The sequence below is a fragment of the Salinivibrio sp. MA351 genome (genome assembly GCF_001996065.1).
Classification (GTDB): Bacteria; Pseudomonadota; Gammaproteobacteria; order Enterobacterales; family Vibrionaceae; genus Salinivibrio; species Salinivibrio costicola.
In genome coordinates, this window is record NZ_MUFG01000002.1 from 57672 (window position 1) to 115342 (window position 57671).

General features: G+C 48.5%; 58 protein-coding genes, 1 tRNA gene and 1 pseudogene (2 of these 60 cut by a window edge). 22 read left to right on the top strand and 38 right to left on the bottom strand.

All coding sequences use genetic code 11. From position 1 onward, the window contains the following. Nucleotides 1-314: the beginning of a DUF945 family protein gene (locus tag BZG78_RS01610; protein ID WP_077660196.1), read on the bottom strand. Its footprint begins 973 nt before the window's first position; 314 of the gene's 1287 nt are visible here — the first part of the coding sequence; the start codon lies at nucleotides 312-314; the stop codon falls past the left edge of the window. A 271-nt stretch (nucleotides 315-585) separates the two neighbouring features. Here BZG78_RS01610 and BZG78_RS01615 point away from each other — a divergent pair, with 271 nt between their 5' ends. The 3 genes from BZG78_RS01615 to BZG78_RS01625 all read left to right on the top strand — a co-directional run bounded on the left by BZG78_RS01615 (nucleotide 586) and on the right by BZG78_RS01625 (nucleotide 3709). Beyond that, the gene (locus tag BZG78_RS01615; protein ID WP_242412967.1) at nucleotides 586-2529 is read left to right on the top strand and encodes an ATP-binding protein; all 1944 of its coding nucleotides are present in this window, start codon (nucleotides 586-588) and stop codon (nucleotides 2527-2529) included. Continuing rightward, the gene (locus BZG78_RS01620; RefSeq protein ID WP_077660198.1) at nucleotides 2526-3026 is read left to right on the top strand and encodes a response regulator; all 501 of its coding nucleotides are present in this window, start codon (nucleotides 2526-2528) and stop codon (nucleotides 3024-3026) included. Before BZG78_RS01615 ends, BZG78_RS01620 begins: the two co-directional genes overlap by 4 nt. A 134-nt stretch (nucleotides 3027-3160) precedes the next feature. Then, a complete protein-coding gene (locus tag BZG78_RS01625) occupies nucleotides 3161-3709 on the top strand; it encodes a hypothetical protein (RefSeq protein ID WP_021022772.1) in 549 nt (182 codons plus the stop codon). A gap of 86 nt (nucleotides 3710-3795) precedes the next feature. On the opposite strand, the gene BZG78_RS01630 is transcribed toward BZG78_RS01625, so the two are convergent. Further along, nucleotides 3796-4647: a universal stress protein gene (locus tag BZG78_RS01630; protein ID WP_077660199.1), complete on the bottom strand. Its 852-nt coding sequence runs from the start codon at nucleotides 4645-4647 to the stop codon at nucleotides 3796-3798. Between the two features lie 370 nt (nucleotides 4648-5017). Between BZG78_RS01630 and BZG78_RS01635 the strand changes: the two genes are divergently transcribed. From BZG78_RS01635 to BZG78_RS01645, 3 genes are read left to right on the top strand one after another with little or no spacing between them, the layout of a single operon-like run. Beyond that, the gene (locus BZG78_RS01635) at nucleotides 5018-6043 is read left to right on the top strand and encodes a Preprotein translocase subunit SecY (RefSeq protein ID WP_077660200.1); all 1026 of its coding nucleotides are present in this window, start codon (nucleotides 5018-5020) and stop codon (nucleotides 6041-6043) included. Nucleotides 6044-6075: 32 nt separating this feature from the next. Next, nucleotides 6076-6798 carry an AzlC family ABC transporter permease gene (locus BZG78_RS01640; protein WP_077461281.1) on the top strand — a complete coding sequence of 241 codons (723 nt, stop codon included), beginning with the start codon at nucleotides 6076-6078 and terminating at the stop codon, nucleotides 6796-6798. Beyond that, complete coding sequence (locus tag BZG78_RS01645) at nucleotides 6795-7115, top strand: AzlD domain-containing protein (RefSeq protein ID WP_021022769.1); 321 nt, start codon at nucleotides 6795-6797, stop codon at nucleotides 7113-7115. The genes BZG78_RS01640 and BZG78_RS01645 overlap by 4 nt, the downstream gene beginning before the upstream one ends. 79 nt (nucleotides 7116-7194) lie before the next feature. On the opposite strand, the gene BZG78_RS01650 is transcribed toward BZG78_RS01645, so the two are convergent. From BZG78_RS01650 to BZG78_RS01660, 3 genes are all read right to left on the bottom strand, one after another. After that, nucleotides 7195-7482: a YrhK family protein gene (locus BZG78_RS01650; RefSeq protein WP_077660201.1), complete on the bottom strand. Its 288-nt coding sequence runs from the start codon at nucleotides 7480-7482 to the stop codon at nucleotides 7195-7197. A 38-nt stretch (nucleotides 7483-7520) separates the two neighbouring features. Further along, nucleotides 7521-7754, bottom strand: a complete 234-nt coding sequence (locus tag BZG78_RS01655) for a DUF3955 domain-containing protein (protein WP_021022767.1) — start codon at nucleotides 7752-7754, stop codon at nucleotides 7521-7523. 157 nt (nucleotides 7755-7911) lie between these two features. Next, nucleotides 7912-9795 (bottom strand): methyl-accepting chemotaxis protein, encoded by a 1884-nt coding sequence (locus BZG78_RS01660; RefSeq protein WP_077660202.1) that lies wholly within the window; start codon nucleotides 9793-9795, stop codon nucleotides 7912-7914. Between the two features lie 379 nt (nucleotides 9796-10174). Here BZG78_RS01660 and BZG78_RS01665 point away from each other — a divergent pair, with 379 nt between their 5' ends. Genes BZG78_RS01665 through BZG78_RS01675 form a run of 3 tightly spaced genes read left to right on the top strand, consistent with a single transcriptional unit; the run spans nucleotide 10175 to nucleotide 15729 of the window. Further along, nucleotides 10175-11719, top strand: coding sequence for a DUF3369 domain-containing protein (locus tag BZG78_RS01665; RefSeq protein ID WP_077660203.1), 1545 nt, complete (start codon nucleotides 10175-10177; stop codon nucleotides 11717-11719). Nucleotides 11720-11778: 59 nt separating this feature from the next. Next, on the top strand, nucleotides 11779-13737 hold the full coding sequence (locus BZG78_RS01670; protein WP_077660204.1) for an ATP-binding protein: 1959 nt from the start codon (nucleotides 11779-11781) through the stop codon (nucleotides 13735-13737). Nucleotides 13738-13752: 15 nt separating this feature from the next. After that, a complete protein-coding gene (locus BZG78_RS01675) occupies nucleotides 13753-15729 on the top strand; it encodes an ATP-binding protein (protein WP_077660205.1) in 1977 nt (658 codons plus the stop codon). Nucleotides 15730-15779: 50 nt separating this feature from the next. Here BZG78_RS01675 and betA read toward each other — a convergent pair whose 3' ends face one another. Together betA and BZG78_RS01685 are read right to left on the bottom strand one after the other, a co-directional pair. Further along, nucleotides 15780-17471 carry a choline dehydrogenase gene (betA, locus tag BZG78_RS01680; RefSeq protein WP_077576524.1) on the bottom strand — a complete coding sequence of 564 codons (1692 nt, stop codon included), beginning with the start codon at nucleotides 17469-17471 and terminating at the stop codon, nucleotides 15780-15782. Between the two features lie 104 nt (nucleotides 17472-17575). After that, a complete protein-coding gene (locus BZG78_RS01685) occupies nucleotides 17576-18316 on the bottom strand; it encodes a GntR family transcriptional regulator (protein ID WP_021022761.1) in 741 nt (246 codons plus the stop codon). A gap of 276 nt (nucleotides 18317-18592) precedes the next feature. Between BZG78_RS01685 and BZG78_RS01690 the strand changes: the two genes are divergently transcribed. The 9 genes from BZG78_RS01690 (at nucleotide 18593) to BZG78_RS01730 (ending at nucleotide 24964) form a co-directional block, all read left to right on the top strand. Beyond that, on the top strand, nucleotides 18593-20080 hold the full coding sequence (locus BZG78_RS01690) for a SulP family inorganic anion transporter (protein WP_077660206.1): 1488 nt from the start codon (nucleotides 18593-18595) through the stop codon (nucleotides 20078-20080). A 10-nt stretch (nucleotides 20081-20090) separates the two neighbouring features. Next, on the top strand, nucleotides 20091-20933 hold the full coding sequence (locus BZG78_RS01695) for a universal stress protein (protein WP_077660207.1): 843 nt from the start codon (nucleotides 20091-20093) through the stop codon (nucleotides 20931-20933). 286 nt (nucleotides 20934-21219) lie between these two features. Then, a complete protein-coding gene (gene nrtS, locus BZG78_RS15460) occupies nucleotides 21220-21432 on the top strand; it encodes a nitrate/nitrite transporter NrtS (protein WP_199877150.1) in 213 nt (70 codons plus the stop codon). Then, the gene (locus BZG78_RS01705; RefSeq protein ID WP_077660209.1) at nucleotides 21429-22046 is read left to right on the top strand and encodes a sigma-70 family RNA polymerase sigma factor; all 618 of its coding nucleotides are present in this window, start codon (nucleotides 21429-21431) and stop codon (nucleotides 22044-22046) included. The genes nrtS and BZG78_RS01705 overlap by 4 nt, the downstream gene beginning before the upstream one ends. Beyond that, nucleotides 22043-22246 carry a zf-HC2 domain-containing protein gene (locus tag BZG78_RS01710; RefSeq protein WP_198532923.1) on the top strand — a complete coding sequence of 68 codons (204 nt, stop codon included), beginning with the start codon at nucleotides 22043-22045 and terminating at the stop codon, nucleotides 22244-22246. The genes BZG78_RS01705 and BZG78_RS01710 overlap by 4 nt, the downstream gene beginning before the upstream one ends. A gap of 294 nt (nucleotides 22247-22540) precedes the next feature. Beyond that, the gene (locus BZG78_RS01715) at nucleotides 22541-22843 is read left to right on the top strand and encodes a DUF2282 domain-containing protein (protein ID WP_077660210.1); all 303 of its coding nucleotides are present in this window, start codon (nucleotides 22541-22543) and stop codon (nucleotides 22841-22843) included. A 7-nt stretch (nucleotides 22844-22850) separates the two neighbouring features. Next, entirely contained in the window at nucleotides 22851-23708 is an 858-nt protein-coding gene (locus BZG78_RS01720; protein WP_077660211.1) for a DUF692 domain-containing protein, read from the top strand. Then, nucleotides 23705-24469 (top strand): DNA-binding domain-containing protein, encoded by a 765-nt coding sequence (locus tag BZG78_RS01725; protein WP_077660212.1) that lies wholly within the window; start codon nucleotides 23705-23707, stop codon nucleotides 24467-24469. Before BZG78_RS01720 ends, BZG78_RS01725 begins: the two co-directional genes overlap by 4 nt. 3 nt (nucleotides 24470-24472) lie before the next feature. Then, a complete protein-coding gene (locus tag BZG78_RS01730) occupies nucleotides 24473-24964 on the top strand; it encodes a DoxX family protein (protein ID WP_077660213.1) in 492 nt (163 codons plus the stop codon). Nucleotides 24965-25099: 135 nt separating this feature from the next. Here BZG78_RS01730 and BZG78_RS01735 read toward each other — a convergent pair whose 3' ends face one another. The 9 genes and pseudogenes from BZG78_RS01735 to BZG78_RS15555 all read right to left on the bottom strand — a co-directional run. After that, nucleotides 25100-25522, bottom strand: a complete 423-nt coding sequence (locus tag BZG78_RS01735; RefSeq protein WP_077660214.1) for a GNAT family N-acetyltransferase — start codon at nucleotides 25520-25522, stop codon at nucleotides 25100-25102. Between the two features lie 89 nt (nucleotides 25523-25611). Beyond that, entirely contained in the window at nucleotides 25612-26244 is a 633-nt protein-coding gene (locus BZG78_RS01740) for a nucleotidyltransferase family protein (protein WP_077660215.1), read from the bottom strand. Nucleotides 26245-26247: 3 nt separating this feature from the next. After that, nucleotides 26248-26640, bottom strand: coding sequence for a hypothetical protein (locus tag BZG78_RS01745; RefSeq protein WP_021022756.1), 393 nt, complete (start codon nucleotides 26638-26640; stop codon nucleotides 26248-26250). Then, on the bottom strand, nucleotides 26641-26865 hold the full coding sequence (gene yidD / locus BZG78_RS01750) for a membrane protein insertion efficiency factor YidD (RefSeq protein ID WP_069587062.1): 225 nt from the start codon (nucleotides 26863-26865) through the stop codon (nucleotides 26641-26643). Then, the gene (locus tag BZG78_RS01755; protein ID WP_069362674.1) at nucleotides 26865-27080 is read right to left on the bottom strand and encodes a DUF4177 domain-containing protein; all 216 of its coding nucleotides are present in this window, start codon (nucleotides 27078-27080) and stop codon (nucleotides 26865-26867) included. The genes yidD and BZG78_RS01755 overlap by 1 nt, the downstream gene beginning before the upstream one ends. Before the next feature lie 57 nt (nucleotides 27081-27137). Then, entirely contained in the window at nucleotides 27138-27683 is a 546-nt protein-coding gene (gene rimJ, locus BZG78_RS01760; protein WP_199877151.1) for a ribosomal protein S5-alanine N-acetyltransferase, read from the bottom strand. An 84-nt stretch (nucleotides 27684-27767) separates the two neighbouring features. After that, nucleotides 27768-29852 (bottom strand): M13 family metallopeptidase, encoded by a 2085-nt coding sequence (locus BZG78_RS01765; protein WP_199877152.1) that lies wholly within the window; start codon nucleotides 29850-29852, stop codon nucleotides 27768-27770. 74 nt (nucleotides 29853-29926) lie between these two features. Continuing rightward, complete coding sequence (locus BZG78_RS01770) at nucleotides 29927-30469, bottom strand: GNAT family N-acetyltransferase (RefSeq protein ID WP_077660217.1); 543 nt, start codon at nucleotides 30467-30469, stop codon at nucleotides 29927-29929. A gap of 169 nt (nucleotides 30470-30638) precedes the next feature. Next, nucleotides 30639-30731 (bottom strand): annotated as a pseudogene (locus BZG78_RS15555) (cytidine deaminase); the annotation flags it as partial. A 111-nt stretch (nucleotides 30732-30842) separates the two neighbouring features. Between BZG78_RS15555 and BZG78_RS01780 the strand changes: the two are divergent. Then, nucleotides 30843-31226: a hypothetical protein gene (locus BZG78_RS01780; protein WP_077660218.1), complete on the top strand. Its 384-nt coding sequence runs from the start codon at nucleotides 30843-30845 to the stop codon at nucleotides 31224-31226. An 83-nt stretch (nucleotides 31227-31309) separates the two neighbouring features. Here BZG78_RS01780 and BZG78_RS01785 read toward each other — a convergent pair whose 3' ends face one another. The 13 genes from BZG78_RS01785 to BZG78_RS01845 all read right to left on the bottom strand — a co-directional run bounded on the left by BZG78_RS01785 (nucleotide 31310) and on the right by BZG78_RS01845 (nucleotide 42680). Further along, the gene (locus BZG78_RS01785) at nucleotides 31310-31681 is read right to left on the bottom strand and encodes an MmcQ/YjbR family DNA-binding protein (RefSeq protein WP_069590957.1); all 372 of its coding nucleotides are present in this window, start codon (nucleotides 31679-31681) and stop codon (nucleotides 31310-31312) included. Nucleotides 31682-31738: 57 nt separating this feature from the next. Further along, on the bottom strand, nucleotides 31739-32296 hold the full coding sequence (locus BZG78_RS01790; RefSeq protein WP_077660219.1) for a nucleotidyltransferase domain-containing protein: 558 nt from the start codon (nucleotides 32294-32296) through the stop codon (nucleotides 31739-31741). 45 nt (nucleotides 32297-32341) lie between these two features. Next, nucleotides 32342-33694 carry a molecular chaperone gene (gene yegD, locus BZG78_RS01795; protein WP_077660220.1) on the bottom strand — a complete coding sequence of 451 codons (1353 nt, stop codon included), beginning with the start codon at nucleotides 33692-33694 and terminating at the stop codon, nucleotides 32342-32344. A 151-nt stretch (nucleotides 33695-33845) separates the two neighbouring features. Next, nucleotides 33846-34187, bottom strand: coding sequence for a hypothetical protein (locus BZG78_RS01800; protein ID WP_131826063.1), 342 nt, complete (start codon nucleotides 34185-34187; stop codon nucleotides 33846-33848). Between the two features lie 116 nt (nucleotides 34188-34303). Then, nucleotides 34304-34636 carry a hypothetical protein gene (locus BZG78_RS01805; protein WP_077660222.1) on the bottom strand — a complete coding sequence of 111 codons (333 nt, stop codon included), beginning with the start codon at nucleotides 34634-34636 and terminating at the stop codon, nucleotides 34304-34306. A gap of 121 nt (nucleotides 34637-34757) precedes the next feature. Then, entirely contained in the window at nucleotides 34758-35939 is a 1182-nt protein-coding gene (locus BZG78_RS01810) for a hypothetical protein (RefSeq protein WP_199877153.1), read from the bottom strand. Between the two features lie 117 nt (nucleotides 35940-36056). Continuing rightward, entirely contained in the window at nucleotides 36057-36410 is a 354-nt protein-coding gene (locus BZG78_RS01815) for a hypothetical protein (protein WP_077660223.1), read from the bottom strand. Nucleotides 36411-36485: 75 nt separating this feature from the next. After that, nucleotides 36486-37295, bottom strand: coding sequence for a hypothetical protein (locus tag BZG78_RS01820; RefSeq protein WP_077660224.1), 810 nt, complete (start codon nucleotides 37293-37295; stop codon nucleotides 36486-36488). A 491-nt stretch (nucleotides 37296-37786) separates the two neighbouring features. Beyond that, a tRNA-Ser gene (locus tag BZG78_RS01825) sits at nucleotides 37787-37877 on the bottom strand. Between the two features lie 130 nt (nucleotides 37878-38007). Next, nucleotides 38008-38769, bottom strand: a complete 762-nt coding sequence (gene pstB, locus BZG78_RS01830) for a phosphate ABC transporter ATP-binding protein PstB (protein WP_236719568.1) — start codon at nucleotides 38767-38769, stop codon at nucleotides 38008-38010. Between the two features lie 124 nt (nucleotides 38770-38893). Beyond that, nucleotides 38894-40198: a phosphate ABC transporter permease PstA gene (pstA, locus tag BZG78_RS01835; protein WP_077576674.1), complete on the bottom strand. Its 1305-nt coding sequence runs from the start codon at nucleotides 40196-40198 to the stop codon at nucleotides 38894-38896. Further along, complete coding sequence (gene pstC, locus BZG78_RS01840; RefSeq protein ID WP_021023114.1) at nucleotides 40191-41573, bottom strand: phosphate ABC transporter permease subunit PstC; 1383 nt, start codon at nucleotides 41571-41573, stop codon at nucleotides 40191-40193. The genes pstA and pstC overlap by 8 nt, the downstream gene beginning before the upstream one ends. Before the next feature lie 66 nt (nucleotides 41574-41639). Continuing rightward, entirely contained in the window at nucleotides 41640-42680 is a 1041-nt protein-coding gene (locus BZG78_RS01845; protein WP_077461247.1) for a substrate-binding domain-containing protein, read from the bottom strand. Between the two features lie 292 nt (nucleotides 42681-42972). Between BZG78_RS01845 and BZG78_RS01850 the strand changes: the two genes are divergently transcribed. Further along, nucleotides 42973-43413, top strand: a complete 441-nt coding sequence (locus tag BZG78_RS01850; protein ID WP_021023116.1) for a hypothetical protein — start codon at nucleotides 42973-42975, stop codon at nucleotides 43411-43413. A gap of 68 nt (nucleotides 43414-43481) precedes the next feature. Here BZG78_RS01850 and BZG78_RS01855 read toward each other — a convergent pair whose 3' ends face one another. Next, nucleotides 43482-45098, bottom strand: coding sequence for a methyl-accepting chemotaxis protein (locus tag BZG78_RS01855; protein ID WP_199877154.1), 1617 nt, complete (start codon nucleotides 45096-45098; stop codon nucleotides 43482-43484). Between the two features lie 140 nt (nucleotides 45099-45238). Beyond that, entirely contained in the window at nucleotides 45239-45712 is a 474-nt protein-coding gene (locus BZG78_RS01860) for a DUF3429 domain-containing protein (RefSeq protein ID WP_241827355.1), read from the bottom strand. 196 nt (nucleotides 45713-45908) lie between these two features. Between BZG78_RS01860 and BZG78_RS01865 the strand changes: the two genes are divergently transcribed. Next, nucleotides 45909-47582 carry a BCCT family transporter gene (locus BZG78_RS01865; RefSeq protein ID WP_077461245.1) on the top strand — a complete coding sequence of 558 codons (1674 nt, stop codon included), beginning with the start codon at nucleotides 45909-45911 and terminating at the stop codon, nucleotides 47580-47582. An 85-nt stretch (nucleotides 47583-47667) separates the two neighbouring features. Here the strand turns inward: BZG78_RS01865 and glpC are convergent, their stop codons facing one another. From glpC to BZG78_RS01895, 5 genes are all read right to left on the bottom strand, one after another. Then, nucleotides 47668-48921: an anaerobic glycerol-3-phosphate dehydrogenase subunit GlpC gene (gene glpC / locus BZG78_RS01870; RefSeq protein ID WP_077660227.1), complete on the bottom strand. Its 1254-nt coding sequence runs from the start codon at nucleotides 48919-48921 to the stop codon at nucleotides 47668-47670. Beyond that, nucleotides 48915-50222: a glycerol-3-phosphate dehydrogenase subunit GlpB gene (gene glpB, locus BZG78_RS01875; RefSeq protein ID WP_077660228.1), complete on the bottom strand. Its 1308-nt coding sequence runs from the start codon at nucleotides 50220-50222 to the stop codon at nucleotides 48915-48917. Before glpB ends, glpC begins: the two co-directional genes overlap by 7 nt. Then, complete coding sequence (gene glpA, locus BZG78_RS01880; protein ID WP_077660229.1) at nucleotides 50219-51910, bottom strand: anaerobic glycerol-3-phosphate dehydrogenase subunit A; 1692 nt, start codon at nucleotides 51908-51910, stop codon at nucleotides 50219-50221. Before glpA ends, glpB begins: the two co-directional genes overlap by 4 nt. Before the next feature lie 318 nt (nucleotides 51911-52228). After that, nucleotides 52229-52912: a YoaK family protein gene (locus tag BZG78_RS01890; RefSeq protein ID WP_077646627.1), complete on the bottom strand. Its 684-nt coding sequence runs from the start codon at nucleotides 52910-52912 to the stop codon at nucleotides 52229-52231. A 14-nt stretch (nucleotides 52913-52926) separates the two neighbouring features. Next, complete coding sequence (locus tag BZG78_RS01895) at nucleotides 52927-53691, bottom strand: glucosaminidase domain-containing protein (RefSeq protein ID WP_077660231.1); 765 nt, start codon at nucleotides 53689-53691, stop codon at nucleotides 52927-52929. Nucleotides 53692-54144: 453 nt separating this feature from the next. Here BZG78_RS01895 and BZG78_RS01900 point away from each other — a divergent pair, with 453 nt between their 5' ends. Next, nucleotides 54145-55314, top strand: coding sequence for an MFS transporter (locus BZG78_RS01900; RefSeq protein ID WP_077660232.1), 1170 nt, complete (start codon nucleotides 54145-54147; stop codon nucleotides 55312-55314). Between the two features lie 32 nt (nucleotides 55315-55346). Here BZG78_RS01900 and BZG78_RS01905 read toward each other — a convergent pair whose 3' ends face one another. Together BZG78_RS01905 and BZG78_RS01910 are read right to left on the bottom strand one after the other, a co-directional pair. Continuing rightward, nucleotides 55347-56159 (bottom strand): 4Fe-4S cluster-binding domain-containing protein, encoded by an 813-nt coding sequence (locus BZG78_RS01905; protein WP_199877155.1) that lies wholly within the window; start codon nucleotides 56157-56159, stop codon nucleotides 55347-55349. Beyond that, on the bottom strand, nucleotides 56146-57671 hold the 3' portion of the coding sequence (locus tag BZG78_RS01910; RefSeq protein WP_077660233.1) for a YjjI family glycine radical enzyme. It continues 34 nt past the right edge of the window; the window shows 1526 of its 1560 coding nt (coding positions 35-1560); its start codon lies beyond the right edge, outside the window — the gene reads right to left on this strand; its stop codon occupies nucleotides 56146-56148. Before BZG78_RS01910 ends, BZG78_RS01905 begins: the two co-directional genes overlap by 14 nt.

The following is a 57671-nucleotide window of genomic DNA, read 5'->3' on the forward strand; positions in this document are numbered from 1 at the left end:
GGGGTCATTACCAAGGTATTGCTCGACGAGACCCCCAATATACCGTGAGATATCTCTGATGTGATCTCGTAGGCAACCGGTAACCCTGACTGCTCCAATAATGCTTTACTCTCGCCCTTAAACTGGACACGCGTAACCGCTTGTGAGCTTAAGTAGCCTCGCTCATAGGTCTGTTTCTCGAGCGTAAAATCTGCGGTTGTGCGTTGATCCACTTCACGCTCATACATTGAGTGCGCAATTTGGCCCGTTGCAAATGGCCAACATGCAACCACCGCAAGGCCGCCGGCAATGGCGCCATACTTTCCTAAAAACATGTCTTTTTTGCTCCAAGGACACGAAAACCATTAGTGTAACCAAAAATGGACGCTGACGATAATATACTAATAGATTGGGATACAGGTTTAAGTCAGTCAGCAAGCATCATTTGTCTATCCATCGAATAGGTCACGATGGGCGCGCGCATTCAGGTTGCGAGGTTTAGCAGGATATGTTCATGAATGTCGACCATTTCGCATCATTGAAGCGAATAAATGCCTATAATCAAAGCGAATTCGCGACAAATCGGCAGAGTGTATGAACCCTTATGTGATATTGTGCATTGACCAAGACCCTCTCGCGGTGGAAAAGCTCTCTCACGACCTCGCGCCGTTTCGCGATGTCTTTGATCTATGCAGTACTGACACCCCTGACGATGCCTATGCGTTGTTACATGATTTGAAAGCGAACGAGCAACAGGTGGCGTTATTGATTTGTCATAACGCGCCTGGGAACAATGATGGCATTGATTTATTAGTCAACGTTGACAACCATGCCGCCAGTAAAGGGGCGCGTACTATTTTGCTCAGCGAAGCGCCGCAGTACGATGTCATTTTGCAGGCAGTCAATGAGGGTCGGTTAAATTATTGCATGCACAAGCCGTGGCGAGCAGATGAATTACAGCGGGTTGCAGAGAAAGAACTCACAACCTATGTCTTGCGGCATTGCCAACACGATCTATTGCGTTATAGCGAAGTGCTGGATCATCGCACCTTACTGGATGCGCAAGTCGAACGTGAGATTAACCAATTTCAGTCACAATTGCTCGCGCCAGCCGAAAGCAATAAAGCAGACATTGCCGACCGAGTGATTGCTGGCCTTTATGCCTTTTTTGACGGCAATGACGAAAGCCGTGCCTGTCGAACCTACAGCGCCAACCATGTACTCACGAAAGAAAACCAAGATAACGCATTTTTATGGTTTATTGCCGAAGGCGACGTTGGGCTCTATAAAACCGATGATAAAGGGCAAGTGCACCATGTCTCTACCCTCTCTGCCGGCAGTTTGATTGGTAGCATGTCGTTTGTCACTGGCGAGGTCTCTTTCTCGACTGGGCGCACACTCACTCGCACCCGGGTGATCAAAATCGACCATACGCTATTTAGCAAAATAATGACCAGCCGCTCAGAGCTGTTACCCCTGTTTATTCAATACCTACTATTGCATTTTAACCAACGCTTAAAGCGCAGCATTGATACCGAAATCCAGCTACAGCAAACACTCGCTTCTCTGGATGAGGCCAATCGCCAGTTGTTAGAAAAAGAAAAAATGGCGCTCCTGGGCCAGCTGGTCGCCGGTGTCGCACATGAACTCAATAACCCTGTTTCCGCGATTTTACGTAATAGCGACGCACTTGCCGACGCTTTAGAGCACGTCGCAAAAACGCCCCTTGATGCTGCCAGCCGCGAACAAGCCCTTACCCTTTTGCAAAACAACCGCAACAGCACCCCGCTATCAACCGCCACCGCGCGAGCACATACACGTACGCTAAGTGAAATGACCGGGAATAAACGCACGGCACGAGACCTGGTGAATATTGGCCTGTATCAACAAGATACGGTGACCAACTGGCAACAACGTTTGGGATCACATTTTGACACTGAATTGGCGACTTGGAAGCAATACGCCCGTTGTGGTCGCCTATTACGCTCTAATCATGTCTGTGCCGGTCGGATCGCCGATCTGGTCAAAAGCTTACGCACCTATGCGCGCCAAGACAGCGAACAGCGCCAGCGTACTCATATTATTGAAAGCATTGATGACACCCTGACGTTATTCGAACACCGACTCAAACCGCACCAATTAGAAAAGTACTATGACTGGGTGCCTGACATTATCACTCAGCCATCAGCTTTGGCACAGGTTTGGACCAACCTTATTGCCAACGCACTGGATGCGATGCCAGAGCCGGGCACACTTACCGTGACAGTTAAAACCCTTAACGACCAAGCATCTGGCATGATTCAAGTATCGGTGACGGATACGGGGATAGGAATGACGCAAGAACAGCAAGAAAAAATGTTCGCGTTAAACTACACCACCAAGCGCGAGGGGCATTTTGGTTTGGGTATTGGCCTGACCATGTGTCAAACCATTGTTCATCAGCAAGGGGGGGATATTCAGGTCCGCTCCCAACTCGGGAACGGCACCACGATGACAGTCACCTTACCCATAGCACTCCCCGCCTCTGCCAATAAGGAGCCACAAACATGAGCCAATATTTAATTTTATGTGTGGATGATGAACGCGATGTCCTCGATAGCGTGATAGACGATTTGCAAGGTTTTACCGATCACTTTGAGGTCGAAGCCGCCGAGTCCGTTTCCGAGGCACGCGATGTGATTCGCGATATGGCCACGGAAGGAACACAACTGGCACTTATCTTGTGTGATCACATTATGCCAGGTGAATTAGGCGTCGATTTTCTCATTGAGCTGGCTAGTCAGCCTCAAACCGCTTCGGCACGCAAGGTCTTACTCACGGGTCAAGCAGGGCTGGAAGATACAGTATCAGCGGTGAATCATGCCAGTTTGCACTATTATCTCGCAAAACCGTGGCAGAAAGACACCTTAGTGAGCGTGGTGACCGATCAATTAACCAGCTATGTGGTTGCTCACGAACCCAATTTGTTCCCTTGGGCTAGCGTACTCGATACCCCGCGTGTCGTGGAGGCGATTAACCGCAACAAATGGAATATGGACGGCGAATAGTCCCAATTTATTGCCATAACCGCGCATTGGGTCAGAAATGCGTAAAAAAGCCTAAATGACGGGCGGATGTGCTTGTTTCAGCGCGCAATCGTCTTATAGAATGATTTCAACACCAATAACAAGTGGAATTGATAATGCGTAAATCTCTTTTAGCTAGCGCGATTGTCGCGTTGGCTTCTTTCAGCGCCGTGGCCAATGAAGAAGACGCCAACCTCACCACCATGAGTAATTTTAGTTACGATTACTTGGAAGGACGTGTCGGTGTTAGCCCCCTCACCTATGGTGCAGGATTTAGCATGTCTATTCACCCTAATGCGCACATTCGTGTTGAAGCAGATACCGAGTTTGATTCGGATTGGGATACCGCTGCAGGGATTGGTTTTCATGCACCGATCAATAACTGGGCAGACTTGACCGGTGAATTGCTTGCGCGCGGCGTCAATAAAGAGAACTTCAACAGCGATGTGGGTTTAGAAATCAATCTTGGTATTCGCCAATGGTTGGGGCCACAAGTTGAAGTGGGCGGTGAAATCGGTCTACTCACCGTGGATGATGAAGAAGATACGTTTGGCTCTGCTTACGGTCGATTCCACGCAACCGAACTGTTCTCGTTAGGCGCAGCATACCGGGTTAACGAGTGGTATGGCGATCAGTTTATGTTTACGACACGCTTTAAGTACTGATAGCGATACAGCCAAGATCAAAAAACCCGCTTTGATGCGGGTTTTTATTTTTCTGTCAGTGACGAAGGTTAGCTTCTGCCCAGCCCTCAGCGAATCAATAACATGGGTACCGTCGATTCAATCAGCAGCTTGGTGGTGTTACTTCCGACAAAGAACTGACGTAGTTTTGAATGCCCGTACGCCCCCATCACAATCATACCCACTTGATTTGACGCTTGATAATCTAAGATTGCTCGGTGTACCTCACCCGTGAGTTGCGCTTGCGCGACATTGACGCCTGCCGCTTGCAATCGCTCAGCCGCCCGTTTAAAAGCAGCCAATTTCTCTTGCGAATCTTCTACCATCACTAAGTGACAAGTCATTCCCGCTAATAATGGGGTGACGAGCGCCTTCTCCACCAGCTTTTCGCTGATGTCACTGCCGTCAAATGCGAGCAAATAACTGTCAGGTGCCGAGAACTCACCATTAGCAATCAGCGTATGTGCCTTAATTGAACGCACGACACTTTCAAGTTGTGAACCGATGGCTCTAGCATCACTTTGATGTACTTCACCAGATTTTCCCAGCACCAAGACACGCGTTTGCGCTTCCAGCTCAAGCAAGGTTTCAACCAAGTTGCCATGACGTTGCAAGGTGCTAACATCACCCAAACCTTTCGCTTTGGCGTCGTCTGCCAGCTCGGAAAGTAGCACTTTCCCATGCTTCATTTCGAGCTTAGCGCGCTGACCATCTAGCTCAACCAATTCTTGTAATAGTTGCTCTCGACTGCCTGCAGCTAAGTTACCGGATAGTTCAGGCTCCGGCTGGCGAGACGATTTATCCAGCACATGGAGTAGTGTTAAGGGTACAGACAGACGGCTTGCCGCCCAAATGCTCAACGCTGCCACTGGCTTTGAATAATGCGGGCCATCGACGCATGCTAGGATCCGTTGCTCCAAACCTTCTCTCCTCTTTGTTGAATATCGCTGCCCATTCACTCAATCATTTGCTGACAACGATCAGCTCTTTATCACATTTGCCACTATGCCATTGATAGTGACAGACACTCGCGTTTCGTAAAGCGTAAACCGGTAAAAAATTGATCCCGCCACTTTTATACTTAGATATCCGGTATCCTGACAGTAACAGGGCAAATCACACCTTGGTTCACCAAACTGACGATGTCTTTTTCTCACTGACGATGCCTTTTAACGCAGGTTGGTGAGGAATCAGGCGTTCATTCGAATTTTCACACCTGACTAACACACAAACGCCACGATCTGCGCTAGGCTTTGCGACTTCTTCATTTCGTCAGGATAAAAAGACAGCATGAATCCAGTTGCCGGGCCTTTCCCTCGAGATACCTATCGTTTCCCAAAGGGCCGCTTTTCGATAGTGAGTGTTTACAGCTTTACCAGTGCCGCGATTGTGGCCTCAACGATTTTCTCGCTCCTTTTATTTCTCTCGCTTGATGACAACCCGTTAATGCAGTGGTTGTTTGGCGCGCTTGCTGTCATTTTTGAAGCAGGTAAGTTTTATGCTTGGTATGAGTTTGGCGAACGTCGTGCCCACGGTAACTATACTGGCGCCGCCTCGGCACTCGGTTTTTATCTCATTTTGGCTCTAATCTCGATTGGCGGTAGCATCGGCGGCATTAACAGTGCCACGAATGCAGCACAGAGTGAGCAGCAACAAGGCCAAGCCAAGGTCGCGGCTTATGACCGCCAAATTGAAGCAATTGAGCAGCAAATTGCACTGAATAACGAGGCCGCTGAACGGTATATTGAGCTAGATAGAATTGCGACGGGTGTGGCACGGCTGCAACGGGAAAACACCCAGTTGCGCAAAGAACAACAACAACTGGCATTAACGCGTGACAGTTTACCGGCGGTGGCTCAAGGCTCCGTTTTAGGACTCATCAGTAATCTCGCCAATACCTTAGGGGTGAGCACTGATCAGGCCCAATCTTGGCTGGTGATATTTCTTTCCGTATTATTAGATTTATTCGCGGCTTTTTTTGTTGGCGTCATCGGTGAGGAACAACGCTTTCGCCACTGGTACCATCACCCACACAGCGGCCCTTTAAACGCGACTGCACCTGCAACATCGCGCGAGACCCAGACGGCCTCAGACCAAGCAACCTCCTTGCCTGAAACGCCTAACGATGAGACGCTTGGGTTCCCTTATACCGATATAAAAACCGCACTTGCTGCCAAAACGATACGCTGTAGTAAAAAAGCGGTAAGCACTGAGTATGCGCTAAGCCAAGACACTGTCGATGCGCTTTTTACTCAATTGCAAAAAGAGGGGCTCGTCGCCAAAAAACCTAACCATCATTATCATTGGGTCGGTTAGACTAGACGGAAAACACAACAAGAAGGTGACCTATGCATAACGCTGCACAAGAGCTGCATGCTCCCAAAGCATCGCTATGGCGCGCATTAGGCGATGTTAGTCCGCTTTGCCTCGCCGTTCTCCCGTGGGGAATTTTATGTGGCTCATTAGGGCTGCAAATGGGCTTTAGTGCCTTGCAAACACAGGCGATGTCATTACTCGTTTTCGCGGGTGCAGTGCAGTTGTCCGGCACCATGATGGTCGGCAGTGCGGCTGGCCTACCCGCCGTGTTGGGTTCTACTTTGGTGATCAGCGCACGCCACCTGTTATATGGCGCACACTTTCGTCAGTACATTACTCCTTTGCCTCTCAAGTGGCGCCTCGGCCTTGGCTTCTTATTGACTGACGAAATGTATGCACTTTCAACCGCACATACTCGCAAGCACGATAGGTTTTCTAAACATTATGCCCTTTATACCGGCGCGGCGTTTTACATCGGTTGGAATCTTGCCACCTTAGCGGGCATTTTGGCGGGGTCACAACTTAAAGCATTGGAGGCCATTGGGCTCGACTTTGCCATTGCGGCAACATTCATCGCGCTCACGGTACCCAGTATAAAAACACGGCCCGTTTTACTGTGCGCTTTAGCGAGCGGTTTAAGCATGTTGCTACTCACCTATTACCAGATCCCCCATGCGCTGATTATGGCAACCGGAATTGGTATGGCGTCGGGGTTGCTCGCTGAATCGCTACCCGCTAGGAGGATGACATCATGAACTATTGGTTAATGATCGTCGCCATGGCGTTGATCACCTTCTCCGTGCGCTACCTTCTGCTTGCACGCAGTGTGCCTGTGCGCATCGGTCCTCGATTGCAACGGCTGCTTACCTACTCAGCACCGGCGGTATTGACCGCGCTGTGGGTGCCGATTGTCTTCTTTCCCGAAGATAAACTGGCTATCTCTACTACCAACCCTTATTTGCTAGGCGCGATGGTTGCCATTGGCTTAGCGTGCACCCGTTTATCAACGTTATTAGTCGTCGGGATATCGATTGGCTTCTTTGTTGCCCTTCAGCTACAGGTGTTCGGCTAACGCATAGAAAAACAAAAGGCGGGAGCATTTACCCGCCTTTTTCATCATCTTCAATATATCTGTGATTCACATATGAACATCAGTTATTTTGAACACGTTGCTTTTGAACACGTTGCTGCACGCGTGAGACGTGCACCAATCCTGTTAATTTGATACTCGGCTTGAGCAGAAGCTGCGCACTCCCGACGATAAAGAGCCAGGTGCCGCTTTCTATCAATGCATCATTGAGAAAAAAGAAGCTTCCAATCAAAAACCAGATCGCAATCAACAGGTCGTTAAATGCACCAAAGGCTTCATAACGACGCTGAATCGCAAAATGCTTATTACCAATATCAATATCCAGCTCTCGGCCATTACGCTGTATCATTTGCTTCCTCTGGACCTTGGTATTAATAATCGATGGCATTAACAGTCAATGTGTTGGCGTTTAATCCCCAGCATCGTCTGCACCATATTCAAGAAGAAGGTGACAGCACTCATGCCTAAAAACAACCATGCAAGGGGAATGAAGGCGAATAGCTCTTGTATCGAACTGTTTGCAGCTATTTGTGGTGTGGAAAGGTTGAAAGCGAGCAGGCAACCGATGCCGAGTAGAAAGAAGATAAAAGATGTACGAAAATGTCGCAGTAGGGTTAACATAAAACCTTTTTTAATTGCTTCAGTACCCTTTGTGACTGACTACTGTCTCAGAAGTTCCCTGTTTTTTGCATTTTTTTCAAAAAAAAGCGTTCACCATGTTGGTACCAAGGTGAACGCTGGCCTACGTGATTAGCTTAACACCAATAAATCATCGAACCTACAGCTTGTAGGTCGAGACTTTGTCGTTCAGTTTGGTGGCTTGATGACGCAGATTATCCGCCTCTTGTGAGGTATCGTTAGCGCTGTGTACTAAGTGCTCAGACACATCCTTGATTGAGGTAATATTCTGTGTAATTTCACTCGTGACATGAGTCTGCTCTTCCGCTGCCGTGGCAATTTGCGTCGCCATATCACTGATCTGATTTACCGCCGCATCAATTTCACTCAGCGCCGCAGTAGCTTTATCAACATCAGCAACCGAATCGCCCGCCAGGGATGAACTGCTTTCCATGGTCGACACAGCGCTAGCAGTCGTGGTTTGCAAGGTCTCGATCGTTGATTTGATTTCTTCTGTGGAGGCGTGTGTACGTTGCGATAAGATACGAACTTCGTCGGCTACCACCGCAAAACCGCGACCTTGTTCACCCGCACGTGCCGCCTCGATCGCCGCATTCAATGCCAACAGATTGGTTTGCTCGGCAATACCTTGAATGGTCGATAATACGGTTGAAATCTCTTGCGAGTGTTTGTCCAACTCGGCAACGATGGTGCTCGCCTGCTTGAGTTCATCCGATAAGCGTGTGATCGATGTTTTGGTATTTTCAACCACCGCACGCCCGTTATCGGTACTCTCCGTCGACGCTTGCGCTGTACTGGCCGTGTGCTCCGCGTGAGAAGCAATCTCTTGCGTGGCGGAGGCCAGTTCAGTAACCGCCGTGGCTACCATAGTGACTTCTTGTTGCTGTTGATTAATATCATCTACGTTACGGCGAGCGCGTTCAGTACTGCTATCTGATTGCGAGGTCAACTGCTGCGCTTGTTCACGAATGTGGCTGATGAGCTGATGCATACTGCCAACGAAAGTGTTGAAGTTTTTTGCCAACTGCCCCACTTCATCGTCGCTTTCTACCTCAATCCGTTGCGTAAGATCACCGCTACCATGAGCAATTTGCTCCAACGCGTTAGAAACATTGGTTAACGGCCTAAACAGTATATTAACCAGTAAGTTAAATAACAGCGTACATGCAATAACAACCGCAATAGTGACCGCAATTTGCCCCCACACTGCATCAAACAGTGGTGCCACTAAGGAGTCGTAATTAATGACGGTCACCGTGATCAAATCGGTATCTTTGATCGCTTTTGCGTAAACGACACTTTCAGCGCCGCCTACCTCAGCGGTGACACTCCCACCGGAATTCATCGCCGATTTTATCGTATTAAACGATAACCCTAGTTCACTGATGGATTGATTAAGCAGATCGGTGTTCGCATGAGTAAAGATATTGCCATCCTGGTTGGCAATAAACATATAACCACTACCAGGCAAAATAACTTTCTCCAAGCCCTCGATGATATCGCCAATCTCTACATCTGCGCCCAACACCAAGGTTTGCCCATTAAACTGCAATGCTTTACCCAATGAGACAACATTCGCCCCCGTTGCTGCAGCTACCGTTGGATTATCCATAAACACATTAGACGGCGAAGCCTTGGCATTGGTGTACCAGCCCCATTTTCTAGGATCGTCATTACCCGGCGGCAACACCACCCCATTGGCATTATCTTGGCTACCGTCCGGATACGCGAGAAAGACATTATCAAATCCGCCCGAATCGCGAACCTGTTTGAGGTGAGTAACCATGTTGTCTGGATCCGCTTCGCGGGTCAGTGATGTCATGGCTCGCTCTTTGGATGCCACCCAATCCGACACATACTGATTATACGACGCCGTTGTACTCTCTAGTCGTTGCGCCACTTCTGTATCGAGTCGCGACAAAGARGCTCTAAAAGAAAGCGCCTCGACCAGAAAGCCACCGATAATAATGGCAAGTCCGGCAGAGACCGCCAGCTTGTGCTTGAGGGAAAGTTTTTTAAACATAACTGCCTTGTTAGTCCGTCATAATGTGTTAATTATAATTTCAGTAAAACAGTGTTCCTGACGCCCGGCAAAATGGGCGCCAAACAACTGATAGGTCCATCACAACATTTTTGTGAAAGGGTTACTCAGTCTGTTGTTAACTGGCTATAAAACAGACCACATGCTGCAACAAACCTAAGCTTACGGTCACTGTTATTGTATCGCACTCACAGCTTAACAGGCATGGTAGCGGGTTGCCTGCGCCAGATCAGATAAATGTAACAAGCTGAAAAGTTGAATATTACGTTCAACATCCAAATTCTTATTCTCACCTCGCAACTTTTAATGACCTACACTAGGCTTTAACTAATTGAGATAAACGCTAATAGGGGCGAATTGAATGGACTTGTTTGCAGATCAACGTGACGGCGCAGCGCCCAAGTCTACTGACACAAATACAGCGTCGGCGGCAACGCCATGGCGTATACTGCTGATTGATGACGATGATCTGATGCATGAAGTGACACGGCTAGCGCTGACAGGGTTCACTTTTCAAGGACGCCCGCTAGAGCTGCTTTCTGCCTTATCAGGTCAGGAAGCAAAAGAGATTTTACAGCGAGAGCAGGACATTGCCTTAGCGCTTGTCGATGTGGTGATGGAAACCGAACACGCTGGACTTGACCTAGTACGCTATATTCGTGACGAAATGAACGATCATGTTATTCGGCTAGTGCTACGCACAGGTCAAGCGGGACAGGCACCAGAAGATAGCGTAATTCGTGACTATGACATTGATGATTACAAAGAAAAAACCGAACTGACGACACAAAAGCTGAAAACCTTACTTTACTCGATGCTCCGCTCGTATCGCGATCTATGTACGATAGAAGAACAAAAGCAAGGCCTTAAGCGCGTGATTGAGGCATCAGCCAATGTACAGAACACCACTAATCTTCAACATTACGCCACTGCGGTGTTAGAACAGCTTACCTCACTGCTTCATATTCACGATTCTGCCTTTTATTGCGTGGTACAACCACGCCCAGGCGCCGAAGAAACAAGAGCGTTAACCCTCGCCGCGACCGGTGAATATGTGGACTGCTATACCGAGTGCGCGTTTGAAAAACTGCCTCCTATTGTATCAGCTCGATGCAAACAAGCCCTCGAAACTCGGACGAGTATTCAGTTTGATGATGGGTTTGTTCTATTCCATCGTGATGATGAGGATGTCGAATTTCTGTTGTACGTCAACCACGCGACAACTCTTTCAGAATTAGATCAGCATTTACTCAAAATCTATATGCAGAACATTGGTTTAACCTTTGAGAACCTCAGCCTCATGGTGGATCTTCGCGAAACCTCCAAAGAGTTGGTGTACAACCTTGCCAATGCCGTTGAAGCGCGGAGTAAAGAAACCGGCGCTCATGTACAACGTGTGTCTTTATTTTGTGAAAAACTGGGCGAGCTGTATGGGCTGGATGAACAAAAAACGATGCTGATGAAACATAGCTCACCGCTGCATGATGTGGGTAAAGTCGCCATTCCTGACGCGATTTTACATAAACCCGGTAAGCTCAATGCAGAAGAGTGGGACATCATGAAAAAACACGTTGAATATGGCGTAGAAATACTGAGCCATTCAAAGCGACGATTAATCTTAGAAGCCAAGGAAATAGCAGCCACACATCATGAAAAGTGGGACGGCAGTGGCTATCCTAACCAGCTAGCCGCAGAGGCAATCCCGATTAGCGGGCGCATTTCAGCCTTGGCCGATGTATTTGATGCGCTAGGGTCTAAACGGTCTTACAAAGAAGCGTGGACAGATGACGATATCCGTCATGAGTTGTTAGCGCAACGCGGCAAACATTTTGAACCCAAGCTCGTCGATTTACTCCTTGAGCATTGGGATGACTTCGTTGCCATTAGGGAAGCGTACCCAGATTGAATTGAAGATTTACATTTAGATTTTTCTCTTAATCATCATTACAGCGCGCCAGTCTATCTATGACCCGAAGCCATAAATTCGATGACAGCATTCGTAACCCTTTCTTCAGCCTGGTAGGCCGACGCATTCTGCTGATTATGGTTTGTCTCAGCGGTTTTTTCACGCTATTGACCACAGTGTTGCAGAGCTATTGGCAGTATGATGAAGCCTTTAGTCAAGTCGAAAATCGCCATGATGAAATTGAGCATATCCACGCCGAATTAATCGCGAGCTCACTGTGGATTTACGATCTCACCAGTGTTCAAGAGCGAATCGATGGATTAGTCAACCTTCCTCATGTTGACTACCTAGCCATACGGTCCGAAAACTATCTTTTTGAGGCAGGCAAGCCAGTCGACCTGAAAAAGATGGTGAATGAGTACCCACTGGAATATGATGACCCTGATACAGGTAAAACGCAGCGCGTCGGTACCGTCTATGTTGAGTCAAATATCCAGACCATCTATACCGAATTGACGCAGCGTTTTTTTATTACCTTGCTACTCAACCTCATAAAAACCTTACTGGTTTGCTTCTTCATTCTCTTAGTCTTTCATTATACCGTCAGTCAAAGAGTCTTTAAAATTGCGCAATTTCTTCGCCACTACAACCCACTCGATCCCAAAGAAGAAAAACTCATTTTGCCGAGAAAGCGCTTCATTATGGAAAGAGAGGATGAGCTCGACTGGCTTGCCGACGAAACGAATAAAATCACCAATAATATGTCAACGCTTTACCGTAATATTATGTTAGAGCGTGAACGGCTATCGGACTTTACCCATGTATCTTCTGACTGGCTCTGGGAAACCGATGCCGATCTCAAGCTCACTTTTTGTTCTGAGCCAATGCGACAAGCATTCGGTTTAGGGGCCAATCGCTTTCCCAACCTCAAAGACTTAGTGCATGGCATTGGCTGTCAGCAATTTGTGACTTATCTTAATCATCAACAAGACTTTGCCATGTGTGAAGAAACCATCCCATTCGGAGAGCAAAGCCGTTATTTTGTATTTCAAGCGATCGCCCATCATGGTGTGAATGGCTTTCGGGGGTTTCGTGGTACCGGCATTGATATCACTGAGCTTAAAGCCGCGCAATTTGAACTGGAAGCGTTGAACCAAAATCTAGAGTTAACGGTAGATGAGCGAACCAGAGAGCTGCAAGAAAGTATGGAACACCTAACAGCGGCGCAAGAACAGTTAGTCGAGTCAGAGAAACTGGCCGCGTTAGGCAGCTTAGTTGCCGGCGTTGCACATGAAGTTAATACCCCGTTGGGGATCGCGGTTACCGCCTCCTCGGTTGTTCAAGACGTCACCAAAACACTCAATCAAGCATTTGAAAACCAAACCCTGACCAGTACGCAGTTTGCTTCTTTAATGAAGCAGGCGAATGAGAGCATACAAATGCTCGAGCATAACCTAACACGTGCCACACGTCTTATTCGCGACTTTAAACAAACCGCGGTCGATCAAGTCTCTGAAGCACTCACTGAATTCGATGTCAAACAAACCTTAGATGCATTGATTGCTAGCCTGCACCCAGAAACGCGTAAAGTTCCAGTGATGCCAGAAGTTGTAGGCGATAACAACGTACGAATGCACAGTTTGCCTGGTGTGATCACTCAAATTATCTCAAACCTTGTCATGAACAGTATCAATCATGCTTTTGAGGATACTCAATCGCCTGAAATCATTATTGAATTTGAAACACAAGACGACCATCTGTACCTCAGTTATCAGGACAACGGATGTGGTATTGATCCCGCTTTGCATCATCGTATCTTTGAACCTTTTTATACCACTAAACGCGGACGTGGCGGATCAGGCCTAGGGCTGAATCTGGTATTTAATTTGGTTCGGCAAAAGTTAGAAGGCGAGCTTCAATTTGAATCAGAGCCAGGAAAAGGCGCTAAATTTATGTTTTTAATCCCTTTGAGCTTATCGACTCGCAGCTCGCGCAACGTAAGCAAAGACAAGCACTAAGGCGACAAAAAGAGCATGGGAAAGCTGCACAAATTTGAACAAGGGTTAAGTCATCCACTGTTTAGCATTGTTGGACGGCGGATCATTTTATTGATGGTGCTTCTCAGCGGCGTTTTCACCATCATGACAACGCTCTTGCAACTATCATGGGACTATGAAGAGGCATTCAATAACGTTGATAAACGCCAATATGAAATCAAGAATGTACATGCAGATCTGCTTGCATCCTCACTCTGGGTCTTTGATCTGGTCAGTGCGCAGAACCGCCTCAATGGTCTGGTTAATTTACCCTATATTGATTACCTATCCGTTGAGTTTGATGGGGTTGTTTTAGATGCCGGTCAACCCAACACACAAAGCACGGTCACGAGCGAAACAGTGCTGACTTACGTACACCCAGACACCGAGCGTCGTATCGAGCTCGGGGTTTTAAAGATTGAATCAGACACACAAAAAATCTATGACGTGTTACTACAACAATTTTTAGTCACGCTGCTTCTTAATGGCGTTAAAACACTGATTGTCTGCGCGTTAATCCTGTGGGTATTTCACCAAAGTGTCAGCCAGAGAGTATTCGCCATCGCCAAGCATTTACGTCAGTTTGATCCGTTAGCACCGACTCATGAGCCGCTAAACCTAAAACATCGCAAGTTTATCATGGAGAAAAATGACGAACTGGACTGGCTCGCTGACGAAACCAATAAAATCACCTTACGGATAAGTAACCTTTATCAAAATATTATCTTAGAGCAACAACGATTAGCGGACTTTACTAACGCTGCGTCAGACTGGCTTTGGGAAACCGACGCGACACAGCGACTCACCTTTTGTTCAGAAGCAATGCAGTCTGCGTTGGCTATTTCCATTGATTCCCCCACAAAAATAAAAGCGGTTCCAGCACTCATCCATTGCGCATCGCTGCTAAACAAAATGGATGCCTGTGAAAACTTCACCATGTGTGAGGAGCAGATCACCCTCGACGGCAATACCTATTATTTTGTTTTCCAGGGCGTCGCGCATTTCAACCATCAAGGCTTTGTCGGTTTTCGAGGGACAGCAATTGATATTACCGAGCTAAAGCAAACACAGTTTGAGCTAGAAAAATTGAATCAAACCTTGGAGGCTACCGTCGAAACGCGGACTCAAGATTTAGAACACAGTATGGCCCATCTCAAAGCGGCACAGAATCAGTTGGTCGAATCAGAAAAACTCGCGGCGCTCGGACGTTTAGTCGCCGGTGTCGCCCACGAGGTCAATACACCACTTGGGATAGCCGTAACCGCCAACTCAGTAATTAAAGAGGCCGTTTCACGCTTAAATACCGCGTTCGAGCAGCAAACGCTAACCAGCCAACAATACACAGAATGGATGCAACAAATCACAGACGGCACTGGCATGCTAGAAAATAACCTCAATCGTGCCGCCCGCTTGATTCGAGATTTTAAACAAACCGCAGTCGATCAAGTCTCTGAAAGCCGCAGTCAATTCCGTCCTGTACAAACCCTGGATGCGCTCGTAGGGAGCCTGCATCCTGAAACGAAAAAAGTCCCAGTGACACCTGTTGTCGAGGGCGATGCGGAACTACTGATGAATAGCTTGCCGGGCGTATTAACGCAAGTCATTTCAAACTTAGTGATGAACAGCGTTCGTCATGCCTTTGAAGGGGTAAGCAATCCGAATATCCACATCAAAGTGATAGACCATAACGACGAGGTTGGCATCGTATATACTGACAATGGTGTGGGGGTGCCTCCCGACTTACATCAACGCATTTTTGAGCCCTTTTATACGAGCAAGCGCGGCAAAGGAGGATCAGGATTGGGACTGAACCTTGTTTTTAATTTGGTGTATCAAAAGCTGCAAGGCCAGCTCAAATTTGACTCTGACGTTAACCAAGGCCTGACGGTCACATTAACGTTACCCAAGTTTCTCCACGTATCACCCCATTTGGAAGACACAGAGACAAAAAATGGCGGGGCTTTAAACGAGTAAAGAGCCAGCATGGCTGGCTCTTGGTGATTAACGCCTAACGCAGACCGAATTTAAGCCAGCGCCGCGTCTTCTTCCGGTGCGGGGGCATGCTCAGGAAGATAGCGGTAGTATTCCGCATCTTTCGCCGGCGAAAGCGTGTGGCCCATGATCATATCAGCGGCCTTTTCTGCCACCATAATCGTCGGTGCGTACAAATTGCCATTGGTGATCGCCGGGAACACGGAGGCATCCACCACACGCAAGTTATTCACGCCATGGACGTTCAGCGATTCATCCACCACGGCCATTTCGTCACTTTCAAGGCCCATCTTACATGTGCAGCTTGGGTGATAGGCACTTTCCCCTTCTCGAGCCACAAAGTCGAGGATCTCCTGATCCGTCTGTGCCTCGCTGCCCGGCGAAAGCTCTTTGCCACGTAAATGATCAAAAGCCGGCTGGGCGATGATATCGCGAGAGACACGGATCGCTTCCACCCACTCTTTACGCTCTTGTGGCGTTGAAAGGTAGTTAAAGAAGATCTCTGGCTTCTCATCCGGGTTGGTACTACGAATTTTGACATGGCCACGCACATCAGTATTCATCGGCCCAACGTGTAACTGGAAACCATGTCCTTTGTTCGGCGCCGAACCATCATAACGGATCGCCAACGGCAAAAAGTGGAACTGCAAGTTCGGGTAGGCGACTTCGTCGTTACCGCGCACAAATCCACCCGCTTCAAAATGATTGGTCGCCGCCGCGCCCTTGCGACGGAAAAGCCAATCAAAACCAATTTTAGGCTGATTGTGATACTTCAAGGCCGGATACATACTCACAGGCTCTTTACATTCGTACTGCACATACAGCTCTAAGTGATCTTGTAAGTTTTCTCCCACGCCTGGCAAATGATGCACCGGTTTGATACCTAAGTTTTTCAGCGTATTCTCATCACCTACACCGGATAATTGTAAGAGCTTGGGTGAGTTAATCGCGCCGCCGCAGCTGATAATTTCAGCCCCATAAGCGGTTTTTTTGCGACCCCACTTACGGTATTCCACCCCAATCGCGGTTTTACCTTCAAACACGATCTTATCGGTCGTTGCCCCTGTCAGTACTGTCAGATTTTTACGGTTCATCACTGGGTGTAAATACGCCCGGGCAGCACTGTGACGACGGCCGCGATAGATATTTTGATCAAAAATACCAAAGCCTTCTTGCTGATAACCATTCACGTCGTCGGTCAATGGATAGCCCGCTTGTTGCGTCGCGTCAAAGAACGCACTAAACAGAGGGTTATCACATTGTGCGGTTTCAATCGCCAGCGGACCATTGTTGCCATGATAGTCATCTTGGCCTTTTAATCGCGTCTCACACTTGCGGAAATACGGTAAGCAATGGGCATAATCCCATTTTTTCAGCCCGTGATCGTTGGCCCACTTTTCATAATCCAACGCATTACCACGAATATAAATCATGCCATTAATACTACTGCTACCACCCAGCACTTTACCGCGCGGCTGCGCAATGCGGCGATTATGCATATTCGGTTCGGGCTCGGATTCATAGAGCCAGTTATAGGTGCTATCTGTTAGCAGATAGGTTAACGCCGCAGGCATGTGAATACGAAAATCAATACGATAGTCAGGGCGTCCCGCCTCGAGTAACAGCACCTTGTTATCTGGATTGGCACTTAAACGATTCGCCAGTACGCAGCCTGCCGAGCCTGCACCAACAATGATGTAGTCGTAATTTTGTTGCTGTCCCATAAAACCTCCAGTTTTTGTCCTTCCCGCGCGCAGGGCATAAGCCCGGAATAATCGCAACACGGGTGATGGGTATGATTGTGTAGAGGTTTCCTTTTTGATGATTTTTATAATTCGCTTGATACTTGTGCATCAATGCATTGTTGTAGCAACCGATAATGGTGGCTAATCGTTGCTTGTGCCTTAAACGGCTCCGCAGCGATAATGTGGTTAACGGTCTGTTGCCAGTTTTCCACTGTAAGACGACGGTAATCCGTCGCCTGATAAAGCGCATAGTCGTGTGAGCTAAACCCTTGCTGTATCGCATGCATCACCCACTCAAAAATCGGATTTCCCGACATGGTAGCAATCAACAAGTTCAGTGCTCGGTCGAGCTCCCCTAAGCGAGCGAGATCGGGCTCATCATCTTTGGCAAGTGCCGCAAGCTCGGCGACCTTGTCGTTTAACTGTTGCTTTTGTTCTATTGTTCCACGACTGATCGCGAGCAGTACTAAGCTGTGATCGACGGTTTCACGAAATTCCGCCACTTTGTCTGCTTTGACGTGACTTTGTTTTAAGAACAATGCCAGTGACTCGCTGATATTGTGCACGTCAACTTGGCGGACAACCGCCCCACCTTTTTGCCCTTTACGAATTTCAATCAAGCCTTTTTGTTTGAGTGATTGAATCGCCTCGCGTACCACTCCACGCCCCGTCCCAAACTGTTGCTGTAGCTCACGTTCACTGGGTAACTTGTCTCCCGGCTTCAGCGCTTCCGATAAAATCGCAGATTCGATCTGCAAGGCAACGTCTTCACTGGCACGTCCCATTTGTACCGGATGAAACAGACTGGTTGTGGATGCTGTCATGATGGCTCCTCGCTTTTGGTCCTACCAAACTAACAAAATAATCGTAATATCGTCAAATTTATCTTTAAAAACCGCTTTTGGTAGTACCTTAACGATGAGCTTGGCGATTAAACCTCGATATTTGGGGTTGGGTCTTGAATAGAGAGTAGTCAATGACTATCATCACGTTTTTTATTTATAAAGGGGAGTTGCCATGCGCATGACGCCGCCCTAGTCGTTCCCGCCTTATTTTTTCACCTTGTATAATCATATTCCTTTAAAAGACTGAGACTGTTCATGATTGAAACGATGAAACGTGATTGGTTCTCCAATCTGCGTGGTGACGTGCTGGCTGGCATTGTGGTAGCTCTAGCGTTAATTCCAGAAGCGATTGCTTTTTCTATTATTGCGGGTGTCGACCCGAAAGTGGGACTGTATGCCTCATTCAGTATTGCAGTGATCATTGCCTTTGTCGGTGGCCGACCTGGGATGATCTCTGCGGCAACCGGCGCCATGGCGTTACTGATGGTGACACTGGTCAAAGAGCACGGTCTTGAATATTTATTGGCCGCCACCGTACTAACGGGTGTTTTGCAAATTCTGGCCGGTTACCTCAAGCTCGGCGATCTCATGCGCTTTGTATCACGCTCGGTGGTCACTGGGTTTGTTAACGCCCTTGCGATCCTCATTTTTATGGCCCAGTTACCCGAGCTCACTGATGTGACGTGGCACGTGTATGCCATGACGCTGGCAGGATTAGCCATTATCTATTTGTTCCCATACGTTCCTGTGGTCGGTAAATTATTGCCATCGCCATTGGTGTGTATTTTGGTCCTAACGACGCTTGCTATTAGCGTTGGGTTAGATATTCGGACTGTGGGTGATATGGGCGAGTTGCCAGATACCTTACCGGTGTTTTTATGGCCCGATGTGCCGCTTAACCTTGAAACCTTGATGATTATTTTCCCGTACTCAGCGGGACTAGCGGTAGTCGGTTTGCTCGAATCGATGATGACCGCCACCATTGTGGACGATTTGACCGACACCGGTAGTGACAAAAACCGCGAGTGTAAAGGCCAAGGTATCGCGAACATTGCCACCGGCTTTATTGGTGGTATGGCCGGTTGTGCGATGATTGGTCAATCGATCATTAACATCAAATCCGGCGGTCGTTCACGCTTATCCACCCTGTGTGCCGGTACACTCCTGTTGATCATGGTGGTGTTTTTAAGCGACTGGATTAAGTTGATCCCCATGGCGGCCCTGGTGGCGGTAATGATCATGGTCTCGATTGGGACATTCTCGTGGAGCTCTATCAAAGATCTTAAAACCCATCCTTTATCGACCAATATTGTGATGGTCACCACCGTGATTGTGGTGGTGGCAACCCATAACTTAGCCATTGGTGTTTTGGTCGGTGTGTTATTGGCATCCTTGTTCTTTGCCAATAAAATTGGTCGCTTTATGGTGGTTAAAAGCGAGCAAACCCAAGCTGACGAGCGTACCTATCGCGTTGTTGGGCAGGTCTTTTTTGCCTCTTCCGAGCAGTTCATTGCATCGTTTGATTTAAAAGAAGCCGTTGAACGCGTCACCATTGATCTCTCTGATGCGCACTTTTGGGATGTTACTGCCGTCTCATCGCTCGACCGCGTGGTGATTAAATTCCGCCGTGAAGGCACCGAGGTGAATTTAGTGGGCATGAATGAAGCAACCGCCACCATTGTGGACAAATTTGGCGTCCATGATAATCCGGAAGAAGTGGAAAAAATGATGGGTGGACACTAAGGAGCGCACGATGAATAAAATTATTGCTTGTATTGATGGTGCATCGTACACCCAATCGGTAACGGATCTCAGCATTTGGGCGGCTTCACGCCTGTCTGCACCGCTGACCTTTTTGCATGTGTTGGAAAAGCCCGCGAGTAGCGATTCTGAGTTATCAGGCAGTATTGGTTTAGGCAGTCGCGATCAGCTCATGAATGAGCTGACCGAGCTGGATGAAAAGCGTGCCAAACTGGCCTTGCAACATGGCAAGGCCCTGCTGCATGAGTGTGAAGAAGTGGCACTATCAAAGGGGCTGACCGAGGTCACGCGCTTGCAGCAACATGGCCACTTGCTTGAATCTTTGCTAGCGCTTGAATCTACCATGCGGGTGCTGGTGATTGGCCGGTCCGGTGATTTGCACCAGAACGATGCCAAAGCGATTGGATCGCAACTCGAAAGCGTCGTCCGCCGTATTCACAATCATATTTTGATTGCCACCGGGGATGTCACCCCACCCGATAGCTACCTTCTCGCGTTTGATGGCAGTGAGGTCAGTGAAAAGCTGGTGGAGAAAGCGCTGAACACGCCCCTTCTCAAGGGCATGACCTGTCATTTGGTGATGGTGGATAACGACGCACATTCAGAGGCGTTTGAACGTGCAGCCCAACGCTTAACCGCCCAAGGTGTCGATGTTGTTCAAGCACGTTTATCGGGTGAGCCCGCTCAGGCTCTGTTGGCGTACCAAGCGCAACAAAATGTGGGCTTAATCACCATGGGCGCTTACGGTCATACCAAGCTGCGTCAGCTGTTTGTGGGTAGCACCACCACACGCATTGTGATTGATTCGCCCGTCCCTCTGTTATTGATTCGATAACGGTTATTTATATATCTAGGCGGAGTGCTACTCCGCCGCTTTACCCCTTCTATATCCCCTAATCCGCAAGACGATTAAAGGTCATACCGCTACGACATTGTCTGGCGGTGTAGCGTTCTGTGACGGCATTCAAAACGCGCTCTTGCTTTTGTGCGCAGAAGTCTGGTCACAATTTTCTTGGTGTGGTGTCATCCATTGAGCACAGACAGTTATTAAATCTTGATTTTTTCAACTAGAGTCGAAGTAGACCGCTATATAAAAGTAGAGAAAATCGATGATAAAAATCATGTCCGTCGCGCTTCGATGGCCGATTATACAAACAGCGCTTAAAGTGGCTTTTGTGGTTGGAACGATACTCAATGTTATCAATCAAGGCCATGCTCTATTAGGCGAGAGTCCGATTGCATGGGGGCAAGTGTTACTCAATTATCTGGTTCCTTATTGCGTCTCTTCATACAGCGCAGCCAAGATAGATATGCGCGAGGATACCCGATCATGAGTACCGATCTGAACATGCGATCTCTATCGGATATCAGTGATGAAGTGTTTGAGGATCCGCAATTTATTAGCCACCTAAGAAAAGAGATGTTTAAGTTTGCTCAGCTTCAATTAAGAAACGATGCTAAAGCAGAGGATGCGGTGCAAGACGCATTATTGGCGGCCTATCGGAGTATCGATAAGTTTAGTCGTCAATCCGCGTTTAAAACATGGGTCTTCGCTATTTTAAAGAATAAAATCATAGATATACTGCGAAAAGGTCAGAGGGAAATCAATGTAAGCCAACCTGTCAATGATGAATCAGATGCATTCGATGAAGTGCTGTTTACTCAGCGCGGGTATTGGCATACTGATGAGCGTCCAGAGCGATGGTCAACGCCGATGGAGTCAGCAGAGGATGAGCAGTTCTGGCTGGTCTTTGAAACGTGTTTACATGCATTACCTGAAAACTTAGCGCGCGTTTTTATGATGAGAGAATTTGTCGAGCTAGAGAGTGATGAAATATGTCAAAACTTGGCGATCACCACGAGTAACTTGCACGTTTTACTGTATCGAGCACGACTAAGATTGCGAGAATGTTTAGAAAACAAATGGTTTCGAGGAGCACGGCAATGATGATGAACTGTCAACAAGCCACTCGCTTACTGTCTGACGCTTTGGACCGTGAGCTGACGATAAAAGAAAAAGCAGCGCTCACTGTTCATACATCGATGTGTTCGGGGTGCCGTCATTTTGGTAAGCAAATGGGCACAATCCGACAAATCAGTAAGCAGTTTGTCAATGGCGATAGTCCCGACAACAATCAAGACTCATAACCTCCCAACCTCCGCCGACAGTTCCCAGTTATCATTAGTCACATAATGTTTTGCCATACTTTTTCGTGAAGAACGTATGAAAAACCATACAAATTATCTTATCTCTTCTACAGTAAACAATGATTACCAAAAAATAATTTCAAAATATGTGTAAGAAACGGATAGGTATACACGACAAATCAGTAGAGACAAGGAAACAGTCGCAAGCCGTGATGAGATTATGACCATCACATTGCGTACTCTCTTTCTCTATCTTATTGATTCAATGAAAATCGCTAAAAGCAATGGAGAGATATGATGAACAAAGCCATAGTTTCAGCGTCACTAGTCACTGCTCTGAGTACCGCATTAGTCATGGCGGCAGCGCCTGCTGAGGCGTCGGGAATGAAAGACAAAGAAAAATGCTACGGCGTTGCCTTAAAGGGACAAAATGATTGCAAAGCCGGGCCAGGAACCTCATGTGCCGGTACATCAGTCAGAGATTATCAAGGCAATGCCTGGTCACTGGTGCCTAAAGGGACCTGTGAACAAACAGCTTCGAAAACGTCGCCAACAGGGTTTGGTCAGCTAGAACCTTTCGAAGAAAAGAACGCGTGATCACACGATGACTGCGACAACGCTATCCCGCCTACCTCTGTCTGTCGGGGTTGGTTTGAAACCTGAACATGTTCAAACCATCCTCGATACTCAGCCTGATATTGGCTTTTTTGAAATCCATGCTGAGAACTATATGGTGGCTGGCGGGCCATTTCATCATCATCTCGAACAGATCTGCGCCCACTACCCGCTTTCGATTCACGGTGTGGGATTATCGATTGGCGGAGAAGACCCGTTGGATGACGCGCATCTAGAGAGGCTGTCTACCTTAATTGAGCGTTATCAGCCAGCCGTTTTTTCTGAACACCTTGCTTGGTCTTCTCATCAAGGTACGTTTTTAAACGACTTACTGCCTGCCCCCTATCATCAAAAAACACTATCACGGGTTTGTGACCATATTGATCGTGTTCAAGAAAAGCTAGGTTGCAGAATGTTACTCGAAAATCCCGCCACCTATGTGGCGTTTTCTGACTCCACATTGGCTGAGGAAGACTTTATCGATGACATTATCAAGCGCACAGGCTGTGGTTTACTGCTTGATGTCAATAATGCCTACATCTCTTGTGTGAATCACGGACACGATATGGCTTCGTATCTTCAAACATTACCCTTGCATGCAGTCGCGGAGATCCATCTTGCCGGTCATGCCACGGATGTGGACTCGATAGGTGCCCCGCTTTTAATCGATAGCCATGACGCTCCCATTAGCCAAGACGTGTGGCATTGGTACCGTTTTGTGATTGAATGCATCGGACCCACGCCGACCTTGATCGAGCGTGATAATAACATACCGCCATTTTCCGTCTTAGCGGCGGAAGCGAAACACGCACAATCTATGATGATGCAGACGCGGGAGAAGGCATGAGCATAGATCGACAAGCCCAATGGACGACTGATCTTTTCTCCTCAATGCCCTCGTGTCCAGAAGGATTAACAACATGGAATGGATCCGATCCCACACAGCGTTTTGCCGTCTATCGAAACAATGTCATTGTTTCCTTAACGGAGGCGCTTGCTGATAGCTTTCCAGTGGTTCAAGCGTTAGTTGGCGATGATTTTTTGTTTGCAATGGCTCGCGAGTTTATTCGCACACATCCGCCAAGCTCGCCTGTTTTAGTGTGGTATGGTGCTGAACTTCCTGGTTTTATCTATACTTTTCCGCCCGCGTCTAGTCTGCCTTATCTCGCTGACGTGGCACGGTTAGAGTGGATGAGAGTGGCGGCATGGCATGCCGAAGATGCTACCCCTATGGCACAGGAAGCGCTAGCAGCATGGCTTGCCAATGGTGATGCATTAGCGCAAACAACGATTGAACTACATCCTTCTTTATCGACTTTTTGCTCTCAGTATCCAGTCGCTTCTCTTTGGGCCGCGCATCAACATGAGACCGTCAATCTCTCTCACATTGATCTTGCAGTATCTGAAGCGGTTGTATTAATCAGACAAAATATGCGCGTAGACATTACACGCTTTGATCACCACACAGTTCGATTTATCTCACTGCTCAAAGAAGGGTTGTCCTTTGCTGATGCTGTGCAGCGGGTCGGTGAGCTTGAACTTTCTGACACCTTAGCGTGGCTGCTAAAAAATGAATGTATTGTCAATGTGCGACCTATGAGAGAGTGACTTATGTTATTAATCCTTGTGAGATGGATTCAATCATCCATCACCTTATTTACATGCATACCCAATACACTCATCGCGTTACTCGCGCGTTTTTCTATTGCGGCTATTTTTTGGAAATCAGGCCAAACGAAGATAGAAGGACTGTCGATTGACCTTATTGCTGGTGAGTTTGAATTAGGGTGGCCGCGTTATTCTGATTCATTGCTTGCTCTATTCCGCTATGAATATCAATTGCCACTCATTCCACCGGAGATCGCTGCCCCCATGGCCGCTTTTGCCGAGCATTTATTTCCACTGCTTATTTTAATAGGGCTTGCTACACGGTTTTCTGCATTGGCGTTACTTGGAATGACAGCGGTTATACAGGTATTTGTCTACCCAGATGCATACGCGACACATGGTGTATGGGCGGCCGTTTTGCTTTTTTTAATTGCGCATGGGCCAGGGCGCGTTTCCGTTGATCACCTTTTGAAACGCTGGTTTGTTGCGAGGTAAAGCATGCGTATAAAGTTTTCGTACTTAGCCTTGCGAGCGTAGAAATCACCTGTAGTGGGCACTTACTAGGCCTGCTTCATTGAATCAGCTATTATTTCTCTACTACTGACATAACGAACAAGACAATTGTGGCCGTTAAGCTTCGTTAAGCACCTTGGTCATAAAGTGCAGTGCATGATCAACAGGATAGTCCGTCAATGTCATTTGGCACTGATAACCGTGCTTTTCATAGAAGGGTCTGGCTTGAAAGCTGAAGGTATCGACAAACGCCATTTTACAGCCTATGTCCTTGGCATATTCTTCCAGATTATCTAATAGATGGCTGCCGACATGACGATGGCGAAAAGCATCATCGACCCAAAGGTATTTAATCAATAGCCATTGGCCCCAGGTATTGGCAACAATGCCACCGATGCGCTCATTATTTTCATTATAGGCGTAGCCGGCAAGCGTGCCCTCAGGGAGACCTGCCAAGAAGGGGGCGTTGCTTTGTTTTAGCCCCTGACGGATAGCGGTAATATCGTCATCACTCGGGCTTGCGTCCATGCGGTATTTCATTGTCATCCATTTACTTACCAATCAGAAGATTGGGATAGTATGCCCTTTGTGTTTTCGCCAATCTGTGCCAAGGCGCACTCTATTTGGCTTTACTCTTCATCAATCGGCTTGGCAGCGACTGAGCACTGGGTGGTCACGGTCAGTTTAGGCCAATGGGTTAACCATTGTTTTTCTTCAATACGCTGCTGAAAAACCGCCCATGGCCGTGCCGGGTTATGGCTCAGCTTCAACTCGAACAGCGACTGAACCCCAAACGCGGCAATGATCTCACAGCGCTGATTCATATCGAGACGGACCGCAATGGCCGTTTCTTTTTCAGGCCAAAATCGCATGGCGTCCAGGGTGCCAGCATACGCGGGGTCGTGATGCTTTTCGTGCATCCGTGCTTGGTTACGGACTTGCCAGGCAATCTCTGGCATGGTTTTTTGTAGTAACCCTTCAAGATATTGCTCACGCTCACGACTGGTATCGCTCGGATCATAGTAGATCACATCGATATCATTCAGCGCACTGGGCGGATATTTATGCATCGCATCCCAGACAAGGTTTCTCACAAACCCGGCGGCGATATAGCACTGAGGCAAATTGAGAGACTGAACACATCGTAATGCTCGCATCCTCACAGGATCTGCTTCAATTAAATCAATTAAAGCGCGACGATATGTCTTCTGGCATAAAAAGAATTGATGCTGGTGGCGTTTACGGATCCGACGGCGCTTCATGGATTAATCACCGTGGCGGACGTGTTCATAAATTGAGCGTGATACATGGTAGTTGTACTGCCTGGCAATTTTTTGGGCCAAAAAAAGCTGTGGTAATTCAAATAGCACTAAACCAACCAAAATCAGAGCGAAATACGGCTGGCTCATCACTAAGCCAATAATGGCGATTACCAATAACGTACATTCTACGATAAACAACCGGTACTTTCGCAAGTAAAGATGATGGAATCCCCCTAAGAAAGCCCAATTGAGTACCGCATAGGTGTCTGGATCTTTCAGTTGTCTGGTTTGCTCGGCAAAATAGCGTTTTTTCTGGCTTGGGGTTAAGCCATTCACTTGATCACGCAGCAAGGCTTCCTGTGTTTTCAGCTCTTGCCATGGTTGCGTTATCCGCATCTAAGGCACCTCGTCGTGAATTTTTTCAATCGCATTGGGATTATTACAGCGGCGAATGCGCGCCAATCCGAGTTGCCAGCCGCGAAGTGCGCCGTATCTTTCGATCGCTTGGCGCGTGTACTCCGAGCAGCTCGGCTCGAAATTACACTCAATATTGAACAGTTTCTTTGATCCACCTTTAGCTTGGTAACGATGGATCAACGTAAGCGACAAATACTTGAGCATTAGCGACCTAGGGTGACAATCACTGCCTCACGCTGCCAAAACAGCATGTAACGTTTCTTTTCAATGACTTGAAAAACAACCTGCCAGCCATCTTGCGCGTATTGATTGAGTTCGGCTTCGAGGCGTTGCAACGGCAAGCCACTTGAGCCCAGCAATAAGGTGCCGCAACCACCTTCAACAATATGAACAACTTTGTACTCAGTAAACTGACTCATTTTTTCTCCTGACAGTTAAATGGATAAAACGGAATGTCCGACTGGTGATTCCACGACTCACTCTTCCATTGCAGGATTGAGTTTGGCGGTGAGGACATGATCTTGCCAGCGGCCATTGATCTTGAGGTAACGGCGAGCATAGCCTTCGCGCTCAAACCCCAGCTTGGTAAGTAGCCGCTCACTGCGCGTGTTGTCCGGAATATAGTTGGCCATCACACGGTGCAACCCAACCTGATCAAATACAAAACGGATGCCTGCTTGGATGGCTTCGTGCATGTAGCCCTGCCCTTGATAATGCTTGTCAGCGGCATAACCTAACAGGCACGCTTTAAAGGCGCCGTGAATGACATTAGTAAAATTGCACACCCCTATCACATCGTCCCGTTCATGATGCAAAATCACAAACTTGAAGGCTTGCTGTTGTTGAAACAAGTCTTTCGCTTCTTGCAGCGCGCGATGCCAATAGTCTTCGCGATAAAATGCGGCAGGACGTATGGGCTCCCATGGGGAAAGGTGAGCACGATTTCGTTGATAAAACTGCGCCATCATGTCGGCTTTTTCTGGGGGAAGTAAAACCAGTCTCGTCCTTGGCGTGCTTAGCACTTGGAGCCTCCTTGCATCGGTTCGCGCGACGGACAGTACCAACATCTATCGCAAAAAATGCCGCCCTTGTGGCGGCATCCGAGATTACCAGATATTCACCCGCTGATCTTCGGGTAAATACATGCCATCACCTTCTTTAATATCAAAGGCTTCATAGAATGCAGGGACATTGCGCGGCGCACCGAGCACGCGATATTGCGGTGGCGCATGCGGACCCAGCGACACGCGCTCACGCAAGGCATCTTCACGCATCTTCATTTTCCAAATCTGCCCCCAGCTGAGGAAGAATCGCTGCTCGCCGGTATACCCGTCCATCACTGGAGACGATTCACCCTGCAACGATTTTTGATAGGCGCGGAAGGCGGTGGTCAAGCCGACTAAATCACCAATGTTCTCACCCAAAGACACTTTGCCGTCAATGAACAAGTCCGGCAATGGCTCAAACTGGCTAAATTGCTCGGCCAGCTTTTGGGTGCGTGCATCAAAGCGCGCCCGGTCCTCATCCGTCCACCAGTTTGATAGGTTGCCATCGCCATCATAACGCGAGCCCTGATCATCAAAACCATGCCCCATTTCATGGCCAATCACCGCGCCGATACCGCCGTAGTTCACGGCATCATCCGCATTCATATCAAAAAACGGTGGTTGTAAGATCCCGGCGGGGAACACTATCTCGTTGGCGGTTGGGCTGTAATAAGCGTTGACCGTTTGCGGGGTCATGCCCCACTCTTTGCGATCGACTGGCGCACCAATACGCGACAACATATCTTGATAGCCCCAGCGTGCGGCACGTTTGCTGTTGCCAATCAAGTCATCGGCGTTGATGGTCAGCGCGCTGTAATCTTCCCATTGCTCTGGGTAGCCGATTTTGGGCGTGAATTTACTCAGCTTATCCAATGCTTTCGCTTTGGTTTCATCGCTCATCCAGGCTAAGGATTCAATCGAGTCTTTAAACGCGGCACGCAGGTTATCAATCATGGTTTCCATACGTGCTTTGGCTTGCGGTGGGAAATAGCGGGCGACATATTCTTGGCCGAGCGCTTCACCCAGCACCCCTTCGGTGGCTTGCACGCCCCGCTTCCAACGGTCACGCTGCTCAGGAATGCCGTTAAGGGTTTTGGAATAGAACGCAAATTGACGTTCAACCAGCTCATGGTTTAGGCGCGGTGCAAACGCATTGAGGGTGCGGATGGTGAGATAATCTTGCCACGCTTGCAAACTGGTTTGCTCAAACACCTTCCCTAGCGCCTCAAAATAAGACGGCATGCGCACCACAACCTCATCGGCTTTGTCGATACCCGCGCGTTTGGCAAAGCGCGCATAATCAAACCCACCCATCAACTGATTGAGCGCTTCAATTGGCATTTTGTTATAGGTTGCTTGCGCGTCACGGCGTTTAGCGCGTGTCCAGTGGTGTTCTGCCAGCATTTTTTCCAGCTGATAAATTCGATCAGCGCGTTGTTTGGCCTGATCGTAACCCGCTAAGCGCAGCATATCTTCGAGATAGCGTTTGTAAGCGGTGCGGATACGCTCAGCGTCCTCGGTGTCGCGAAAATAGTAGTCTCTATCCGGCAAGCCCAACCCGCTTTGGCTTAAATACAGGGCGTTATAGTCAGGATTTTTCGCATCGGCCCACGCATAAAAACTAAACGGGATACCAACGCCAACTTGTCGCAAATCGGCCATCGCATAAATCAACGCAGGCTTCGAGGAAATCGCGGCAATACGATCGAGCTCAGGTTTGATTGGCGTCACCCCTAGGGCATCAATTTTATCTTGGTCCATATAGCTAAGATAAAAATCACGCAGCTTTTGCTCATTGGAGCCAGGCTTGAGATCATCACGTGCCACCAGCTCATCAATGATGCCTTTCAGACGCTTTTCATTTTCTTCAGCCAAGATACGGAACGCACCATAGCTGGACATATCACTGGGGATTTGGGTTTGGTCGTACCAAGTGCCGTTCACGTGACGGAACAAGTCATCTTGCGGACGAACCGATCGATCAAAATCTTGTAGATACAGACCTGATTCGCGCTGTACTTCAGCGTGTGTGGTGTTAGCAGCGTACACCTGCCCAGGCACCAGGCTCATCACGCCTAGTGCAAACGCGACCCCCATCGCGGCTCGCTTAAATCGCACTCGGTTGACTGATTTATTTTTCATCATTCGTTTACCTAATTCCTTCCATAACATGGCTCAAGCGACGTAATCTTGCCGATTCCCGAAAAGACATGCGCTGTTCACGACATAAGGTCTCGATAGAGCACCACACAGTGATAATCACGCCCCTCGTCTTGCTCGGGTTCAAAATGGGTAATACGACAAAACCCTTGCTGATACCAGAATCGAAACGCCCGAATGTTCTCGGCATAAACATTCACCCCCATGCGTCGATAGTCCCCATAAGCTTGCACGGTTTCAATCACGCTCGCAACCGCTTCGCTGCCATAGCCATGCTTTTGATATCTTGGAGAAATAGTGAGCATGGGCAGCCAAACACTCTGTGTATCCGGCGCATTGAGCGAGATTTGCAGATAGCCGATATCTTTACCGTCATGGGTTTGAATGCGACGAAGATAAAAGGCGTCTTCCACATCAGGCGCCTTTTTCTCCGCACTGTCGGCAATCAATGATTGATAGGTGGATAACGACCAAGGCTTAAACGTGGGATCTTGATATTGCAGATGCTGATTTTGCTCAAACAGTGCTTTAACGCGCTTTGCATCACTGTACTCAAACGCACTAAAACACAAACGCTTAGAGCGCCATGTGGCTGGAAACATGTTTAATTCCTATTTTATCAGCGCATACATTGATTATTATCGCGCTACGTACCTTATCCAGACTGTATTTTAATCGTTTCGCTGCTATGTAGGGGTAGTTATGACGACGTCGCCGCGAAGCGCGTTTTCTCATACATCGATAATAAAAGCATACCGATGCTGGTGCACACTCGTCATTCACTAACGACCAATGGTGCAGCATGAGCTCGCGCACAGTTTTAAAAACTAGCTGGTTGTCTGGCGTAGAAATCGCGGCTTTTACGCAATTATTGTGCCCAAAAGAGGTAAATACGAGGCTTGCGCTTTTCTGTTTTTAGAAAAAATAAAGTCCTTAATATGGTGGCTACGTTTCGACCTCTTCAGAGACACTTCGATGGATGATAACGCTCGGCAATTGCTTGACCACCTATGCCTCGGCTATGACCAATTGGCCCAACGTCACCAGATGCGCGCTTTTCCAGAGCTCTCCACCGCGATCAAGCACCCACTCGGCTATTGTCTGGTTCACTGTCCGATCGGTAGTCAGCGATTATCGATTGTTTCGCTACAATTTGCTCCCGGCGTTCGCGGCCAAGGGGTGCTGACGGCGTTTATCGACTATATTCAAGCGCATCCGCATCACTACCGCGGCATTGAAGTTGCCACCATTCAAAATCAAAGCTTAGCGAAACGACTACTGGCATTGGGTTGGCGATATAAGTCTGTCCTAACAAAACTATTTCGCGCCAACACCCCCACCTTGGTGCATGATTTCTAGTCAAAATACGGAAGTTTTCGCTAAGATGGGTTCCTATTATTGCCAGCGTTTGCCAACCCTGAATGGCTTGTCCAGCGCCTCTATCAAAGACTGTTCTCATCGACGCCGAGCTCGGCTCGTTTCACTTTACTCAAGCCCTGACATACAAGCTGATACGATTGCGCCACATAGTACTTTAAGTCTTCATCAAGCTCCCCAGTGGTGTGGGTTTGTTGAATCCATTTCATACCACGGTTAGCAAAATACGGCGCCGGTATGTAACCCTCAAGATCGCACAAAAAGGCATAATTCATTGGCGAGGTTTTAAAGGTAAACGCCGGTTGACCGCTTTTACTACTGGTGCCAATGGCAAAGACTTTCCCACCCACTTTCCAGACGTCTGAGTTGCCCCACTGCACCACATGTGTCGCGGCCGTAAACGCGCTGCAATATTGATTAAATGTAGAATGGTCCATGTGGCTCTCCTTTCGACGCCTCAATGACAAGGTAGGAAGCAGTATTGTTTCTGTCAGTTACAGTGCGGCTGACAGCTTTTTAAGGTAGCCTTTTGCTAACGAGTTATTTCCACGGCTCAGCCATTTGATGCAATCAAAAAGCTCCCAAATCAGCCCTTCATCCCCGCTGGTGTATACAGGAAAGTTCTCGTGCTTAGGGGCTGGCTCATCCGTCACTCGCGCTGGGACGATGTCTGCTTTATCAAATAAAACAATAAAGGGCTGCGCGAGCTGAAATGGCTCACTCACGTCCAAACAATGGATTTCGGCACTGGTTAGATCCGTGAAAATATATTWTTTAAACATCGCCTGTTCATTGTGATCACCGGACAAGCAATAGAAAATGTCTTTCCCTGCCTCAAAGCGCGCAAAACATGACGCTGCCGAGCGATGAAAGCCGTGCTGTGTAAACACAACAATATCCGCATCGGACACGCGATCGCCTTTGCCCGCGGCAAGAGAGCCGACTAATACTGCCGCAATCACATCCTGTTCTGAAGCAAACGCGGCGCAGGCTGATTCAATCAATGCCTGCTGCAAAGGTAAATGCTGTCCGTTTACGTCATCCTGAATCATAGTTATTTCCTTATTGTTTTGAACGAGCCGCAACGGCTGTTGGGCTTACTTAAAGCAGACTTCCGCCCAACGCGCTAAGCCTGCGGTGACTGAGCCAAAGTAGTCACCACTCACTACAGTAATGTTCGGCAACTCTGCTTGTACAGCCTCACGTAAAAAGGGCGAGCGCGCCGAGCCACCTGTCATAAAAATCACGTCAGGCTTTACACCGGCCTGAGCGACCACATCGTGCACTAAGGCGATCATCTTACGTTTGGGCGCCTCAATCGCATCAATCATGCTATCGCGCGATACATCAACATCCACGCGCTCTGAGAAGAGTTGAATACCCGCTCGGTATGCAGCTTGATCTGACAACGCAATCTTTGCCTCTTCCGCACGACGGACAATGTTGTGACCCAGTGACTCGTGATACACCTCAAGCAAACGGGTCAGTTTATGTGGCTCTTTCGCTTGCTTGTGCAGCCCTTTGAGCACCGCCAAGTTTTCAAACGCATAGAAGTCGTTTTGCGCTTGTACGTTGTTAATCGCGATGGGGTTGGAAAACTGCGTAATCGGCATCTCAATGCCAGATTCCATCTTACTGCCCATCCCAAACGGGAACATCATTTGTTTGAATGCCAACGCAATATCTAGGTCATTGCCGCCAATACGCTGACCTTTGTGCGCTAACAAACTTGCACTACGATCGCTACTACCGCGCCATGATGGCCCCATCTCAATCAATGAACAGTCTGTGGTGCCCCCACCGATATCGACCACAAGAACGATTTGGTCTTCGCTCAGTGTCGCTTCATAGTCCAGGCCGGCAGCAACTGGTTCAAACTGAAATTCAACCTGTTTAAAGCCCGCCCGCTTAGCCGCATTGAGCAAAATACCTTCGGCTTGGCGATTTGCCACCTCGCCTCCACGGCCTTGAAAGTTAATCGGCCGACCGATCACCGCATCATGAATACTCTGTTGAGTTTGGTGTTCGGCTTGGGTTTTGATGTTATCCATCATTGCGCATACGAGGTCTTCAAAAAAGCGCAGTTGGGCATCACGTAAACCTGACGCGCCAAGGAAAGATTTAGGGGATTTCACGTAGTACATATCACGCGGATCATCGAGATAACGATCGAGCGCCGCTTGACCAAACGCCATGTCCTCCGCTTCAAGTTCAATGCTTTCCTCTCGGTTTACATGGATGGCGCGGCGCAACATCTGCTCGCCAATCGTATCTAGCGGCTTGATGCCCCGATGACGAAACAGATACTCAGACACCGATTCGCGCGTAGGTGCGGCAAGGGAGGAAGGAATAAACGAGCTGTCCCCTTCTAGGCGTAACAGCGTCGGTTGACCGTTTTCAATCTTCGCCACCGAACAATTGGCTGTACCATAGTCAAAGCCGATATACATAAATGCCTCTCACCGCAGAAAAAGTCGGCAATGCTACCTCAACCGTCGCGGGATTTCTAACATCCGTCTACAGAGGCCAATCAGTCGCGGCGTCGCTGCGAAACGCCACGCGTTGACAGTCCCTCTTGAGGCGTTTGTTGTTATATGCGCTCTAATTCCAAGTTGGCCTCAAGGACATGATTTGCTCGGCTTCTTTTTGCCCAATTTCAGCAACCGACTCTATTTCTCTAGGAAATTTCATAACATATATAACTATTTGACTTGCGTATCTATTCATTTCTATTCCGGCAGGAAAATTACGTGCACTATCTGAAACTCTTGTATAATCTCTCAAGCGCTTTCTTAAGCCACCATTATCGAGTTCCGTTGCCTTACCAACATACACAACTTTTCCAGCAAGCTCTGCCTTGTAGACCCCGATATCGTGTTTTAACTCGCTAAAGTCGCAATTTGATTCATCCAAAAATCCTATTTCTACAAATTCCAGCATCACTTCATTGTCCTTCGTGTATATAACGCCATAATAAGCGGAAATTTACAGTTGGCTATAATGCGCGGAGCGCGAGCCAACTGTATATTTTCCGTTTGATTATCTTGTTATATTTTTACTTACTCAACGGTTAACCCTTGTTTTTTAAATGAGATAGCTTTTTCTAGTGTGAAGTTTTTATCGATCCATTTTGATGCTGTTCGCGGAGAAAATCCTGCTTTATTCCATTCAATAATTTTTTTAGGAGACTTGATACCTACTTGAATCCAATCTTTGGCATCAGTTGGGGTAAAACCGCTACTACGAAGAGCTTTTGCATCATATGCTTGTACTCCAATACCTTGCCATGCGCTTGCTTCTTGGTGAGGCATCGAATCCCACGGGCTATACGAAGCACAGCCTGTCAGAGTTAAGAGCCCTGTCAATACTGCAGCTTTTACAACTTTCTTCATTATCATCTCCTTTGTTTAATGATATTTGTGATTAATATACTTGCTACCGCTAAAAATATAACGCCCGCATTTGCGGCTGGTTTAGAGCGCAGCGGAAAACCAGCCCGACAACATGCGTTTGTTATGTGAGTGCATGCTGCTGGAGCTTGTGCTTGAATTGATTGGCTGCACAAGAAAATTTTTGGCAGAGAAAAATAAACTCTTCTGTAAAGTTATGCTCTTCTACAGCTGAAGAAGTAATCTTATGATCTGCCTCCATGCGATCTTTGCCGATCAACCTAATCTTGCTGGAAATAACTCCATCAACACCCATTTTTTCTTCCAATAATTCAAGCAATTGGATTGTACTTAGTGGTCTTTTTGATTCTTTATGAATCAGCTCACCATCCGCAGTGGAAAACTCTTTCTTTAGGATATTTTTGATTAGCTTTTGATTTAAGCTATCAGGACCAATCAGCTTATAGAGTTCACTACAGCTGTCGTAGTATGACTTTCTTGTATTTTCTACGGGTGGCCTAAAGTGATCGTTCTGGTACTTTTTGAACAGTAGCTCTTCACCGAATAGTTGGTTAATTTCAGTAATTCGGTTCAATACCTCTTGAATAGGCTTAGGGGAATCAACACATGCGCCATCATATGTTCGAACGACGAATCGAGCAAAATTTGGATCATTACTATCAAAACTCGCTTCATTTAATTCATATGCATGCCAATGTCTTTGTTCTTCAGGGCTCATAGCATACAAATCTTTAAAAATCGCGGTAACTGCCGATTGGCCATTATCTAGCTTTCGCTTTCCATGCCTCACGTACAAGTATCGGTTTTCAGGTGCTTCCGATTTCGCCCATATATGTCCTCCAGATAATGAGTCATCAATTTCATACCACTCTGGGTGGTCAAAATAACGCGAAAGGACTTCTTCAGAGAACATTACAAGTTCGAGCTGGTGGGCACCACAATGCAGTCTGTTTTTATATTCAGGAAAACCTTCTCGGACTAACTTGGAGTCATAGAAATGATCTTCTAGCAACTCTTTGCTTGGAAAGAATACGTGAGTTGTGGTGCTTTCTTTAGGAATTTCAAATTTTGGATTTTCAGGATCAATTCTTATGGCACACAGCTCAACATTAGCATTTATTGTGCCTTTTTTATCCTTGCAAAGAGACTCCATTTCTCGCATTACTTCTTCATTTGATACTGAAATTTTATCGCATATATCCAAAGCCGAAGTACCACCAAAAGATTGGTTCCACTGCGCAATAGCTAGATCCAAAATCTTTTTCTTAATATCTTCTTTTCTCAATCTATGCACTCCGTTTCAAAATCACATAACGCCGCCAACACGCGCAGCTTTGTAGTGGAGGCGAAGCCGCAACGGAAAAGCTGTCGCGGTGCTTGGCCTTGTTAGCATTGAAGATGCTCATAGCTTTGACTGCAACCGTTCAATCTTTTTACTCAAAGACTGAATATCTTTTAACCAGTCATCCGGCTTATTAAGGTCGCTAGACTCTCGGTATTTTTCGAACCCGTCCACGGCAAGTTGATAGTTTTTAATAGCCTTATTTAGATCGCCAAGCTTTTCGCACGCCGCACCAATTTCCTTGTGGAAAAGAGGCGTCATTATGCGAATGAACGGTGCCTTTTTATCTAAATCTATGATCTTTTCGGCCACCTCGATAACCTGCGCATACTCCTTCGCGCGCTTGCACTCCTTAAGGCTCTTGCGAAGCTCTTGCCAACGATCAAATTTTTTTTGGTCCCAGGATGTAGACATTCTTAGTGCTCTTCTTGCTAACGCTCGCGTAATAGGCGCGAGCTTGCGAGCGTCCTAATTGACGCTCTTGTTAAATTATTCGTCTCCAAACCAGCTACTCACATCTATTGAAATACATTCTGGCGGTATGGATAAATCATATGGCTTAGTAACGCTGCTAGAGCCTGTGAATTCGAAGGGGTATTCTTCATTGATTTCACATGCATCTTCACCTTTCCCGTAATTTTGAGAAACATGGGCATTCCCTTCACCTTTAAAAGTAAGCTCTCGATTATCAATATCAACCAATTCGTAGTCAGTAACCTCRGAGTGTTCCACATAGCTGCTGTGACTCAGAATATCGATGTCAGGCATGCTATTTGATACAAAGGTACTCATTAATTCACTATCGATATGAGAAGACAGCTCATAATGTAATTCACTCCTGGTATCTTCGACCATGTTAAAAATAGATAATAATATGACAAGGGCTTCTTCGGATAGCTTCTCGCATTCTGCGTCTGTTATATCGAAAGTCGAGTCATTAACATGTGTGAACTTTGAAAGGGAGTCTATTGTTTCTTTGATTTCTTTCCATGGCTCGAGAACATCCATTCCAAGCTCTTCTTTAACGAAATCATGGCCTAGGCCACCTTGCACACAGTAGATGTACCTTTGTTTTCTGCTTGGTTTTCCATTATCTGTTTCTACTTTAAACCAAGAGCAAGATTTAACCTTATCCTCTGGAGCGCGACGATCAAAAATATTGCGTATTAGCTCCCTCAGGGAATAAGCAAAACTATTGATTCTAAGCGGGTCGTTTTTGTTTTCTAAGTATGCCACCGATGCTGAAAACAACTTTTTCTCAAAATCTGTCGTCAAATACGATTCAATTTGTTCTTCCATGCTAGATGCCTTAAGAAATTTAACATTGTATTAGTGTGCGTGCTCGATTTGTCAAAATCGTTATACGCCCTGTTTTATCCATAACCTCATGATACGCATGTTGTTTTTCCATCTCTCTCATCAAGCTCTCTTCGGTGATAGTGTGCATGCCGCCTATCCCGGTTGAGGTATTCACATTATCCCCGCGCTTGTACTTTTAACCGATTGATTATTCGTGTTTTTTATTTTTTCGCCTAGGGAAAGTGTGAATCAGTCATGAGAAAGCGTGCATCCATGTGGGTGCTTTTGTTGCGTTCCACGCTACCGCCCTTCGGTTGGCGGCGTCCAAAAGGCCATGTAAGGGACAGAAATATAAGAGTTAGCGTACCAGAGTGCAGAATAGCTGTTTAGGCATAATCGCCTAAAATGTTGGCGCAGTCAGGGTTTGGGGAGTTATGGGGGGGGATATAAACGCAAAAAAGCCGCTGACTGAGCAGCGGCTTTTTAGTATGTGGCGGAGAGATAGGGATTTGAACCCTAGAAGGGCTATTAACCCTTGCCGGTTTTCAAGACCGGTGCTTTCAACCACTCAGCCATCTCTCCGGAACGGAGCGTATAGTAGAGGCTACTCAGTGCGATGTAAAGTGTGTTTTTACTTTCTCGCGCTTAAGTGCTGAAATTATCAGCAAACACCTATTTGAATAGGTTTCCCCTCTGCCAACCCGTTGCTTATTTAACCAAAACGACCATTGATATAGTCAGACGTCAGCTTATGCTCAGGATCATTAAACACTTTTTGTGTTGTGTTAACCTCAACCAAGCTACCGAGATGAAAATAAGCGGTGCGATCAGACACACGAGCTGCTTGCTGCATGGAATGCGTCACAATCACAATGCTGAAGTTCTTCTTCAAATCCGAGATCAGCTCTTCAATCACCCCAGTGGCAATCGGATCGAGGGCTGAACACGGCTCATCCATCAAAATAACTTCCGGTGCGACCGCAATAGTACGTGCAATACAAAGTCGCTGTTGCTGACCACCAGATAAGCCGGTTGCCGGCTGATCCAGACGATCTTTGACCTCATTCCACAAACCGGCACGTGTTAGGGATTGCTCCACCAGTTCATCCAAGTCAGTTTTACTGTCGACTAAGCCGTGAATACGCGGGCCATAAGCAACGTTGTCATACACGGATTTAGGAAACGGGTTAGGACGTTGGAACACCATGCCGACTTGTGAGCGCAATTCGACAATTTCACTCTCGCGGTGGTAAATGTCAGTGTCTCCCAAAATGATGTCCCCCGTCACCTCACAGCCCGGGATCGTATCATTCATACGATTTAAGCAACGCAAGAACGTCGATTTACCACAGCCTGATGGCCCAATCATCGCAAGCACTTCTTTCTCGCCGATATCAAGGCTCACATTTTTAATCGCCGGCTTAGACCCGTTGTCATAATTAACGAACACATTTCGTGCTGTCATGCGTGGCATATCAACAAACGGAATACCACAGGTTTCACTCGGTGCTTGTGTGCTTTGTGGTGCGGCTTCCACTACATCTTCAGTCATGGTTAGGTTGTTCATTGTTGTCGTCGTCATGATTCTCTCTCCCGACTTACCAGCGTCGCTCGAGACGCTTACGCATAATCACCGCACAGGCATTCATAAAGGCTAAGAATGCCAGCAGTACCATGATTGCGCCTGAGGTGTTTTCGACAAAGCCCTTTTCAGGATTCTCTGCCCATAAATAGATTTGCACGGGTAACGCTGTGGCCGCATCAAGCGGACCGGATGGCACATCAACGATAAACGCGATCATCCCGATCATCAGTAGCGGTGCCGTTTCTCCGAGTGCTTGTGCCATCCCGATAATGGTACCGGTTAACATGCCTGGCATCGCCAATGGCAAGACGTGGTGAAGCACCATTTGCATCTTAGATGCACCCACACCCAAAGCCGCATCACGTACCGAGGGCGGAACCGCTTTAATCGCCGAACGACTCGATATAATAATCGTCGGTAATGTCATGAGCGTGAGCACTAAGCCACCAACGACTGGCGCCGAGCGTGGCAGATCAGCAAAGTTCAAGAAAACAGCCAGACCCAGCAAGCCAAACACAATCGAGGGCACGGCTGCTAAGTTGTTAATGTTAATTTCAATAATTTCGGTAATGCGATTACGTGGCGCAAACTCTTCCAAGTAAATCGCGGCTGCTACACCAATCGGGAAACTCAACGCCAGTGTTACCAACAAGGTGTAGAAAGACCCAACAGTCGCGCCCCAAATGCCCGCTAATTCAGCATCACGGCTATCACCATTGGTGAAGAAGCGCGTGTTGAACACGGTGCGCACGCGATTATCATCCTCCAGTTGGTTAAACCAGTTTATGTGCTTGTCTTTAAACTGACGATTTGACTCTGGGAGTTTGCCGTCGATGTTGCCTTTGTTGAATTGGTTGACGTTATCACCCGCCAATGCCCAAATCTCAATCTTTTGTCCGACCAGATCGGGGTTTGCGGCAACACGGTCACGCAAATCATATTCCGCGCCCGTAGAGATAAAGCGAAATAGATCACGTTTATCGCCCCGCGAGGTCACCTCTGGCATCGCATTAAATATGGCCTTCGCCAATACCGAACGATAACTGAGGTACTCCAATGTTTCATCGTTCAGTGGTTTTCCCTCAATGCCCAAGCTTTGCTCACTGAGATCAACCGTTAAACGGATTTCGGTGGTGTAAAACGCCGTATACCCTTGGGAGACAATCGACCCAATCAGCAATACCAAAAAGGTGAAGGCGAGAAAAATCGATGTCATACCATACCAGCGGAAACGCTTTTCTTTTCCGCGACGTTTCGCAAGGCCTGCTTTTACCCTAGCACGCTTCTCTTGCGCAATTTTTTCGATTTTATCAGTCATATTGTTCTCGATATTTTTTCACGATGCGTAGCGCCACGAAGTTGAGCGCTAGCGTCACAACAAACAGCGTGAGACCCAAAGCAAATGCAGCCAGCGTTTTAGGGCTATCGAACTCTTGGTCACCGACCAACAATGTCACGATTTGAACCGTGACTGTGGTCACCGATTCCAAGGGGTTCGCCGTTAAGTTAGACGATAATCCCGCCGCCATCACCACGATCATGGTTTCACCAATTGCGCGTGATACCGCCAGCAATAAACCACCGACAATGCCTGGTAACGCGGCAGGAATCACAACCTGACGCACGGTTTCAGAGGGGGTAGCGCCTAGCCCTAATGAACCATCACGCAGTGACTGAGGCACGGCGGATATCACATCATCGGACAGCGAGGAGACAAACGGAATGATCATAATGCCCATCACCGCACCAGCTGCGAGTGCACTTTCTGACGATGCACTGGTAAAGCCGATCGCATGGGCAACATCACGAATAAATGGCGCCGCAACTAACGCTGCGAAAAAGCCGTAAACCACTGTCGGGATCCCCGCAAGGATCTCTAAAATAGGCTTAACAATGCCGCGAACACGGGGCGACGCGTATTCGGCCAAGTAAATGGCACTCATCAACCCAACCGGTGCCGCGATACACATGGCGATGAATGAAATCATCAAAGTGCCGGTAAATAGCGGGATCGCACCAAAAGAACCACTCGAGGCTTGTTGATCTGCACGCAGTGCAATCTGTGGCGACCATTCGGTGCCAAAGATGAACTCGGTCACGGGGATCATTTGGAAAAATCGCATCGCTTCAAACAACACTGAGAGCACAATGCCGAATGTGGTTAAGATTGCGAGGGTTGAGCAGAACAATAAAAAGCCCTGCATCACGTTTTCGACCCGATTGCGGGCACGTAAACGCAGTCGTAGCGAGCGCCAGCCAAAGGCTAATCCCGCCAACGCAAGTGCAGTCATTGCGGTGAATCGTAATGTGGTCCCTAAATGGTTCAGGGTTTGATAATGGTCCGCCGCAGCCAACAAGACAGCATCGTCAGTTTGGGTGATGCCACGAGCAATATTACCGATTTGACTGTATAACAAATCCGCATTGCCGAACTGCGTGACGTACGTATCGGAAATTTGTGCCATCACCAAACTGTGGATCAAGTTCGGTTCTACCGCTTGCCACAACAATAAAAGAACCAGTGCCGGAATCGCCGCCAAAATGGCGACATATGAGCCGTAATAGTTAGGTCGAGAATGCAGTTTGCTCAAGCCACCAGCCATGTTGGCAAGCTTAATAGAACGCGTTCGAGCAATAAAAAAGCCGGAAATTGCAATAATAGCAATCACGGTCATCAGCATGGGTGTTGTCATTGTTCCTCCTGAACACGAATAAAGGGGGTACGTGACACGTACCACCCTTTCGTATTCACAATGCGCTTACAAGTTTGGTTTTAAATCGACGGCAGCACTGCGTACTTGTTGCCACTCGTTTTCACCCAGTGGAATAAGGCCACGGTCAGCGAGATATCCCATGCTGCCCATTGCTTCTTCTGAGGTGAACGCTTTCACATAATCGGTCAGGCCAGGAATCACGTTCTCATGCGCTTTTTTAACGTAGAAATACAGTGAACGTGATACGGGATACTCGCCGGTACCAATGGCATCAAATGTTGGCAGAACACCCGAGATTTTAGAGCCTTGTACTTTGTCTGCGTTTTGCTCAAGGAAGCTGTAACCGAAGATGCCAAGCGCATCTGGGTTTGCTTCAAGCTTTTGCACAATCAAGTTATCGTTTTCACCGGCTTCGATGAAAGCACCGTCTTCGCGCATGCCGTGACAAATCGCTTTGAATTTGTCTTCGTTACTGTCTTCAAGTGCTGCGACTTCGGGATACTCGGAGCAGCCCGCTTCCATGGCTAGCTCAACAAACGCATCACGTGTCCCTGATGTTGGTGGTGGACCTAGCACCTCGATTTTGGTGTTAGGCAGTGATGGGTTCACGTCTTTCCACGTGTCATTGGGGTTGTCGATAAAGTTGCCGTTAGCGTCTGGGACGGTTTTAGCGAGTGCGGTGTAGATATCTTTTAGGGTGAGATCATACTGTTGCGATACTTTCGAGTTTGCGATAGCGATACCGTCATAACCGACTTTGATTTCGACAATCTCGTCGACGCCATTTGACTGACAGCGTTCAATTTCCGAGCTTTTGATTTTACGTGATGCGTTAGTCACATCTGGGGTGTTTTCACCGACGCCCGCACAGAACAACTTAAGTCCACCGCCTGAGCCAGTCGATTCGATTTTTGGTACTGAATATTGCGACGTGCGACCGAAGCGCTCAGCAACAACAGTAGCAAAAGGGTAAACAGTAGAAGAGCCAACGATGCTAATGTAGTCACGGCTTGCAGCCGTTGCGCTACCTGAGGCCAGCACGGCCATTGATACTGTCGTCGCTGCAAAGAGAGCTTTAAGTTTCACATCAACCTCCAAGTCGATTATTTAAGTTAGTGCTGTGTAAATCAATTTATCTACACATAACGAAGAACTCGGTTAACGGGGAGACACATTAAGCGCACAAAGTGACAGTTCCTTTATGCAATGATGAAGGTTTGATGACAGCCAGAGGCATTGGTAGCACACTCAAAAGTTGCTCAAGGTGCGCTAGCGCTGCGCGCGGAAGTGGCTAGGATAGATGAAACATCGATAACATAGCAGCGAGATAACATCACAATTGAGATGTTAGCTGCGAACAATTTGGATAAAGAAGGCAATGACAGATGCTAACCACAATGAGGACACACGGTTGAACACTGATGCCAAGCCATTGGTACTCTTTTTGTGTGATGGAAAATACGGCGCGTCGTTAATGGCAGCCGCAATGATGAAAAGCAAAGCGAACAGTTTTTTTGATGTGCACTGTTATCACACAACGCAAACCATGAGCACCGATAAGGCCGCACAGGCGCTGATCCAGTTTCAAATATCGACTTACGATCTGGCGCCGGCGCCATTGGATGCGCTGACACTCGACTATGTCGATTATTTAATTGCTCTGAATCCCGCATCGGTACAATCGGGCCTGCCATTGCCAAGCTACGGCAAATTTATTCCCTGGGATGTGACCGAAAACAGCGACGCTGGGCTTGCTGCCGTTTTGCGTGCTATCAACCAAAATGTGAATTACTTTCTCTCTCTGTATTTATTTCGATAAAAAATGCGCCACTTAGGCGCATCTTTTGTTGTTAACACGGCTCTCACAATGAGCCTTGGCTTTTCGGTTTATAGTCTAAACGCTTGAGCCTGCTCACTCATACTCGCGTTTTCTTTTTCTAACCGCTCGTACGCTTGGCGCGTTTGCTCTGCCGTTTCAGCCAAAGACTCCGCCGCACGGTGAATTGCTGCAACGTTTTGGTTTAAATCAGCGGCGGCAGTGGTTTGTTCTTCGGTCGCCGTCGCAATCGCCCCTGTCATTTCTGACACCTGCTGCGTTGACGCATTGATGGTCTCAATCGCCTCTGCCGCGCGTTTGGCGTCATCCAATCCTTTTTGGGTTAATGTTYGGCTGTCACTCATCACCTGATAGGCCTGACGCGCTTTGGTTTGCAGCCCTTCGATGATTTGATTAATCTCATCGGTTGATGACTGCGTCTTGGTTGCCAAACCGCGCACTTCATCAGCGACCACAGCAAAACCGCGACCTGCTTCGCCGGCGCGCGCCGCTTCAATTGCCGCATTAAGGGCAAGTAAATTCGTTTGCTCGGCAATGGTACTAATCACCTCTGAGACCTTACCGATATTTTCACTGTCTGCGGTTAACGCTTCAATCACTTGCGACGCTTCGTTAACTTGATCTTTCGCGGCCACGCTTTGCTGGTAAGACTGTTCAAAGGTTTCTCGACCTTGCTGGGCATACTCGCGCGATTTATCAGTGTGCTCGGCCGCCGCGACCGTATTACTCGCCACTTCCCCAAATGTTGACTCCATTTGTGTCATAGCACTGGCGAGCTGTGATAGCTCACTACGCTGTTGCTCAACACTGTTGACCGTATCCGTCACCTGAGTCGAAAGCTCGTTACTGACCGTTTGTAGCCGCTGTGTGCCTTTTATCAGCGAACCAATTAAGTGGGTGATACTGCTTTGCATCTGATCGAATGTATTGGCGGCCTGTCCTAATTCATCACGGTTAAACTGAGCAAGATCGAGCCGTTGCGTCAGATCGCCACTTTCTACCCGCTGCATTTGCGTAACCAGTAAGGACAATGGTCCGCGGATACGGTTTTGGAGTAAAAGTGCAACGATAACCATCAACACGATCAGCGCGACAATTACCGCTATCCCTATGATAATCAGCTGTTCGATTTTCTTAGACTCTTGTGCTTTGATGGTATTGGCCTGTGCTTCTAGATCAGCTTGTAACGACGCTAGGTTATCCACTATTTGATCAAAAGGCGCTAACATTGGCCCAAGCATTTTGCGTCGAGCGTCGTCTATTCGCCCATTATCGATTAGACGAATATAATCATTTTGCATCTCGCGATAGCCATTCAAACGTGTCTCAATGGTGGTGACTTCATCGCTGTTGCTATCTCGAACCGTCAGCGTTTTCATATCCGTCAGCGCGCCACGTACCGATTCGTCATTGCGCTTAATTTTCACCAGGATGTCGCGATGCGCTTGTTTATCATCGGTTAGGCCATAATCGAGCGCAAAACGGCGGTAGGTTACCGTGTAATAGCGTAAATCTGACACCGTGCTGAGCAAACGCACATTGCGCTCGACAACGTCATTGAACTGGGTTTTAACTGAGCTAATTTCACTGAACAAATAGGCGCCACTCAGGGCGACTGCAATCCCGAGCGCAATAAACACCGTCCGCAAATACTGAATAATTGTCATAGATTCCCCATTACCCTTAAATACCATCACTAAATTAATTGTTTTTCTGCGCCAAGGGTAACGGATACGGCCAATAGTTGTAATAGGTTCAGCCAACTATGTAAAAACAAACCAACTAAAAAAGAACCAGCTTAAACGTATTAATTTGCAAAGAGCAGCAACGCATGAAAGGCCATCACACTAAGTGTGAGCCGATCGCGCATCGTTTGGTACCCCGCTGGCTGATCGTTTTTTTGTTGGCGATATCGAATCCACCGTTCGGTAAGCCACACTAAAAAGTAACCTGCCGTAAGCACGCTTACGGTCAGGGATAGAGGTGTCGCCCCTTTGACCAATGCGCCCCATGCAAGCAGGGCGAACACATTACTGAGTACCAACGCATACCGATTCGATGTAGGAGGTGGGTTATCCAGGCCGTTCCCCCACAACACGCCGGATAAAAAGCTTAAAATCACGGCACTGTAGGTAATAAACAATTGTTCGCCAGCTAAGCCAAAAACTGTCAGCCCAGTCCAACTGACCCCGAGGGCCCCCGCGAACGGTAATAGGCCAAGATAGCCTAAATTCAACATGGTGCGATCCGCTGACGATGAACGAACATCGGGTTGGGGCATTGTTTTACTCCTACTCATAAATCAGTTCAGCTAGTTTATACGGTATCACTGCCATGATGGCTGATAGCTCGTGTCGGTTTGCTGCTTTTCTCATCACTTTGTACTTCACTACCGTGATAAAGGCCTCTTTTTTTTGCAAAGAAAACGCACCTTGCGTAAATTGTTGCGCGTTTTGTTGTTTAAAAAGGAGTTACTCATGTCAGCACGAAGTACGTCGGATGCGAGCAATGCCAGCACATTGCAGCATCCGTTTGCCGATTGCGTCACCCAAACGGGGCCGTTTAAGGGCGTTCATAAAAATATGATGATCGCCGCTACCCTTCTGGTTTTCGTCTTCGTTTTTTTTACCGGGTTTAACACTCACCTAGCAGCCAGTGTGTTTGCTGCTGCTCGCGGATGGGTAGAGTCTACGTTCGGTTGGTATTACATGTTGGTGCTTGTTCTCTTATTGGCCGCCAGCTTCATTATTGCAGTCACCCGTTTTGGTAATATTCGTTTGGGTGACGACGACGATCGCCCCGAATTTAGTACTTTTTCGTGGCTATCGATGTTATTTTCCGCCGGTGTCGGTGTTGGCATATTGTTTTTTGGGGTAGCCGAACCCACGCTCTACTTTGATACAAGTGGTGCGTTCGGCTACCCCAACAACCCATATGCTGATATGGCAGGCGCAACCACCATGGGATTTGATCGCGCGGCCGCTGCTCTGCGTGTTACTTACTTTCACTGGGGCTTTCATGGCTGGGCCGTGTACGTCATTGTTGGCCTCGCGCTGGCGTATTTCTCGTTCCGTAAAAAACTGCCGCTCGCGCTGCGATCCACCATTTATCCGCTGATTGGCGATCGGATCTACGGCCCCATTGGCCATATCACCGACATCTTGGGTGTCCTGGGCTGCGTATTCGGTGTCGCCACCTCGCTCGGGTTAGGTGTCAGTCAGATCGCGGTGGGGCTCGATCGCTTATTTGGCATCGACCCGGGTGTCATGACTCAGGTTATCCTGATCGTTTTGATTTCCGTGGCCTCAATCATGTCGTCTCTGTCTGGCGTCGGCAAAGGGATCCGCATTATTTCCGAGTGGAACATTATCGTCTCGGCATTGGTAATCGCTTACTTCTTATTTGGCGGCCCAACCACCTGGTTGATCCACGTCTTTGGTGCTTCACTCAGTGACTATTTGGTCGGTTTTATCCCAATGGGACTGTGGTTTCCTGAAACGCCAGGCCCAGCCGCATGGCAAAATGCCTGGACCATTTTCTACTGGGGTTGGTGGATTGGCTGGGCGCCCTTTATTGGCTTATTTATTGCCCGCATTTCTCGCGGACGTACCCTGCGTGAGTTTGTGGTTTGTGTGCTTTGCGCGCCAACGCTGATGATTTTTGCCTGGTTGGCCATTTTTGGCGGCAATGCGTTGCATCAAGAGCTTGTTGCTGAGACGGGTGTCGGTACAGCGGGAATCATTGATTTGGTGAATGGCTGGGACTTGCCTGCGGCATTGTTCGCCACAGCCGATGGCATTACCGGCGGCGGTATCTGGGGTTGGATACTGAACGCCATGATGATCTTTTTGCTGTTTAGCTGGTTTATTACCTCGTCCGATTCCAGCACCTTGGTGCTCACCACCATTCTGTCGATGGGCAATGATGATCCGCCGAAACGCTTCCGTGTTTTCTGGGGCACTATGATCGGCGCCGTCGCCGCGGTGCTTTTGGTCGCAGGCGGCTTAAGAGCCTTACAAACGGCCAACATGGTGACTGCATTACCTATCAGTGTATTGGTGATCTTAATGACCATCAGTGTGATGAAGTCTTTACTGGCAGAGCCGGTTGGCAAGCCCACCGCCTCGACGCCATCACAAGCGAATCGCTAGACCGGTTTCATCGACCAACGAAAGCGCCACCTAATACGATGGCGCTTTTTATTCGAGGTCGTCTTATTCGAGGTCGTCGTCGCTTTTATGGATTCGCATCATCCACGGCCATCGCCAGCACACTGACCGGATGCAAGGCTTCCAACGGTGTGTTCTCTTCAATTTGCCATTTGCAGGTTTCACAATCGGTGATAGCAAAGTCAGCTTCTGCAGCTTTAATCTGAGCAAACAAACCACTACCGATGGCAATCGAGGTTTGATAGTTCTCGGTTTTAAAGCCATAGGTGCCTGCCAAACCACAACACTCGCTATCGAGCACAACCACGTCTAACCCGGGGATCATCCGCAATAGCTCAATGGTGAACATCGCATTGCCACTGCGCTCCAAGTGACAAGGAGTGTGATACACCACCCGTTTATTGATGGGTTTTAGCTTGGGCATCTCGCCATTCATTGCCGCTTTGAGTAAAAAACGGGTCACGAAGCTAATTTGTCCTGCCACATGCTGATTGTCGACGCCCAATACATGCGGATACTCTTCTTTGAGTGTCAGCGCACACGATGATGACGTCGCGATCACTGGGCGCTCGTCGGCAACAGAATCGGCAATCATCGCGGTATTGGCGGTGGCATTACGTCTTGCTTTATCATAAAAACCGTTAGCAATTAAGGGGACACCACAGCATTTGTGTTTCTCTAATAGCTGAACGCCATAGCCCATCGCATTCATTACTGTGACCAAGTCTTTGCCGAGCTGCGGATTGTTAAAATTCACATAACAACCGTGAAAATAGCTGACTTGTTTGGGGTATTCAGCTTGTACCGCCGTTTGGCTTTTCATCCAGCGGCGGAAGGTACCAAAAGAATACTTAGGCAAGGATTTATGTTTATCTACCCCAATGGTGGCATGCATCACCGCTTTTACCGGTTTTAAATCCGTCATCGCATTCACAATCGGTGCCACCGGGTTCGCCAAGGTACCAAATAAATCGGTGTGGCTGAGCACGTAATCACGCATCAACTTAGGATTGATGTTTTTCTCGCCATGTTTACCCCGTGCCACGGCAATGATATCACCAATTTTCACCCCAGAGGGACAGGCGGTTTCGCAGCGTTTGCAGTTGGTGCATAGTTTGAGTAGGTCGTCATAATACTCTGGATTTTTGATCCGCAGACGCTCGCCGTCCGGCCCACACTCTTTGGGGCCCGGATACGCCGGATTCACTTTTGACACTGGGCAATACACAGTGCAGACGGTACATTTGATACACTGGTCAAAACTGGTGGGCTGCGGTGCATGGTCGCGATATTCTCGCTGTTTAAGCCATTCAGTTAACATATGGCCTCCTTAGCGTTTGCCATCACGGCAAGTGCTCGTTGTGCCGCGGCGTAGCCTGTTGCAACCGCAACGCCTCCGCCGCAACCTTCAAATACGGGGTCGTAACCACTGAGTACCGCCCCACATACAAACAAGTTTTGACAACGTTTTCCGCGCGCGGTAGGCCGCAATTGGTTATCGGTGTTAATACCGAAGGCCATAAAAGGATGACTTTGCTGGCTGAAAAAGTCGTCATTGCGCCATTCGCTGCGGTCAGGGCTTTGTACCATATCTAACCCCAGTGTTGGCTCGCTAACTTGGGTGCGATCCGCATTCAAGCCGCGGCTAAAATAGCTTCCCGTCGCCAAGATCACTGCCTCTGCGGTTAACGGAATATCCTCTAACTGACGGGTATGTAATGCGGTGAGGCGGCCACTGTCGTCAAACTCGCCGCTGGTGACTTGATCACCGCGTAGCAACATGCCACCTGCACTGGCAAACGCGCGCTGCAGGGCCTCTTCTATTCGAATCCCGAGTAACGAAGGCGGCATGGTGGGCACTTCATGGAAGCAACGATCGGTGCGCTGTTTAAGTGCATCCATACCCTGCTCGCCCGCGACGTTGGCAATAATAGCAGGCAAAATCACGAGCTCATCCGGTCCAGATTGCGCGATTAACTGCTCGCACAGGCTGTCAAAGGCGTTAGGCTCAGCCAGTAAGCGTGACAGATCAACCGAACGCAATTCATTGCGGTTACGGCGCAAACGCTCCGCACCAGGAATCGAAAGCGTGATGGTGCGACTCGGGCAGGAGGCAAAATCACGCTGCGCGGTAATGGTGTCTTTGGCTAACGTCGGTTGCGCATCGCGATAGCCGTCAATGGCGGCAAAACAGAGACCCGAAAAACGACGCGGACCACGATGTTGATACACGTGCCCTTGCGATAACCACGTCGGACGCACGGTGCCCAGCGGCGTGATCCGGCCATGATTGGCGTTGTCTTCTTGATGATACAAACACACTTTTTGCGCACTGAGTTGCTGTTGGAACCAGGTTAACGAATCGGTGATCTCATCAAGGCTAACCTTGGCATAAGGGTGCTCAGGATGCTGGCGCACCAATTTGGGAATCGCCTCAAACGGTTGGGTAACCGGCTCACCATTAGGAAAATGGCCCAGTACATCAATTGAACCCGAGGAAAAATGCAGTGCACTTTGTCCCGCACTGATCATTACCGTTTTTTTGCCGGCTTCCAATGCACGTATCGCTGCCGTATACCCAGCAATGCCACCGCCAATCACCGCAATATCATAGTGAATCATTGTGAGACCTCCTGATCGACAGCTTGAGTGGACACTTGCTCATTCATTTCCGTTTTTGATTCCTCGCTTGACGACTTAGGCACATCACCGGCGCCAAATAATCCTTGATAAATCCAGTAGCTAAATTCGGCTTCGCGTAAAGCGTCCCCCCAGAAGATAGGCTTGACGCCCTTCCAGCGCTCTTCAAGAAAGTCCACCAGCAGCCCAGCACTCGCTTGCCCATCTAATCCTCCGCACTCACTGAATAAGCTGGCGGCGCGATAACTGCACAACTCGCCCTGACACGGCCCCATTCCAAGACGGGTGCGACGGCGTAAATCAGTGATGTTTTTTGCATCCAACGATTGAATGGCATAATTCACCTCGCCTTTGGTCACCATTTCGCATTCGCAAATCACCGCTTGGCTGTCGTCACTTTCATCCAAGAAATGGCTGACGCGTTCGCCATGGCGATAATAGGCGGATTGATAGACGGGTTTGACCAAGCTTGCACTGGCTTTGCTGATCCCTTTGGAGGGCTCAGAGCCCGGTAGTGGCCGTGCCGCGGTTTGGCAGACATTGCGGTTACCCAGTTTTTCAGCCACCAAATCTGTGGCTTGCTCGGCCATCAGTCGATAGGTCATGAGTTTGCCACCGGTTATGGTGATCAAACCGTCAAGGCCATCGCGCGCTTGGTGGTCAAGCAACACGATGCCGCGGCTAATATTACGACCACTGCCATCATCGTCCACCGAGACCAATGGGCGTACGCCTGCATAAGCCCGTAACACCCGAGTATTGGCCATGATGGGAGCCAGCTTGGCGCCCTCGCGCATCAGCACATCCACTTCTTGTGGCGTCACCGCCAACTTATCAATTTGGTCGTACTCAATATGCTCGGACGTCGTACCAATTAAGGAAATAGTATCGCCAGGCACCAAGATGTCCGCATCGGCCGGTTTGCGACAGCGGTTGATCACCCGATTATTAATGCGGTAATCGAGGATCAGCAGTGAGCCCTTGGCAGGAAACATTTTGATGTTGAGATCGGCATACTCACAGATAGTCTGGCCCCAAATCCCTGCCGCATTGATCACTTGCTGGGCCATAATCGAAAAACGCTCACCCGTAAGAGTGTGGATACAATGAACCCCTTGTACCGTCGCGCCTTGGCGAATTAATCCAGTGACTTGGGTATGATTAAATACCTTGCCGCCATGCTCTTTACCGTCTAACACATTTGCCGCACACAAACGAAAGGGGTCAACCGTGCCATCGGGCACTTGCACGGCGCCTATCATCGCCGGGTTAGCATTGGGCTCTAGAGCGAGCGCCTCATGCGGTGTGAGTTTTCGTGTCGGAATACCGGCTTTATCACAACTGGCGATAAAGGTATCTTGGTAGGCCAGATCGTCTTCCGGCAAGGTAATAAACAGCCCCTTGGTATCTTCCACGCAATGACGCGCCACGGATTTAAGAATGGTGTTTTCTTGGATGCATTCGCGTGCCGATTCGGTATCCGTGACCGCGTAACGAGCCCCAGAGTGCAACAATCCATGGTTGCGACCCGAAGTGCCTGCCGCAATATCGTCACGTTCGAGCAAAATGCACGAGATGCCGCGAAGCGCACAATCGCGCATGATGCCAGTGCCGGTCGCACCGCCACCAATGATGACCACATCCGTTTCAATATAATGGCGAGTTGGCATGGGGCCTCCTTGTTACTTTATCGTAACCAGAGTGTGGCATTTCCCGTGCAACAATGACGGCGACAACATCACACTATGCGCGAAAGCGAAAAGGAAACTGCGGCTTGTTTGATTTAGGACAAACTTTTCAGTGGCGGATAGCGCGCGAATGGTGACACGGCAAATGAGCACTACAAGAAACCAAGCCACGTTTATCCGCCATTTGAGGAAAACACCTAGGGATAGCATGGTCGTGAAAAAGAAGACAAAGAAGACAAGGAAGACAGAGAAGACAAAGGCACCATGCTCGAAAACGCGCATTGTTAATACATTGTGTATTTATTGGCTATTGTTGCCCGACCTCAAACGTTGTCGAGTCATGGTGGCGCGATAACACAGTGCCACCACGAAGCATAATCCCGCCGGAAACAACAAGGCCGTAAAGTGGAAATGCGCAAATAACGCCGCCCCTACCACGCCGCCGACAATAAACCCCGACGCAATCAGTAAAAACAGCATCAGTTTACGCTTATCAACGCGGTTACCGCGCAGCTTGCCGCCCAACATTAAGCCTAAATCGGTGACAATACCGGTTAAATGGGTTGAGCGTACAATCGCACCACTATAGGTGGTCGCCATCGCATTTTGCAGGCCACAAGCCGCCGATGCCGCCAGTTGACCAATGGCAAGGCCGCGGGACAAAAAATAAAACGCCACCACAATTAACCCGGCTTCAACAAAGAGTGCCGAGTCATAATGGCGGCCCAGCTTTAGCGTGCTGCCATGCAATAAGCAGCCGGACACCGCAGCACCAAGGAAAAAGGCCAACAATAAGCCACCCAGCTGAACAACGTGCATCCACTGGCCCGCAAACAGCCCCGAGCCAAATTGCGTCGCAGTGCCTGACACGTGGGAGACGGCTTGGTGTTCAAAACCCAACAGACCGATCGCATTGATGGTGCCGGCGATCAGCGCCAACACGAACGCCCCGGATTCAACCCACCGAGGCAAACGGGTAATCATTGGCTTTCCTTGCGTTAGTTAGTCGGTGACGATGCTGGCGGGTCGAGCCTATCGAGTTGGTTATGACGGATCATCGCTTGCAACTCTTCCACATAGGCCTGTCCACGCTCAGAGTAGCGCCCTAACCCATTGGCGAGCACCGCACCTGAAAGCGTTTTGTTTTGCTCTCGCAGACGGGCGCGGATCTCGCGTAGTCCTTGATATGCGGCATGAGTATTAAGGTTGTTGATATAGCTTTCTACCGAGGCTCGTGGCCCTTCAAACGCAGCCACTTCATGGGTTTTGCCTTCCGTTCGCTGCTTAGGTACCAGACCACAGCCTTTGCTGAAACACCACTGCCCAAAGTAGTTATTGCCTTCACGTGCAAACCGTGAGGTGCCCCACGCACTCTCATTGGCTGCCTGCGCTAACACCAGCGACGGCGGAATGATATCCACTCGTTGGATCAGCGCCATCCAATTCGCTTCCTGGCTAACATCAAAGTCTGCTAACTCGTACTGATTCGCCAGCGCTTGGACGCGTTTTGTTTCTCGGCTATTTAACGCATTTTTACGCGCATGCCATGCCAACAATGCGGTACGATCGGCCCGTATTTGGCTATTAATCGTATTGACAACGGGCGTGAAGTAATCAAAAAACGCCTGCTTGCGCTCTGCCCCCGCGGCAAAAGATTGGAAATCAGGAACAAGGGGAGCTTTGGGCTGCTGACGCGAGATAAAAATGGTGATAGCCACAGCAACAATAGCCATGCCAATCAAGACAAAGTTACGATGTTTCATGATGCCCCTAGGTTTGTCGATGTGAGCGGTATTATACGCGAAATACCCGTTGGCGACGAATACCGCCCTCTCAACGTCATACTGGCAGTGCCACATCTATGTTAACAGGGAAAAATCACCCGAAAACACGCCCCACCTAAATCACTATGGTCAACCTCAACATGGCCGTGGTGGCGGGGGCTCTCACTAAGTAATTCGACCACCGGTCAATGGTGGCTCGTTTTGTTTCATATTGCCTTCCGCAATATAATATATTGTTTATCATGTAAAAAATACTTTCCTGCACCCACTAACTGTATTTATAGGCTGTCATTGAAGCCTTCAATAACATTTTGTTACATTTACTAATCATCATACAGTTACACCTTACTTGGAATTATTTTCTTATCGCCATCCGCGCTTCAATTGGCGACATACTCGCGACTTTTCAAACACTCACGCGCTAGGCTAACCATGAAAAACATTTTATTTTTACCCATTGCGATGTTTGCGTTCGGTATGGATGCATATGTCGTTGAGGGCATTATCCCGGAAATTTCGACCAGTTTTCATGTTACTGAAGCCCAAACAGCACAGATGGTGACTGCCTTTACGTTGTGCTATGCCCTTTCCGCACCCATACTGGCTACCTTATTGGCTGGCTTTCCTACTAAAAAGGCCCTCGTGCTGTCGATGTTGGTATTTATTGCCGCTAACCTTGTCACGATTTTCAGCACTCACTTAACCATGCTACTTGCAAGCCGTGCGCTAGCCGGTATTGGCGCAGGCATTTTCTCACCTTTAGCGGCGGCGAGTGCGGCATCTTTGGTGCCTGACGAAAAGAAAGGTCGCGCATTAGGTCTTTTACTGGGTGGAATGAGTGCTGGCACTGTCGTAGGCGTTCCTGCGGGCCTGGCTTTATCTGCTTGGTTGGGATGGCAAGGTGTTTTTGCTGTCGTGATCGGTATCGCGCTTATTGGGCTTGTTGGCGTGGTGCTCGGAGTGCCGCATATCTGTGTCGCGCCGCCGCCATCATTAAAAGCGCGCGTCGCGTTACTCACCGATCGTTCAGTATCTGCGACGATTACTGTCACGTTTCTGACGGCTGTCGCCAGCTTAGGACTCTATTCTTACCTCGCACCGGTGATTATGGGTATCACACAACAAACCAACCTTACGCCATATTTATGGGTTTGGGGGCTGGGTGGTATGATTGGCAGCTTCACCATCGGCCATTTAATCGACTGGGTAAAACACCCAAGGGCGATCCTGCTAGGCATACTGGCGCTAATGTCAGTGGCAATATATAGTATTCCGAGTAGTTTGCCTCTGTCTTCACTGATTGCCTTTGTGCCATTCTTCTTGTGGGGTGCGGCCGGTTGGTCGTCACTCGCGCCACAGCAACACACACTGATTAGCCTCCAACCTGATCATAGCGCCGCGGTGGTGGCACTGAATAGTTCTTCAAACTACCTAGGGGGTGCGGTGGGTACCCTATTAGGTGGTTTGTGGCTCAGCCACGGCCTTTCGGTGACTCAGCTTGTCTATGCAGCCGCGGCAGTTGGTGGCATTGCTATCGTTATTCAAATTGGGATTCTACGCCAAAGCGCCCACTCAGTAGCGACAAGGTGCAAAAGCACCTAGCTCGACAATATTCCAAGTATCCAAAACCTTTATTAGACGTTGAATTTACTTGCCTCAGTCGGCAGTAATTCAGGTGGTGGCATGGTCACGGTTTGCAGTCCTGCCGTTTGCAAGGCGACTTTTATGATATCAAGATGCGCTTGTGTTGCCTCTAGCCAATTGCTGGCATCGCCCTTCACACCTGCTCGGTGAAAGCCATTTAAACGCACGAAAAACACATTTCCCTGCGTCAATTGCATTTGCTGCAAATTATATAAATAGGCGCAGAGTGACGACAGGTTAGCTTGCCAGTCGGTATACCCGGGGACCAGTAACAGCCGCACTTCCTGCAATTTTCCCTGCTGCGCCAGCCAAATTAGGCTATCACGCACACGGCGGGGTGAATGTCCGGTCAAGGCTCTATGCGCGTCATTACCCCATGCTTTCATATCCACCATGGCACCGTCCATGCAGGATGACAACGCCTGCCAATGCTGACATGACACACTGCCGTTAGTATCGATCAAGCATGTAAGGTGGGCTAATTCAGGGTGCTGTTTGACCGCGCGAAAAAGCGCGCGGACAAAGCGCCATTGCAGACTGGCCTCACCACCACTGACGGTAATTCCACGAATAAAGTGCCGTTGTTGATAAATCGCCGTCACTGCCTCGGCCAAAGACATATCGAATGAGCTTGCGCTGTCACGTTCAATGGTTTCAGGGTTGTGGCACCCTGGGCAACGAAATTGGCAACCTTGCAGAAAAAACACCATCCGATTACCGGGACCATCGACACAGGAATAGGGCAACACACTCGCCACCCGAGCCACTGACCCCGATGTTTTCACCTGCTTAGGATGGCTCATGAGTGTCCGTCCAACGCGCGCCGGCGAGAAACTCCGCACTCACAACTCGCGGCTGCCGTGCTGTCACTGTCGTCATATCAGAAGCTTCTGCGCCCAATACCGTGGTGTTGGTCCGAGATCCCGATTGTTTGAACTGGGTAATCTCGGACTTTTTCACCATATAGCCGGTGATACGCACGAGATCATTTCCATCTGTATTCGCGGTGAATTCACGCAGCCCGGATTGCAGCGCCCCTAAACATAAATCGGTTAATGCATCGGGATTGCTTTTTATGGTTTCATCCAATGTTAGGATCTCGCTCACACCCGCTTCAAAGTAAGGATGTAACGGCGCAAGCGCCTGTAAATGGGTGACAGGATCCGGTTCACAACCGTAACGAATCCTCACCCCCGGAGTGGTCCCTTGGTCAATGGATAACCCACCTTGCGCATGCAGCAACGCTCGTCCACGCCAGCCATACTTCACTGGCGTCTCTGCTACAAACGTACTCAATGCTTTGGTGATATCGTGTGCCATCTTATTCGCCGCTGCATCGTGACCATATTCGCCACATAGACCTTGGCGTGCCATCAGGGTATTGACCGCTTCAGCCATCGCGTACACGCCAAACATGGGTACAAATTTTTTCTCATCAATTAAGCCTTCCTGCACCAGAAAGCTATTAAAAAAGTGTGATTCTTGATGCAGGAAGTGACTGCGTGCATCGATCAGCTCCACCATCAATGCACCGTAATGTGGCAAGGTGTGCGAGAGCAGTGTCGAGAGATCATTGGCTTCTTCTGCGACTTTCTTTAAGTTAAGGCGTACCAAGGTGTTCGCACCGCCTCCAATCGGTAGCGCGTTGTAACAGCTCACAATCCCCATATTGGGCGAGTGAGCCTCTGCATCACCAAATGTGGCTTGGTGTACCGGCCAGTTAGCAATATGTGGCTTGCTACAGGCAATGATGTTATCTGTCGCCTGCCGAACTAGGGTGCGCGCGGTACGAGACGGATCTACCATCAAGGTCAGGTTGGGGGCAACTTGCTGCAGTTCTGCATCGATGCGCAAAATCATGCGACAAACACGATTATCATCTGGGCCAATATTGGCATGCATAAATGCGTCTGGCAGTGTTCTGTCGAGTTGGATCCAGAATCGCTTGAGCGCTTGATACAAATGTTCATCACTCACATCCTCGCAATATGGCAGCAGGAGTTGATCGAGGTAACCCAAAAACACCGGGATATTGGTCACCGAAGGCACATGATGGTACAGCACCATGAGCTTCATAAGCGCATCCTCTAGATCGGTTGCCGGCGTTAACGCCAAATACTCCGACCCGCGTTTTAAAAAGCGGACATAATCGGGCAACACATAACGCGGTTTAAAGGGAGCGTGACCCTCAAACATATCGCCGATCACACCCTGCTCCATCGCAGCCACGAGCGCTCGGCTGCAAGGTACGTAGGGCAAAGCCGCATCGGCTTGCGCAGCGAGCGCTAACGTTTTCTGCGATGGGGTTAAGTGCA

Bases quoted from the DNA above. Each gene is read 5' to 3' on its own strand.
- BZG78_RS01735 (WP_077660214.1), bottom strand. From the start codon at position 25,522: ATGAAATACCGCATGGACGCAAGCCCGAGTGATGACGATATTACCGCT.
- BZG78_RS01785 (WP_069590957.1), bottom strand. From the start codon at position 31,681: ATGGACCATTCTACATTTAATCAATATTGCAGCGCGTTTACGGCCGCG.
- glpA (WP_077660229.1), bottom strand. From the start codon at position 51,910: ATGCCAACTCGCCATTATATTGAAACGGATGTGGTCATCATTGGTGGC.
- BZG78_RS01650 (WP_077660201.1), bottom strand. From the start codon at position 7,482: ATGATACAGCGTAATGGCCGAGAGCTGGATATTGATATTGGTAATAAG.
- BZG78_RS01815 (WP_077660223.1), bottom strand. From the start codon at position 36,410: ATGTCTACATCCTGGGACCAAAAAAAATTTGATCGTTGGCAAGAGCTT.
- BZG78_RS01645 (WP_021022769.1), top strand. From the start codon at position 6,795: ATGAACTATTGGTTAATGATCGTCGCCATGGCGTTGATCACCTTCTCC.
- BZG78_RS01725 (WP_077660212.1), top strand. From the start codon at position 23,705: ATGAGCATAGATCGACAAGCCCAATGGACGACTGATCTTTTCTCCTCA.
- BZG78_RS01620 (WP_077660198.1), top strand. From the start codon at position 2,526: ATGAGCCAATATTTAATTTTATGTGTGGATGATGAACGCGATGTCCTC.
- glpB (WP_077660228.1), bottom strand. From the start codon at position 50,222: ATGATTCACTATGATATTGCGGTGATTGGCGGTGGCATTGCTGGGTAT.
- BZG78_RS01755 (WP_069362674.1), bottom strand. From the start codon at position 27,080: ATGAGTCAGTTTACTGAGTACAAAGTTGTTCATATTGTTGAAGGTGGT.
- BZG78_RS01705 (WP_077660209.1), top strand. From the start codon at position 21,429: ATGAGTACCGATCTGAACATGCGATCTCTATCGGATATCAGTGATGAA.
- pstB (WP_236719568.1), bottom strand. From the start codon at position 38,769: ATGCCACGCATGACAGCACGAAATGTGTTCGTTAATTATGACAACGGG.
- betA (WP_077576524.1), bottom strand. From the start codon at position 17,471: ATGGGACAGCAACAAAATTACGACTACATCATTGTTGGTGCAGGCTCG.
- BZG78_RS01635 (WP_077660200.1), top strand. From the start codon at position 5,018: ATGAATCCAGTTGCCGGGCCTTTCCCTCGAGATACCTATCGTTTCCCA.
- BZG78_RS01865 (WP_077461245.1), top strand. From the start codon at position 45,909: ATGTCAGCACGAAGTACGTCGGATGCGAGCAATGCCAGCACATTGCAG.
- glpC (WP_077660227.1), bottom strand. From the start codon at position 48,921: ATGTTAACTGAATGGCTTAAACAGCGAGAATATCGCGACCATGCACCG.
- BZG78_RS01905 (WP_199877155.1), bottom strand. From the start codon at position 56,159: ATGAGCCATCCTAAGCAGGTGAAAACATCGGGGTCAGTGGCTCGGGTG.
- BZG78_RS01730 (WP_077660213.1), top strand. From the start codon at position 24,473: ATGTTATTAATCCTTGTGAGATGGATTCAATCATCCATCACCTTATTT.
- pstC (WP_021023114.1), bottom strand. From the start codon at position 41,573: ATGACAACACCCATGCTGATGACCGTGATTGCTATTATTGCAATTTCC.
- BZG78_RS01740 (WP_077660215.1), bottom strand. From the start codon at position 26,244: ATGAAGCGCCGTCGGATCCGTAAACGCCACCAGCATCAATTCTTTTTA.
- BZG78_RS01895 (WP_077660231.1), bottom strand. From the start codon at position 53,691: ATGAAACATCGTAACTTTGTCTTGATTGGCATGGCTATTGTTGCTGTG.
- yidD (WP_069587062.1), bottom strand. From the start codon at position 26,865: ATGCTCAAGTATTTGTCGCTTACGTTGATCCATCGTTACCAAGCTAAA.
- BZG78_RS01625 (WP_021022772.1), top strand. From the start codon at position 3,161: ATGCGTAAATCTCTTTTAGCTAGCGCGATTGTCGCGTTGGCTTCTTTC.
- BZG78_RS01770 (WP_077660217.1), bottom strand. From the start codon at position 30,469: ATGTTTCCAGCCACATGGCGCTCTAAGCGTTTGTGTTTTAGTGCGTTT.
- nrtS (WP_199877150.1), top strand. From the start codon at position 21,220: ATGTCCGTCGCGCTTCGATGGCCGATTATACAAACAGCGCTTAAAGTG.
- pstA (WP_077576674.1), bottom strand. From the start codon at position 40,198: ATGACTGATAAAATCGAAAAAATTGCGCAAGAGAAGCGTGCTAGGGTA.
- BZG78_RS01665 (WP_077660203.1), top strand. From the start codon at position 10,175: ATGGACTTGTTTGCAGATCAACGTGACGGCGCAGCGCCCAAGTCTACT.
- BZG78_RS01780 (WP_077660218.1), top strand. From the start codon at position 30,843: ATGGATGATAACGCTCGGCAATTGCTTGACCACCTATGCCTCGGCTAT.
- yegD (WP_077660220.1), bottom strand. From the start codon at position 33,694: ATGTATATCGGCTTTGACTATGGTACAGCCAATTGTTCGGTGGCGAAG.
- BZG78_RS01695 (WP_077660207.1), top strand. From the start codon at position 20,091: ATGAATAAAATTATTGCTTGTATTGATGGTGCATCGTACACCCAATCG.
- BZG78_RS01850 (WP_021023116.1), top strand. From the start codon at position 42,973: ATGACAGATGCTAACCACAATGAGGACACACGGTTGAACACTGATGCC.
- BZG78_RS01670 (WP_077660204.1), top strand. From the start codon at position 11,779: ATGACCCGAAGCCATAAATTCGATGACAGCATTCGTAACCCTTTCTTC.
- BZG78_RS01745 (WP_021022756.1), bottom strand. From the start codon at position 26,640: ATGCGGATAACGCAACCATGGCAAGAGCTGAAAACACAGGAAGCCTTG.
- BZG78_RS01655 (WP_021022767.1), bottom strand. From the start codon at position 7,754: ATGTTAACCCTACTGCGACATTTTCGTACATCTTTTATCTTCTTTCTA.
- BZG78_RS01675 (WP_077660205.1), top strand. From the start codon at position 13,753: ATGGGAAAGCTGCACAAATTTGAACAAGGGTTAAGTCATCCACTGTTT.
- BZG78_RS01715 (WP_077660210.1), top strand. From the start codon at position 22,541: ATGATGAACAAAGCCATAGTTTCAGCGTCACTAGTCACTGCTCTGAGT.
- BZG78_RS01640 (WP_077461281.1), top strand. From the start codon at position 6,076: ATGCATAACGCTGCACAAGAGCTGCATGCTCCCAAAGCATCGCTATGG.
- BZG78_RS01690 (WP_077660206.1), top strand. From the start codon at position 18,593: ATGATTGAAACGATGAAACGTGATTGGTTCTCCAATCTGCGTGGTGAC.
- BZG78_RS01890 (WP_077646627.1), bottom strand. From the start codon at position 52,912: ATGATTACCCGTTTGCCTCGGTGGGTTGAATCCGGGGCGTTCGTGTTG.
- BZG78_RS01765 (WP_199877152.1), bottom strand. From the start codon at position 29,852: ATGATGAAAAATAAATCAGTCAACCGAGTGCGATTTAAGCGAGCCGCG.
- BZG78_RS01710 (WP_198532923.1), top strand. From the start codon at position 22,043: ATGATGATGAACTGTCAACAAGCCACTCGCTTACTGTCTGACGCTTTG.
- BZG78_RS01860 (WP_241827355.1), bottom strand. From the start codon at position 45,712: ATGCCCCAACCCGATGTTCGTTCATCGTCAGCGGATCGCACCATGTTG.
- BZG78_RS01900 (WP_077660232.1), top strand. From the start codon at position 54,145: ATGAAAAACATTTTATTTTTACCCATTGCGATGTTTGCGTTCGGTATG.
- BZG78_RS01685 (WP_021022761.1), bottom strand. From the start codon at position 18,316: ATGACAGCATCCACAACCAGTCTGTTTCATCCGGTACAAATGGGACGT.
- BZG78_RS01720 (WP_077660211.1), top strand. From the start codon at position 22,851: ATGACTGCGACAACGCTATCCCGCCTACCTCTGTCTGTCGGGGTTGGT.
- BZG78_RS01805 (WP_077660222.1), bottom strand. From the start codon at position 34,636: ATGAAGAAAGTTGTAAAAGCTGCAGTATTGACAGGGCTCTTAACTCTG.